This is a genomic window from Nonomuraea maheshkhaliensis, assembly GCF_039529435.1.
Taxonomy (GTDB): Bacteria; Actinomycetota; Actinomycetes; order Streptosporangiales; family Streptosporangiaceae; genus Nonomuraea; species Nonomuraea maheshkhaliensis.
Window position 1 is genome coordinate 1 of sequence record NZ_BAAAMU010000044.1, and the last position, 55,618, is coordinate 55,618.

51 protein-coding genes (1 of these 51 cut by a window edge) are annotated in these 55,618 nt (G+C 71.4%); 30 read left to right on the forward strand and 21 right to left on the reverse strand.

The features are described 5' to 3' along the window. Positions 1-102: 102 nt before the first annotated feature. Positions 103-984, reverse strand: coding sequence for an ion transporter (locus ABFX54_RS27270; protein WP_346109306.1), 882 nt, complete (start codon positions 982-984; stop codon positions 103-105). A gap of 114 nt (positions 985-1,098) precedes the next feature. Here ABFX54_RS27270 and ABFX54_RS27275 point away from each other — a divergent pair, with 114 nt between their 5' ends. Further along, positions 1,099-1,407: a DUF4190 domain-containing protein gene (locus ABFX54_RS27275; RefSeq protein ID WP_346109307.1), complete on the forward strand. Its 309-nt coding sequence runs from the start codon at positions 1,099-1,101 to the stop codon at positions 1,405-1,407. A gap of 2 nt (positions 1,408-1,409) precedes the next feature. Here ABFX54_RS27275 and ABFX54_RS27280 read toward each other — a convergent pair whose 3' ends face one another. Further along, a complete protein-coding gene (locus tag ABFX54_RS27280; protein WP_346109309.1) occupies positions 1,410-2,033 on the reverse strand; it encodes a TetR/AcrR family transcriptional regulator in 624 nt (207 codons plus the stop codon). 66 nt (positions 2,034-2,099) lie between these two features. Between ABFX54_RS27280 and ABFX54_RS27285 the strand changes: the two genes are divergently transcribed. From ABFX54_RS27285 to ABFX54_RS27300, 4 genes are all read left to right on the forward strand, one after another. Further along, complete coding sequence (locus tag ABFX54_RS27285; RefSeq protein WP_346109310.1) at positions 2,100-2,858, forward strand: ABC transporter ATP-binding protein; 759 nt, start codon at positions 2,100-2,102, stop codon at positions 2,856-2,858. Beyond that, on the forward strand, positions 2,858-3,583 hold the full coding sequence (locus ABFX54_RS27290) for an ABC transporter permease (RefSeq protein WP_346109311.1): 726 nt from the start codon (positions 2,858-2,860) through the stop codon (positions 3,581-3,583). The genes ABFX54_RS27285 and ABFX54_RS27290 overlap by 1 nt, the downstream gene beginning before the upstream one ends. Before the next feature lie 98 nt (positions 3,584-3,681). Continuing rightward, entirely contained in the window at positions 3,682-5,721 is a 2,040-nt protein-coding gene (locus ABFX54_RS27295; RefSeq protein WP_346109313.1) for a spermine/spermidine synthase domain-containing protein, read from the forward strand. Positions 5,722-6,112: 391 nt separating this feature from the next. After that, positions 6,113-7,309 (forward strand): cytochrome P450 family protein, encoded by a 1,197-nt coding sequence (locus tag ABFX54_RS27300; RefSeq protein ID WP_346109314.1) that lies wholly within the window; start codon positions 6,113-6,115, stop codon positions 7,307-7,309. Between the two features lie 68 nt (positions 7,310-7,377). Here the strand turns inward: ABFX54_RS27300 and ABFX54_RS27305 are convergent, their stop codons facing one another. After that, complete coding sequence (locus tag ABFX54_RS27305) at positions 7,378-8,958, reverse strand: LCP family protein (protein WP_346109316.1); 1,581 nt, start codon at positions 8,956-8,958, stop codon at positions 7,378-7,380. Positions 8,959-9,091: 133 nt separating this feature from the next. Next, the gene (locus ABFX54_RS27310; RefSeq protein WP_346109318.1) at positions 9,092-10,168 is read right to left on the reverse strand and encodes a neutral zinc metallopeptidase; all 1,077 of its coding nucleotides are present in this window, start codon (positions 10,166-10,168) and stop codon (positions 9,092-9,094) included. Positions 10,169-10,711: 543 nt separating this feature from the next. On the opposite strand from ABFX54_RS27310, the gene ABFX54_RS27315 reads away from it, so the two are divergent. Then, positions 10,712-11,581: a LysR family transcriptional regulator gene (locus ABFX54_RS27315; protein ID WP_106244972.1), complete on the forward strand. Its 870-nt coding sequence runs from the start codon at positions 10,712-10,714 to the stop codon at positions 11,579-11,581. A gap of 362 nt (positions 11,582-11,943) precedes the next feature. On the opposite strand, the gene ABFX54_RS27320 is transcribed toward ABFX54_RS27315, so the two are convergent. Both ABFX54_RS27320 and ABFX54_RS27325 read right to left on the reverse strand, forming a co-directional pair. Beyond that, positions 11,944-13,293, reverse strand: coding sequence for a sensor histidine kinase (locus ABFX54_RS27320; protein ID WP_346109320.1), 1,350 nt, complete (start codon positions 13,291-13,293; stop codon positions 11,944-11,946). Beyond that, the gene (locus ABFX54_RS27325) at positions 13,286-13,960 is read right to left on the reverse strand and encodes a response regulator transcription factor (RefSeq protein WP_346109322.1); all 675 of its coding nucleotides are present in this window, start codon (positions 13,958-13,960) and stop codon (positions 13,286-13,288) included. Before ABFX54_RS27325 ends, ABFX54_RS27320 begins: the two co-directional genes overlap by 8 nt. Positions 13,961-14,087: 127 nt before the next feature. Here ABFX54_RS27325 and ABFX54_RS27330 point away from each other — a divergent pair, with 127 nt between their 5' ends. Genes ABFX54_RS27330 through ABFX54_RS27340 form a run of 3 tightly spaced genes read left to right on the forward strand, consistent with a single transcriptional unit; the run spans position 14,088 to position 17,219 of the window. Beyond that, positions 14,088-15,248 (forward strand): LolA family protein, encoded by a 1,161-nt coding sequence (locus tag ABFX54_RS27330; RefSeq protein WP_346109323.1) that lies wholly within the window; start codon positions 14,088-14,090, stop codon positions 15,246-15,248. Further along, the gene (locus tag ABFX54_RS27335) at positions 15,245-16,216 is read left to right on the forward strand and encodes an ABC transporter ATP-binding protein (protein ID WP_346109324.1); all 972 of its coding nucleotides are present in this window, start codon (positions 15,245-15,247) and stop codon (positions 16,214-16,216) included. The genes ABFX54_RS27330 and ABFX54_RS27335 overlap by 4 nt, the downstream gene beginning before the upstream one ends. Continuing rightward, complete coding sequence (locus ABFX54_RS27340; protein WP_346109326.1) at positions 16,203-17,219, forward strand: ABC transporter permease; 1,017 nt, start codon at positions 16,203-16,205, stop codon at positions 17,217-17,219. Before ABFX54_RS27335 ends, ABFX54_RS27340 begins: the two co-directional genes overlap by 14 nt. A gap of 129 nt (positions 17,220-17,348) precedes the next feature. Here ABFX54_RS27340 and ABFX54_RS27345 read toward each other — a convergent pair whose 3' ends face one another. Both ABFX54_RS27345 and ABFX54_RS27350 read right to left on the reverse strand, forming a co-directional pair. Next, positions 17,349-18,080 (reverse strand): YcnI family copper-binding membrane protein, encoded by a 732-nt coding sequence (locus tag ABFX54_RS27345; protein WP_346109328.1) that lies wholly within the window; start codon positions 18,078-18,080, stop codon positions 17,349-17,351. A 47-nt stretch (positions 18,081-18,127) separates the two neighbouring features. Further along, a complete protein-coding gene (locus ABFX54_RS27350) occupies positions 18,128-18,664 on the reverse strand; it encodes an MFS transporter (protein WP_346109330.1) in 537 nt (178 codons plus the stop codon). Positions 18,665-18,812: 148 nt separating this feature from the next. Here ABFX54_RS27350 and ABFX54_RS27355 point away from each other — a divergent pair, with 148 nt between their 5' ends. Beyond that, the gene (locus tag ABFX54_RS27355; RefSeq protein ID WP_346109332.1) at positions 18,813-19,271 is read left to right on the forward strand and encodes a hypothetical protein; all 459 of its coding nucleotides are present in this window, start codon (positions 18,813-18,815) and stop codon (positions 19,269-19,271) included. 9 nt (positions 19,272-19,280) lie between these two features. Here the strand turns inward: ABFX54_RS27355 and ABFX54_RS27360 are convergent, their stop codons facing one another. The 3 genes from ABFX54_RS27360 to ABFX54_RS27370 are packed head-to-tail and all read right to left on the reverse strand — an operon-like array spanning position 19,281 to position 21,632. Continuing rightward, on the reverse strand, positions 19,281-20,021 hold the full coding sequence (locus tag ABFX54_RS27360) for an ABC transporter ATP-binding protein (protein WP_346109334.1): 741 nt from the start codon (positions 20,019-20,021) through the stop codon (positions 19,281-19,283). 5 nt (positions 20,022-20,026) lie between these two features. Beyond that, a complete protein-coding gene (locus ABFX54_RS27365) occupies positions 20,027-20,815 on the reverse strand; it encodes an ABC transporter permease (RefSeq protein WP_346109336.1) in 789 nt (262 codons plus the stop codon). Further along, entirely contained in the window at positions 20,808-21,632 is an 825-nt protein-coding gene (locus tag ABFX54_RS27370; RefSeq protein ID WP_346109337.1) for an ABC transporter permease, read from the reverse strand. Before ABFX54_RS27370 ends, ABFX54_RS27365 begins: the two co-directional genes overlap by 8 nt. 217 nt (positions 21,633-21,849) lie before the next feature. Between ABFX54_RS27370 and ABFX54_RS27375 the strand changes: the two genes are divergently transcribed. The 3 genes from ABFX54_RS27375 to ABFX54_RS27385 all read left to right on the forward strand — a co-directional run bounded on the left by ABFX54_RS27375 (position 21,850) and on the right by ABFX54_RS27385 (position 25,709). Next, entirely contained in the window at positions 21,850-22,827 is a 978-nt protein-coding gene (locus ABFX54_RS27375; RefSeq protein WP_346109339.1) for an alpha/beta hydrolase, read from the forward strand. 110 nt (positions 22,828-22,937) lie between these two features. Continuing rightward, positions 22,938-23,774, forward strand: coding sequence for a siderophore-interacting protein (locus ABFX54_RS27380; RefSeq protein WP_346109341.1), 837 nt, complete (start codon positions 22,938-22,940; stop codon positions 23,772-23,774). Positions 23,775-23,987: 213 nt separating this feature from the next. After that, on the forward strand, positions 23,988-25,709 hold the full coding sequence (locus ABFX54_RS27385) for a protein kinase domain-containing protein (RefSeq protein WP_346109342.1): 1,722 nt from the start codon (positions 23,988-23,990) through the stop codon (positions 25,707-25,709). 121 nt (positions 25,710-25,830) lie between these two features. Here ABFX54_RS27385 and aceA read toward each other — a convergent pair whose 3' ends face one another. After that, complete coding sequence (gene aceA, locus ABFX54_RS27390) at positions 25,831-27,117, reverse strand: isocitrate lyase (protein ID WP_346109344.1); 1,287 nt, start codon at positions 27,115-27,117, stop codon at positions 25,831-25,833. 257 nt (positions 27,118-27,374) lie between these two features. Between aceA and ABFX54_RS27395 the strand changes: the two genes are divergently transcribed. From ABFX54_RS27395 to ABFX54_RS27405, 3 genes are all read left to right on the forward strand, one after another. Then, positions 27,375-28,847 carry a helix-turn-helix domain-containing protein gene (locus ABFX54_RS27395; RefSeq protein ID WP_428834580.1) on the forward strand — a complete coding sequence of 491 codons (1,473 nt, stop codon included), beginning with the start codon at positions 27,375-27,377 and terminating at the stop codon, positions 28,845-28,847. 241 nt (positions 28,848-29,088) lie between these two features. Further along, positions 29,089-29,853, forward strand: a complete 765-nt coding sequence (locus ABFX54_RS27400) for a SigB/SigF/SigG family RNA polymerase sigma factor (RefSeq protein WP_346109345.1) — start codon at positions 29,089-29,091, stop codon at positions 29,851-29,853. 186 nt (positions 29,854-30,039) lie between these two features. Then, positions 30,040-30,639, forward strand: a complete 600-nt coding sequence (locus ABFX54_RS27405; RefSeq protein WP_346109347.1) for a DinB family protein — start codon at positions 30,040-30,042, stop codon at positions 30,637-30,639. A gap of 261 nt (positions 30,640-30,900) precedes the next feature. Here the strand turns inward: ABFX54_RS27405 and ABFX54_RS27410 are convergent, their stop codons facing one another. Beyond that, entirely contained in the window at positions 30,901-31,395 is a 495-nt protein-coding gene (locus ABFX54_RS27410) for a signal peptidase II (protein WP_346109349.1), read from the reverse strand. Between the two features lie 515 nt (positions 31,396-31,910). Here ABFX54_RS27410 and ABFX54_RS27415 point away from each other — a divergent pair. After that, positions 31,911-32,999 carry a hypothetical protein gene (locus tag ABFX54_RS27415; protein ID WP_346109351.1) on the forward strand — a complete coding sequence of 363 codons (1,089 nt, stop codon included), beginning with the start codon at positions 31,911-31,913 and terminating at the stop codon, positions 32,997-32,999. 16 nt (positions 33,000-33,015) lie between these two features. Here ABFX54_RS27415 and ABFX54_RS27420 read toward each other — a convergent pair whose 3' ends face one another. Genes ABFX54_RS27420 through ABFX54_RS27430 form a run of 3 tightly spaced genes read right to left on the reverse strand, consistent with a single transcriptional unit; the run spans position 33,016 to position 35,773 of the window. Then, a complete protein-coding gene (locus tag ABFX54_RS27420) occupies positions 33,016-34,734 on the reverse strand; it encodes a PH domain-containing protein (RefSeq protein ID WP_346109352.1) in 1,719 nt (572 codons plus the stop codon). Continuing rightward, positions 34,731-35,219 (reverse strand): PH domain-containing protein, encoded by a 489-nt coding sequence (locus ABFX54_RS27425; RefSeq protein WP_346109354.1) that lies wholly within the window; start codon positions 35,217-35,219, stop codon positions 34,731-34,733. The genes ABFX54_RS27420 and ABFX54_RS27425 overlap by 4 nt, the downstream gene beginning before the upstream one ends. Positions 35,220-35,245: 26 nt before the next feature. Continuing rightward, complete coding sequence (locus ABFX54_RS27430; RefSeq protein WP_346109356.1) at positions 35,246-35,773, reverse strand: hypothetical protein; 528 nt, start codon at positions 35,771-35,773, stop codon at positions 35,246-35,248. Between the two features lie 174 nt (positions 35,774-35,947). Between ABFX54_RS27430 and ABFX54_RS27435 the strand changes: the two genes are divergently transcribed. From ABFX54_RS27435 to ABFX54_RS27445, 3 genes are all read left to right on the forward strand, one after another. Then, a complete protein-coding gene (locus tag ABFX54_RS27435; protein ID WP_346109358.1) occupies positions 35,948-37,264 on the forward strand; it encodes a sensor histidine kinase in 1,317 nt (438 codons plus the stop codon). Continuing rightward, complete coding sequence (locus ABFX54_RS27440) at positions 37,257-37,889, forward strand: response regulator transcription factor (protein ID WP_346109360.1); 633 nt, start codon at positions 37,257-37,259, stop codon at positions 37,887-37,889. The genes ABFX54_RS27435 and ABFX54_RS27440 overlap by 8 nt, the downstream gene beginning before the upstream one ends. 67 nt (positions 37,890-37,956) lie before the next feature. Further along, entirely contained in the window at positions 37,957-40,149 is a 2,193-nt protein-coding gene (locus ABFX54_RS27445; RefSeq protein ID WP_346109361.1) for a SpoIIE family protein phosphatase, read from the forward strand. 132 nt (positions 40,150-40,281) lie between these two features. Here ABFX54_RS27445 and ABFX54_RS27450 read toward each other — a convergent pair whose 3' ends face one another. Next, positions 40,282-41,211, reverse strand: coding sequence for an NADP-dependent oxidoreductase (locus tag ABFX54_RS27450; RefSeq protein WP_346109363.1), 930 nt, complete (start codon positions 41,209-41,211; stop codon positions 40,282-40,284). A gap of 165 nt (positions 41,212-41,376) precedes the next feature. On the opposite strand from ABFX54_RS27450, the gene ABFX54_RS27455 reads away from it, so the two are divergent. Together ABFX54_RS27455 and ABFX54_RS27460 are read left to right on the forward strand one after the other, a co-directional pair. Next, positions 41,377-42,240 (forward strand): helix-turn-helix transcriptional regulator, encoded by an 864-nt coding sequence (locus ABFX54_RS27455; RefSeq protein ID WP_346109364.1) that lies wholly within the window; start codon positions 41,377-41,379, stop codon positions 42,238-42,240. A 330-nt stretch (positions 42,241-42,570) separates the two neighbouring features. After that, a complete protein-coding gene (locus tag ABFX54_RS27460; RefSeq protein WP_346109365.1) occupies positions 42,571-44,514 on the forward strand; it encodes a cytochrome c oxidase assembly protein in 1,944 nt (647 codons plus the stop codon). Here the strand turns inward: ABFX54_RS27460 and ABFX54_RS27465 are convergent. Continuing rightward, positions 44,435-45,079, reverse strand: a complete 645-nt coding sequence (locus ABFX54_RS27465) for a TetR/AcrR family transcriptional regulator (protein WP_346109367.1) — start codon at positions 45,077-45,079, stop codon at positions 44,435-44,437. The genes ABFX54_RS27460 and ABFX54_RS27465 overlap by 80 nt on opposite strands. 214 nt (positions 45,080-45,293) lie before the next feature. On the opposite strand from ABFX54_RS27465, the gene ABFX54_RS27470 reads away from it, so the two are divergent. Together ABFX54_RS27470 and ABFX54_RS27475 are read left to right on the forward strand one after the other, a co-directional pair. Next, positions 45,294-46,220, forward strand: coding sequence for a glucosyl-3-phosphoglycerate synthase (locus ABFX54_RS27470; RefSeq protein WP_346109368.1), 927 nt, complete (start codon positions 45,294-45,296; stop codon positions 46,218-46,220). Positions 46,221-46,272: 52 nt separating this feature from the next. Continuing rightward, complete coding sequence (locus ABFX54_RS27475; RefSeq protein WP_346109370.1) at positions 46,273-47,481, forward strand: acyl-CoA dehydrogenase family protein; 1,209 nt, start codon at positions 46,273-46,275, stop codon at positions 47,479-47,481. A gap of 446 nt (positions 47,482-47,927) precedes the next feature. On the opposite strand, the gene ABFX54_RS27480 is transcribed toward ABFX54_RS27475, so the two are convergent. The 3 genes from ABFX54_RS27480 to ABFX54_RS27490 all read right to left on the reverse strand — a co-directional run bounded on the left by ABFX54_RS27480 (position 47,928) and on the right by ABFX54_RS27490 (position 50,357). Further along, positions 47,928-48,158 carry a hypothetical protein gene (locus ABFX54_RS27480; RefSeq protein WP_346109372.1) on the reverse strand — a complete coding sequence of 77 codons (231 nt, stop codon included), beginning with the start codon at positions 48,156-48,158 and terminating at the stop codon, positions 47,928-47,930. 157 nt (positions 48,159-48,315) lie between these two features. Further along, entirely contained in the window at positions 48,316-49,134 is an 819-nt protein-coding gene (locus ABFX54_RS27485; RefSeq protein ID WP_346109374.1) for an oxidoreductase, read from the reverse strand. After that, complete coding sequence (locus ABFX54_RS27490; protein ID WP_346109375.1) at positions 49,131-50,357, reverse strand: cytochrome P450; 1,227 nt, start codon at positions 50,355-50,357, stop codon at positions 49,131-49,133. The genes ABFX54_RS27485 and ABFX54_RS27490 overlap by 4 nt, the downstream gene beginning before the upstream one ends. Positions 50,358-50,494: 137 nt before the next feature. On the opposite strand from ABFX54_RS27490, the gene ABFX54_RS27495 reads away from it, so the two are divergent. From ABFX54_RS27495 to ABFX54_RS27520, 6 genes are all read left to right on the forward strand, one after another. Further along, entirely contained in the window at positions 50,495-51,109 is a 615-nt protein-coding gene (locus ABFX54_RS27495) for a TetR/AcrR family transcriptional regulator (RefSeq protein WP_346109377.1), read from the forward strand. Between the two features lie 111 nt (positions 51,110-51,220). Beyond that, positions 51,221-52,459, forward strand: coding sequence for a cytochrome P450 family protein (locus tag ABFX54_RS27500; RefSeq protein WP_346109379.1), 1,239 nt, complete (start codon positions 51,221-51,223; stop codon positions 52,457-52,459). Positions 52,460-52,518: 59 nt separating this feature from the next. Continuing rightward, positions 52,519-53,316, forward strand: coding sequence for a class I SAM-dependent methyltransferase (locus ABFX54_RS27505; protein WP_346109381.1), 798 nt, complete (start codon positions 52,519-52,521; stop codon positions 53,314-53,316). A 45-nt stretch (positions 53,317-53,361) separates the two neighbouring features. Then, positions 53,362-53,994 (forward strand): GntR family transcriptional regulator, encoded by a 633-nt coding sequence (locus ABFX54_RS27510; RefSeq protein ID WP_346109383.1) that lies wholly within the window; start codon positions 53,362-53,364, stop codon positions 53,992-53,994. A 68-nt stretch (positions 53,995-54,062) separates the two neighbouring features. Then, a complete protein-coding gene (locus ABFX54_RS27515; RefSeq protein ID WP_346109384.1) occupies positions 54,063-54,983 on the forward strand; it encodes a DUF6282 family protein in 921 nt (306 codons plus the stop codon). Further along, positions 54,980-55,618 carry the 5' portion of an ABC transporter ATP-binding protein gene (locus ABFX54_RS27520; protein ID WP_346109386.1) on the forward strand. 144 nt of this gene lie beyond the right edge of the window, so the window shows 639 of its 783 coding nt (coding positions 1-639); the start codon lies at positions 54,980-54,982; its stop codon lies beyond the right edge, outside the window. Before ABFX54_RS27515 ends, ABFX54_RS27520 begins: the two co-directional genes overlap by 4 nt.

A 55,618-nucleotide genomic window follows, 5' to 3' on the forward strand; every position in this document is an offset into this window, starting at 1 on the left:
CACCGCCCCCGCCGCCGCCCCCGCCGCCGACACCGCCCCCGCCGCCGACACCGGCCCCGACGCCGCCCCCGACGCCGCCCCCGCCTAGCGTCCGGGCGGCGGCTAGTTGCGGCCGGCCTTGGCCCGGCGGGAGCGTCTGGGCTGCGGCTCGGACCGCTCCGATGCCCCGTTCGGCCACTGCTTGCGCAGGTGGGCGACCTCGTCGCGCAGGGCGGCCAGCTCGTCCAGGATCCGTTGCGTGTGCGCCGTGGTGTCCTCGATCGCCGCCAGCTCCTCGGCCCGCTCCGCCCGCTCCTCGGCGCGTTCCTCCTCGTTCTCCTCGTCCATGGCGCTCACCACGACCGCCAGGAAGAGGTTCAGCACGACGAACGTGCACACGAGGATGAAGATGGTGAAGAAGATCCACGCCGTCGGGTGCCGGCTCATCACCTCCCTGGCGATGTTGCCCCAGTCGTCGCCCGTCATCGTCTGGTAGAGGGTGAACAGCGAGGTCGGCAGGTCGCCGAAGCGGTCGGGCGCGGTCTGGCCGTACAGCTTCGTGGCCATGACGGCGGCGACGTACAGCACCAGCGACAGCAGCACCACGATCGAGCTCATCCCCGGCATCGCGCGCAGCAGCGCCGAGACGACGCGGCGCAGGCTGGGCACGACCGACAGCAGCCGCAGCACCCGCAGGATGCGCAGCGCGCGCAGCACCGACAGGCTGCCGGTCGTGGAGGCGAAGGCGATGCCGACGATGATCGTGTCGAAGATGTTCCACGGGTCGCGCACGAAGGTGGCGCGCTCGACGTAGATCTTGGCGATCAGCTCGGCGGCGAAGATGTAGAGCGCGAGGTGATCGACCACGGTGAGCAGGGTGCCGTACCGCTCGACCAGGGGAGGGAAGGTCTCCATGCCGAGCGTGGCCGCGTTCAGCACGATGAGGCCGATGATGAACCGCTGGAAATGCCGATGGGCGAGCAGGGCTCGAGTGCGTTCGCGCACGGGTGCAGGCTCCTCAAGATGGATCAGGTCCGCACCATGATGACGCAAGATGATCAACCTAGAGACTGTGGTATAAAGCCCCCCTGACTTGTCGATGTGGGGGATCAAACGATCATGTCCTATCCCGACTACGGCGCCGGCTCCTACGGTCCCGTGCCGCAGAGCCACCCCAACGGCACCACCATCCTCGTCCTGGGGATCTTGAGCCTGGTGGTGTGCTCGTTCATCGGCCCCTTCGCCTGGTCGATGGGCAACAAGGCGCTGCGTGAGATCGACGACAGCGGCTATTTCTACGAAAACCGCGGCCATGTGCAGGCCGGCCGCATCTGCGGCATGATCAGCAGCGCGCTGCTGATCTTCAGCCTGGGCCTGGTGGCCATCGGCCTGATGTTCGGCCTGCTCGGCGCGCTGTCGGACATGTAGCGCTACAGATCGCCCAGCCCCTGCTCCAGCAGGTCGAACGCCTGCTGGGCCTGGGCCGTCAGCAGCGGCCCGATCTTCTCCCACGGCTCGCCGTCGAGCATCATGGCCAGGGCGCGCTCGCTCAGGATCCGCGTGACGGCCAGGATCTGCGCCGCCGCGACCCGGGGCACGACGTCGCCGGAGCCGGCGCCCAGCTCGCCGGCCAGCGCCCGCGCCAGGCCCCGCTCCCGCTGCAGATGCACGTCGCGCAGCCGCGCGGTCAGCGCGGGACTGTCGTTGATCACGCGGGAGAAGGCGTCGTTGCCCGCGTTGAGCCCGTAGCGCCAGTCGCGCGTCTCGATCGCGCCGAGGTAGTCGCGCCTGAACGCGCGCACCACGCCCTCGCCCGGCTCGCGCTCGCGCAGCACCTGCTGCGGCAGGTCCACCACCAGGTCGTAGCGGTCGGCGAACAGGTCCTCCTTCGTGCTGAAGTAGTTGAAGACCGTGTTGACCGACACGTCGGCGGCCTGCGCCACCTCGGCCACCGTCACGTTGTCGAACCCCCGGGCCAGGAACAGGCCCGTCGCGACGTCGGAGATGCGCTCCCGCGTCTCGCGCTTCTTCCGCTCCCGCAGCCCTTCCGCCATGCCCTCATCCTATCCAATTTGCAGTGACTCTAAAATTGTGGTTACTTAAATTTTGGAGGCGATGAAATGATCAAGACCAAGGGTCTGAGCAAGACCTTCAAGGGCGGCAACGAGGCCGTCAGAGGCGTCGACATCTCCGTGGAACCGGGCGAGATCGTCGGCTTCCTCGGCCCGAACGGCGCCGGCAAGACCACGACGATGCGCCTGCTGACCACGCTGCTGCGCCCCACGGCCGGCACCGCGACAGTGGCCGGCCACGACCTGATCGGCGCGCCGAAGCAGGTGCGCCGCCGCATCGGCTACGTCGCGCAGAGCGGCGCCATGCCCCCCGTCTCGCCGGTGAAGGGCGAGCTGGAGCTGCAGGGCATGCTGTACGGCCTGAGCCGGCGCGAGGTCGCCGCCAGGGCGGAGGAGGTGCTGGCCCGGCTGGAGCTCACCGGGCTGGAGACCACGTTCCCCGCCGCCCTGTCGGGCGGGCAGCGCCGCCGCTTCGACCTCGCGTTCGCCCTGCTGCACGACCCGGCGCTGCTCTTCCTCGACGAGCCGACCACCGGCCTGGACCCGCAGAGCCGGGCCAACCTGTGGGACCTCATCCGCTCGCTGCGCGCGGGCCAGGGCATGACGGTGTTCCTGAGCACCCACTACCTGGACGAGGCCGACGCGCTCTGCGACCGGGTGCTGATCATCGACGACGGCCGCATCGTGGCCGAGGGCGCGCCCGCCGAGCTCAAGACCGGCGGGCGAACGCTCGACGACGTGTTCCTCGACATCACCGGCAGGTCGCTGCGCGAGCAGGGCGGCGTGCTGACCGGGAAGGAGAACTGATGCCGCGCGAGACCTGGGTGCTGTTCCGCCACGGCCTGAGCGTCACCCTGCGGCAGAAGGTCGGCATCGCGTTCGGCGCGATCCAGCCGCTGCTGTTCCTGGTGCTGTTCGGGCCCATCTTCGCCACGTTCGGCACGTGGGAGACGCTGGTGCCCGGCCTGATCCTCCAGCTCGGGCTGCTGAGCACGGGCATGGCCGGGTTCGGGGTGGTCTTCGACAAGCGCACGGGCGTGCTGGAGCGGATGCGCGTCACCCCGGCCAGCCGGCTGGCGCTGCTGCTCGGGCGGGTGCTCACCAACGTCGTCACGCTGGTCCTGCAGACGGCGCTGCTGCTCGCGGTGGCCTTCGCCCTCGGCCTGCGGGCGCCCGCGGGCGGGCTCGCGGCCGGGTTCGCGCTGGTCGTCGTGCTGGGGGCGAGCCTGGCCGCGCTGTCGTACGCGATCGCGCTGACGATCGACGAGCACCTCTTCCCGCCGGTGATGAGCACCGCCGTGATGCCGCTGATCCTGCTGTCCGGCGCGCTGCTGCCGATGTCGATGGCGCCGGGCTGGCTCGACGGCCTGTCCTACCTCAGCCCGTTCCGCTACGTGCTGGAGGCGCTGCGCGACCTGTTCGCCGGCCGGTACGCGACCGGCACCGTGGCCGCCGGCGTGGCGGTCACCGTCGTCTTCGCCGCGATCAGCCTGACGATCGGCACCCGGGTGTTCGGCCGCGAACAGGAGTGAGGAAGGGGCGAACACCCCCGTTCACCGTGGCGCGACCGGCATTTCTCCCGGGGCGTCGGACTTCCTTGTTCTCCGTCCGTTCACTACGGTGAGGCATCATGACGCTCCAGGCGCAGAAGCCGGTCGACGACGGAGAAAAAGCACACTGGCTGGCCGTGCGGCCGAGGCTCATCCTCGCCAGTGCCTTCATGCTCTTCCTGGAGCTGGCGCTGATCAGGTGGACCGGGTCCAACATCGTCCACCTCAGCTATTTCACCAATTTCGTGCTGCTCGGGTCGTTTCTCGGCATCGGGCTCGGCTTCCTGCGCGTGGGGCGCTCGCGGCGGCAGCCCTACTACTCGCCCGTCGTGCTCGCCCTGCTCGTCATCGTGGTGCTGACCTTCCCCGTCACCGTCGACCGCAACACCGAGGGCGTCCTGTACTGGACGAGCCTGTCCACCAGCGGGCCGCCCGCCTGGGCGATCCTGCCGGTGATCTTCTGCGCCGCCGCCGTGGTGCTGATGGGGCCCGCCGAGCTGGTCGGGCGCTGCTTCCCCGAGCTGCCCCGCCTTGAGGCCTACCGCTACGACCTCATCGGCAGCCTCACCGGCATCGCGGCGTTCACGGCGCTGTCGTTCCTGAGCGCCCCGCCGGTGTTCTGGGGGCTGATCGCGGCCGCCTGCTACGGCGTGCTCCTGGTGCCCCGGCCGCGCACGCTCTACGTGCTGCTGGTGAGCGTGCCGTCCGTGGCCGTGGTCGGGCTGCTGCTGGCCGAGACGCTCACCGCCGGGGCGATCTGGTCGCCGTACTACAAGGTCACCACCCGGCAGCTGCAGCAGCTCGGCATCCCCGTCACCGACATCGCGGTCAACGGCATCCCGCACCAGCAGGCCGTGCCCGCCGCCGCGCGCCTGCAGTGGGAGGCCCAGTACGGCCTGCCGTACGAGCGCACCACCAAGCCCCCGAAGGACGTGCTCATCGTCGGCGCGGGCAGCGGCACCGACGTGGCCATCGCCCTGTCCAAGGGCGCGAGCAGGGTCGACGCCGTGGAGATCGACCCCAAGCTGCGCGAGCTCGGCGGCTCCGTCCACCCCGACCGGCCCTACGGCGACCCGCGCGTCACCACCCACGTCACCGACGGCCGCGCCTTCCTGGAGCGCACCGGCGACAAGTACGACCTGATCCTCTTCGCCCTGCCCGACTCGCTCACCCTCGTCTCCGGCGCCAGCTCGCTGCGCCTGGAGAGCTACCTGTTCACCGAGGAGGCCATGCGGGCCGCCCGCGCCCACCTGCGGCCCGGTGGCACCTTCTCGATGTACAACTACTACCGGGAGAGCTGGCTGGTCGACCGGCTCGCCTCGACCATGCAGCGCGCGTTCGGCCACAAGCCGTGCGTGGACGTGGTCAGCACCGCCGGGCAGCAGGCCGTGATCACCGCCGGCCTGGCCGCCACCGACCAGCGCTGCGCCACCGAATGGCCGGGCGCCGCCGCGGGCACCCCGGAGCCGGCCGGCGACGACCGGCCCTTCCTCTACCTCAAGGACGCCACGATCCCGCCGATCTACGTCATCACGCTCGGCCTGATCCTCATCGTCAGCCTGCTCGCCGTGCGCGTGGTGGCGGGCCCCTACCAGCGGATGCGCCCGTACGCGGACCTGTTCCTGCTGGGCGTCGGGTTCATGCTGCTGGAGACCAAGAGCGTGACCGGGTTCGCGCTGCTGTTCGGCACGACCTGGGTGGTCAACGCGATCGTCTTCGCCGGCGTGCTCGTCGCGGTGCTCGCCGCCGTCGAGGTGACCCGCCGCTTCCGCGTCCCGCCCCTGCCCGTCATGTACGGCGTGCTCTTCGCCGGGCTGCTGCTGGCCTGGCTCGTGCCGAACGAGTGGCTGCTCGGCCTGCCGCTCCCGGTGCGCGCGGTGGCCGCCGTGACGGTGGCGTTCCTGCCGATCTTCGCCGCCAACGTGATCTTCGCCAAGCGCTTCGCCGAGACGGCCGACGCCACCACCTCCTTCGGCGCGAACCTGCTCGGCGCCATGGTCGGCGGCTGCCTGGAGTACGTGGCGCTGGTGATCGGCTACAAGGGCCTGCTCATCGTGGCGGCCCTGCTCTACGTCGGCGCGCTCGTCCTGCTGCCGAAGAAGGATGCCGCCCTGGTGTGACCGGCCGTCCGAGAATAATGGAATTGACTTCGACAATTGATTGACCGCCGGTCAGGATATTCGTTCTTCCGGAGGTTGATTTGTCGCCGGTCGCGAGGTGAGGTGGAGATATCGGGTTCGCTCCGATAAGGGTGATCGTCCGTTGAAGAGGGGAAATTCCTCTTCCCCGTCGCCGGGGCTCGGCCGGCCCGGCGACACCCGTGCGATTCCCGGAACTCCTGGCCCGGCCGGGTGAGCGCCGCACTCGCCGCGGGAATTTCGGGACGGCTCGGCGAACAGCCGGGGAATCGGCCCGCGGGTTGCCGCGCCGCCCCGCGGGCCGCTTTCATGACATGACCGGATTCCGCGCGACCCCGTTCCGACGTCGGATCGACCCACCCGGAGAGGACGCATGCTGGAGGAGATGCTGCCCGGTCACGAAGGGCTGCTCGCCGACCCCTATCCCGCCTACGCCCGGCTGCGCGAGTCGGGCGCCCCGCATCTCGTGAAACTCCGCGGCGGCCTGTACGGCTGGCTGGTGACCCGCTACGACGACGCCAGGGCCGCGCTCGCCGACCCGAGGCTGAGCAAGGACCCGCGGCACGCGCCCGCCGACTGGCAGGAGGCGGGGCGCGGCCGGCCGCTGGAGGACCGGGCCGGGCTCGGCACCCATCTGCTCACCACCGACCCGCCCGAGCACACCCGGCTGCGCCGCCTGGTCTCCGGCTTCTTCACCCCGCGCCGGCTGGCGGAGCTGCGGCCGGGGATCGAGGAGGCGGCCCGCGCGCTCGCCGCCGGCCTGGTCTCAGGCGACGACCTGGTGGCCGGCTTCGCCGCGCCGCTGCAGTCGGGGGTGCTCTGCGACGTGCTGGGCGTGCCGATGGCCGACCGTACGGACTTCCAGCGGTGGACCACGGCGGTGGTGTCGTCGGAGGCGGTGGCGGGGGAGAGCCGGCCCGAGGCGCTGCGGGCGCTGGCCGGTTACGTGCGCGGGCTGGTCGAAGGCAGGCGGCACGCGCCGGGCGACGACCTCATCAGCACGATCGCCGCCGCCGCGCTCGACGGCGACCGGCTCGGTGAGGACGAGCTGCTGTCGATGATCTTCCTGCTGCTCGTCGCCGGGCACGAGACGACCGTCGGGCTGATCGGGCTGGGCACGTACACGCTGCTGCGCCACCCCGGGCAGCTGGAGCTGCTGCGGGCCAGGCCCGAGCTGATCGAGCAGGCCGTGGAGGAGCTGCTGCGCCACGACGGCCCGGTCGAGCTGGCCACCTGGCGCTTCCCGCTGGAGCCGGTGGAGCTGGGCGGGGTGCTCCTTCCCGCCGGCCGGCCGATCCTGGTGGCGCTGGCCGCCGCCAATCGCGACCCGCGCCGCTTCGCCGACCCCGACCTGCCCGACCTCACCCGGACGGACAACGCCCACCTCGGCTTCGGCCACGGGCCGCACTACTGCCTGGGCGCGCTGCTGGCCCGCCTCACCGGCCGCGCCGCGCTGAGTGAGGTCGTCCGGCTGCCGGGGCTGGCCCTCGCGGTGCCGCCGGAGCGCCTGCGCTGGCGTGCCAGCCTGACCGTGCGCGGGCCCGTGAGCCTCCCTGTGACGTTCGGCTGACTCTCCGGGCCCTTCCTTGGCCGGTGCTACCCCCTGACCACGCTCCTGGCCCCTTCCAGAAGCTGGGGTCAGAGGCCGCAGAGCTCGTCGAGTCCCTTGGCGCCGGCTCGCTGCGAGTTGCGGGTGGGCGTCTGCGTGGGCCGCTGCGGCGTCGCCGTACGGGCCCTCGACGCCGCCACGCTCGGGGAGGCGCTGACATTGGCCGTCTGCGCCTGCCGGGCCGGGCGCAGCGAGTCGTTGATCGCCTTCTTGGTGGCCGTACGGATCTTGGCCCAGTCCGGCCGGCCCGAGTAGAACTCCGGCGGCACGAACTGCAGACTGGTGATCTTGGCTCCCTTGACCTTGACGGCCAGTTCGAGGAGCGGCTGCACCAGGTGCCGGGGGATGTTCGTCTGGGCCAGCTTCTTGGCCGCGCCGGCGATCTTGTTGAACCGGGTGAGGATCACCGTGGGCGTGGCCTGCTGCGCGAAGGCGCCGATGACGCAGCGCTGGCGGCCCATCCGGGAGAAGTCGTCGCTGCCGACGCGGGAGCGGCCGTACCAGAGGGCCTGCTCGCCGGTCAGCTTGCGCTCGCCGGCCTTGATGACGCCGGCGGTGCCGTACAGGCCGCCCCACTTGACGTCCTGCTCCACCTTGATCCGCAGGCCGCCGATGGCGTCCACCAGATCGGCGAAGCCGTACATGTTCATCAGCATGTAGTAGTCGATCTTGAGGTTCAGCGTGTAGCCGATGGCGTCCATCAGCGCCCGCGGGCCCTTGTTCCGGCCGCCCATGAGCTGGGGGTTGTCGTTGGCGTACTGCCAGACCTCGTTGAGCAGGCCGCCGTTGGGCAGTTCCGCCATGAAGCCGTTCGGGAACTGCTTGTGCAGCGGCGAGGACGGGGGGAAGCGGACGTGCTGGAGGTTGCGCGGGAGACTGAACAGCACGGTGGTGCCGGTCTTGAGGTCCACGCTGGCCACGTTCATGCTGTCGGTGCGCACGCCGGTCCTGTTGCCGGCCGCGTCGCCGCCGATGAGCAGGAAGTTGACCCGCTCCTTGCCGTCCCAGGGGTCCTCCGGGTTCTGGGCGACGGTGGGCGTGTCGGCGTCGGGCTCCGAGGGGAAGATCGCGCCGACCGCGTCGCGCACGGTCAGCACGCTGTTGGCGGCGAGCGCGAACGGCGACATGACGGTCACGCAGAGCAGGCCCACCGCGATGCCGGTGAAGATCTGGCCCTGCTGGGGCAGCTTGTTCGGCCCCAGCGCCACGTAGGAGGTCACCAGCAGGGCGAACCAGGCCAGGGCCAGCACCGAGGCGCCGATGACCACCCCGAGCATCGCCCCGTCGCCGGCCAGCCCGGCCGCGTTCGACAGGTCGCCCGCTACGCTCAGGCCGTAGGCCAGGACCGCCAGCAGCAGCACCGCGTACACGCTGACGAGGATCAGCCCGGTACGGCGGTGCCCGGCCCGCAGGTGAGCGGCGCCGGGCACGATGGCCGACAGGGCGGTCCAGCCGAGGACCGCGCCGGGCGTCAGTGGCTTGGCGAAGCGCGGGGAGGCTGGCGCGCCCGAGGGGCGGCCGGCGCCCCGCTGGGCGTTCGGCCGCGTTCGTCGGATGGGGCGCCGTTTCTTGCCTTCTGGCACGGTGTCTACCCCATCGCGCTTGCTCACACCCGGCTCCTTACACGCCTACCAGGCAAAACTGACGTTTGCCCCCCGATGGGCACAAGATTGCCAGGATTCTAGTCCCCATATCTGGACAACAGAGACATGTGCTCAACATGAGATGAACGCCACGCGGCTGTCAGGAGACCGTCGACGAGGGCGCCAGCCATGTATTGCACTGGTATGTCTTGCTTCTCTCCCACCCCTGACGGAACCAGCGATTGTTGTTCACCGGCTTGCCGTGATCGCGCGGCCGGCCCGGCCAGTCGCCGACCTGACCGTAGAACCAGAACAACCGGCTGCGCTGGGAGGTGCTCACCGGGTACGACGACGCCACCGACCGCATCCACATGCCGGCGAAGCAGGTGGCCTGCAGCTCCAGCCGGCGGCTCAGCGCCAGCTTGCCGCTCTGGCTGCCGGAGTCGAGGGTCGAGGACCACCAGGAGTTCATCAGGCCGGTGATGTTCTGGACGTGGTGGCCGTACTCGTGGGCCATCATGCTGATGGTGCCGCCGTGCCAGCTGATGATCTCGCCGTACCCGGGGGAGTTGCCGACGCCCGAGGCCAGGGCCGAGGTGGAGGCGTAGATGGTGCTGTTGCGCGGGCAGTAGTACGGCACCATGCTCCCCGGCGACGGATAGTCGCCGCAGGCGCCCCTGCCCTTCCTGGACGCGATGGCGTAGCTGGGCGGGCGGAACTGGATGCCCTGCTTCTCCAGGATCGGCTGCCACGCCTTGTCCATGCACCTGCCGGTCTTCAGGATCAGCGCCTTGAGCTGGCTGTGGTTGAACTGGTTGATGTTGCCGCCGCGGCAGTTGAGCCGGGGCAGCGAGCCGGCCCGGTACATCGTGTTGTTCTTCAGGCTCGTGTTGACCGACACCCTGGCGGGCGGCGTGACCCGCGTCGTCGGCCGCTGGGTCGGCCGCTGGGTCGGGCGCTCGGTAGGCCGCTCGGTAGGGCGCTCCGTGGGACGCTCGCTGGGGCGCGTGGGCCCGTCGCTGGAGTACGGATCGGGCTCGTAGTCGTCGTCGGGGTCGTACGTCGGGATCGCGACCGGGTTCGAGGTGTCCGAGCTCGACGAGCTGCCGATCGCCGCGACCGCGATGACGAGCAGCACGAAGACCGCCGCCAGCGAGCCGAAGATCGCGCCGAGCACCCCCGCGACGCCCATCCCCGACTTCTTCTGCGGCGGCCGCTGCCACTGCTGCGGCGGCATGGGCGGCGGCATCGGGGGCGGCGTCGGCGGAGGGGGCGGCGGGTATCCCGGCCCAGGACCGTACTGCGGAGGTCCGTACTGCCGGCCCTGCGGGGGTCCCTGCGGCGGCCCGTAGGGCGGCTGGCCGTGTTGCGGGTACGGCTGCTCCAGCGGCCGCGTCGGCGCGGGATGGTACGGATTCCCCCGCGGCGGCGGCGGTGGGGGAGGCGGCGGTGGCGGGGGAGCGCCCTGCCCCCCCCCGCCCGGCTGCCGGTAACCGGGCGGCGGCCAGGGCAACGAGGGTGGCCGCTGTGGCTGTCCTGGCCCATGTGGCGGGGGTGGATACTGCCCGTTCCCTGTCACCTTGTCTCCCCGTTTACCCCGTTGACTGCAATGCCTGGTTTGCGACGCGACTTGTCGGACCCTTGGCAAATTTGGGGCAAAAGCATACTGATTTAACACCCGTCACGGATGTAGCTGTGCTCGGTTACAGTCCGAAATCATTCGAGGTGATCTCCGCTATCTCCCGGTCCCGGCGGCGGGCGGTGTCCTAGCTTCTTTGGCATGAATCTCCAGCAGCTCCGCTATGTGGTCGCGACAGCGGAGCACCGCACCATGACCGACGCGGCCAGATCGCTCTACATCGCGCAGCCTGCGCTGTCTCGCGCGATCCGCGATCTCGAGCGTGAGCTCGGCATGACGCTCTTCGCCCGTTCCGGACGCGGGGTGGTCGTCACCGCGCAGGGACGCCGGGTGGTCAAGCTGGCGAGGGAGGCGCTCGACGCGGTCCACGAGATCGAGGGCCTGGCCAACCAGAGCACGGCCACCGAGGCGGAGCTCCGCATCGCCGCCACCCCGAGCCTCGAACCCGGCCTCGCCGGACGGCTGCTCCCCGCCTACGCGGCCGAGCATCCGGGGGTGCGCGTGCACATCGTCCGCTGCGACGGCCGTGACGGCGTCGTCAGCGCCATCCGGGATCAGCGGGCCGATCTGGGTCTCACCGACCTTCCCGTGCCCACCGACCTCATCACCCATCCGCTCGAACGCCAGGAGATCGTGCTGATCTCGCCGCCGGGGCTGGAACTGCCCAACCCGGTGCCGATGGGCAAGCTGCACGGCATGCGCCTGGCGCTGCCCGCCCGCGGCAGCATGCGGCGCAGGGACCTCGACGCCATGTTCGGCAAGTACGCGGTCACCCCGGTCGTCGTTCTCGAGACCGACGAACGCAACGGCTGGCTCAACGCCGTACGCGCCGGGCAGGCCTCGCTGCTGTGGTACCGCGGGATGGCCGAGCAGGCCGGACGCGCGGGCCTGGTGGTGCGCTCGCTCGAACCCGCTGTGCGCCGCGTCATCGCGGTCGTGCACGCCCGCCGCCGCCTGCCGCTCATCGCCCAGGACTTCCTGGCCACCGCAGAAAAGGGGACAGCCGCCTGACCACTTTCGGAACGCTCCATGCCCGTCCCCGGAATCCATCCCCGAAGATCCGCACCATGATCAACTGACAGGGCTTGGCACACACCGAGCCCAGGGGGCCCGGCGACGACGCCGTGCCCCTGAGGGTCACCGGAATCCGCTGTCAGCTCCTGATCCGCAGCACCTCCCCGCGAACCAGCACCCGTGATACGCGCATGCCTCGTGCCTAGCACGCGGCCCGCCGGCTGACCAGGGTCCCGCCTCCGACAGGACACAACCGGTCTCGCTCTCGCGACGCCCGCCAGGCGAACGCACGCGACGCCGTCAGGTCCCGGCCCGCGCCACGGCGTACAGGTTCCGGCCCGCGCGGTCCCCTGCCGGGATCAGTCGCGGGCGACGGGCAGGGTGACCACCACCCGCAGTCCCGGCTCGGCGTCTTCGAGCGACACCGTCCCGCCGTGCGCCCGCACGGTCTCCCTGACGATGGCCAGGCCCAGCCCGGCCCCGCCCTCGTCGCGGCTGCGCCCGGTGTCGAGCCGGGTGAAGCGGTTGAAGACCCGTTCGCGGTCCTGCGCGGGAATGCCGGGACCGTCGTCGGTGACCGTCAGGACACCGTCGGCGGTCAGCGCCACCTCGACCTTGGAGGCGGTGTGGCGTACGGCGTTGTCCATGAGGTTCGTCAGCACCCGGCTGAGGTCGAGCGCGTCGCCGCGGACCACGACCGGGTCGCAGACCGTCAGCCGGGCCTCGGCGTAGCGGTCGGCGGTCTGCCGCACCACCTCGTCGAGGTCGACCGGCTCGCGCCGCGCGGGCACGCCGCCGCGCTCGTCCAGCCTGGCCAGCGCGAGCAGGTCCTCGGCCAGCCGGGACAGCCGCATGGTGTCCTCCAGCACGCCCTCCGCCGTCTCGCGCCAGTCCTGGCCGTCCGGATGGCCGAGAGCCACCTCAAGCTGCAGCCGGATGCTGGCCAGCGGGCTGCGCAGCTCGTGGGCGGCGTCGGAGACCAGCGCCCGCTGGCGCTGCTCGGCCTCCTCCAGCCGCGACAGCATGCCGTTCAGCGTGGTCGCCAGCGAGTGCACCTCGTCCCGCGACTCGGGCACCGGCAGCCGGCGCGACCTGGCCGTGTGCGTGATGTCGGCCGCGCCCTTGCGCAGCGCCGCGATCGGGCGCAGCGTCCGGCCGATCATCAGCCAGCTCGCCACCGCCAGCAGCACCACCAGCGCAGGCGTGCCGACCAGCAGCACCCGCCCGGCCGTGACGAGGCTGGTCTGGATCTCGGAGATGGGCCTGGCCGCCACCACCGTCTGCCCCCGGTCCGCGCGCAGCACGATGACCCGCAGGAACCCGGGGATGGCGTAGGGCCGCCCGTCCAGCAGCGTCGCCTCCCTCTTCGCCAGCACCTTCGCCCTGGCCGACGCGTCCAGCAGCGGCACCAGCCGGTCGGTGCCGTACGTGACGTGCGTGATCCGGCCCCGGGCGTCGATGACCTGCACGAGCGTGCCGTCGTGGGTGGTGATCGGGCTGGTCAGCGTGCCCGCGTCGGCCGCCACGCGGACGGCCTGAGCCTGCTGCCTGGTGGTCTCGTCCACGGTGCTCATCAGGGCCCGCTCCAGCGCGCTCACCAGCACCGAGGCCGACAGGGCGAGCGCCAGCGCGAGCACGGCCGCGGCGGCCACCGTGAGCCTGAACCGCAGCCCCTGCCGCCGCCACCAGGCCAGCGGCGAGTCAGCCACCGTCGCCCGCCAGCCGGTAGCCCGCGCCGCGCACGGTCTGCAGCGAATTCTTGCCGAACGGGGCGTCGATCTTGCGGCGCAGGTAGCCGACGTAGACCTCGACCACGTTGGGGTCGGTGTCGAAGGTGTCCCACACGTGCTCCAGGATCTCCGACTTCGACACCACCTCGTCGCGCCGCCGCATCAGGTATTCCAGCAGCGCGAACTCCCTGGGCGTCAGCTCGATCGGCCTCTCCCCGCGCTCCACCTTGCGCCTGGCCGGATCCAGCGACAGGTCCCCGGCGGTCAGCACCGACGGCCGCCGACCGGCGTCGCGCCGCATCAGCGCCCGCAGCCGGGCCACCAGCACCACGTACGAGAACGGCTTGGTCAGGTAGTCGTCGGCGCCCAGGTCGAGGCCGTCGGCCATGTCGTACTCGCCGTCCTTGGCCGACAACATCAGGATCGGCACCCAGTTCTCCTCGGCGCGTAGCTGCTTGCACACGTTGTAGCCCGACAGCCGGGGCAGCATGATGTCCAGCACCACGACGTCGTAGTCACCCTGCCTGGCCGCGTACAGGCCCTCCTCGCCGTCGTGCGCGAGGTCCACGGCGAAACCCTCGGCTTGGAGCCCCCGCTGGAGCGCGGCGGCCATCCGCCGCTCGTCCTCGACGACAAGTACCCTCATGTGGCGATTCTCCTGTTCCGGCCCTGAGACAACGCTGAGAAGGCTGAGAGCCATCTCAGACTGTCTCAGGTCTGCCACAGGATCCATGACGCAGGCTCTGAGCATCGACATACCGTTAAGGAGTGAAATGCGCAGAGGCACGTTCGTGAGGTGGGGAGTCCCGATCGCGGCAGCGGCCGTGATCGGAGCCGCGATCGGCGCCGGCCCCGTCATCGCCGCCGTGAGCGGCGAGCCCACGCTGCCGGCACGTTCGGCGGCGCAACTGCTGGCCGACGCCGTGGCGGCCACCCACAAGGAGGGCGGCATCGCACCGATGTCCGGCACGGTGCAGCAGACGGCCTCGCTCGGCCTGCCGGCGCTGCCGTCGTCCGGACCGGCCTCGCCGCTGAGCCTGCTGTCGGGCTCGCACGAGGTGAAGGTCTGGTACGGCGCCGCCGACAAGCTGAGGGTGGCCATGCCGACCCAGCTGAACGAGACCAACCTGATCGTGAACGGCGGCGAGGGCTGGTACTGGGACAGCGCCACCAACACCGCTACCAAGCTGACCATCAAGAAGGGCGACACGCACACGCCGGCCACGCCGGTGCCGCAGGCCAGTGACCTGACCCCGCAGCAGGTGGCCGCGCGGGTGCTGGCCAACGCCGACGAGCACACCGCGGTCCGGGTGATCAACAACGCCGAGGTGGCGGGCCGCCCGGTCTACCAGCTCGTGCTGTCGCCCAAGGAGGAGGGCTCCCTGGTGCAGGAGGTGCGGATCGCGCTCGACGGCGAGACGTACGTCCCGCTCCAGGTCCAGGTGTACGCCAAGGGCTCGGCCGAGCCGGCCTTCCAGCTCGGCTTCACCCAGATCACGTTCACGCCGCCGGCCGCCGAGAACTTCACCTTCACCCCGCCCGCGGGCGCCAAGGTGGAGGAGAAGACGATCGGCCTGGACGAGATGCACGAGAAGCGGGCCGAAGAGCACGCCGAGCGGGCCGAGCGGGTCGCGGGCGAGGCCAAGGTCGTCGGCGACGGCTGGGCGAGCGTGGCCGTGATCCCGTTCTCGCTGTCGGACCTGACCGCCGCGAAGCCCGACGCGTCCGAGCGGCCCGACGGCCTCGGCGACGGGGCCGACCCGCAGGCGCTGCTGGACGGCGTGCTCAAGTCCGCCACCCCGGTGAGCGGCACGTGGGGCTCGGGCAAGCTGATCAAGACCAAGCTTGTCACCGCCCTGCTGACCGACGACGGCCGCCTCCTGGTCGGCGCGGTCACTCCGGAGGAGATCACCAAGGCGGCGGGCACCAAGTGACCGCCGTCATGCAGGAAGCGGGGGCGCCCTTCGGGGCGGCCCCGCCCTCCGGGGACGCGATCGTCACCGAGGGACTGACCAAGCGCTTCCGCGGCGGCCAGGTCGCGGTGGACGCCCTCGACCTGGCGGTGCCGCGCGGCTCCGTCTTCGGCTTCCTGGGGCCCAACGGCTCGGGCAAGACCACGACGATCCGCATGCTGCTCGGCCTGGTGGCGCCCACGGCCGGCGAGTACTCCGTGCTCGGGCTGCCGCAGGCGGAGGCCCTGCCCAAGGTGGGCGCGCTGGTCGAGGGCCCGGCCTTCTACCCGTACCTGTCGGGCACGGCCAACCTCATGCGCTTCGACGCCGCCGACCCGCACGCGGTCCGCGGCACCGTCAAGCGGCGCGTCGAGGAGGCGCTGGAGCGGGTCGGCCTGTCGGCCGCGGCCGGCAAGCGCTACCGCAACTACTCGCTCGGCATGCGCCAGCGCCTGGCCATCGCCGCCGCCCTGCTCGGCCCGCGCGAACTGCTCATCCTGGACGAGCCGACCAACGGGCTCGACCCGCAGGGCACGCGCGAGGTGCGCGCGCTGGTCAAGGAGATCGCCGCGGACGGCACCACGGTCTTCGTCTCCTCGCACCTGCTGGCCGAGGTCGAGCAGATGTGCACGCACGCCGCGATCATGCGCGCCGGCAAGCTCGTCGCGCAGGGCACGATCGCCTCGCTGAACGGCGGGCTGGTCACCCGCATCCGGGTGGAGACGCCCGACGGGGCCGGCGCGGCCCGCGTGCTGGAGTCGCTCGGCCTGGCCGAGGTGCGGATCGAGGGCGGGCAGGTCCTGGCGGAGCTGGGCGGGCACGCGCCGGAGAAGATCAACGCCGCTCTGGTGGGGGAGGGCGTGGCCGTACGAGGGCTGGCCGTGGTGCGGCCGAGCCTGGAGGACGTGTTCGTGGGACTGACAGGGGAGGGCTTCGATGTCGACGGCTGAAAGCGCGACCTCGACCGCCACGCGGCGGACGCCCGGCCTGGTGCCGGTGACGGAGACCATGCGGACGACCGAGCGCACCGAGGACTACGCGGCCGATCACCCCGCGACGACCGGACCTTCCGGGCCTTCCGGGCCTTATGGACAGGCGTCGGAGCCGGTCTCCGGGCGGGCCTCCGCGGCCCGTGCGACGTGGGCCTTCCTGCGGCTGCTCCGCTCCGAGCTGGGCCTGACCTTCCGCCGCCCGCGCAACCTGGCGATCCTCGCCGTGCTCGCCGTGGTGCCGGTCGTCGTCGGCCTGGCCCTGCGCCTGGTCGGCGGCTCCGACGACGGGGTCGGCGGGATCGTCCAGGCCGTCGCGGGCAACAGCCTGATGCTGACGTTCGCGTCGTTCTCGTTCCTGGTGCTGCTGCTGATGCCGGTGGCCGTCAGCGTGGTCGCGGGCGACTCGATCGCGGGGGAGGCGGGCGGCGGGACGCTGCGCTACCTGCTCGCCGCGCCGGCCGGGCGCACCCGGCTGCTGGCCGTCAAATACCTCAACGCGGTCGTCTACGCCTACGCGGTGACGGCGGTCGTGGCGCTGTCGGCGCTGTTGACGGGGCTGGCGCTGTTCCCCGCCGGGCCCGTGACGCTGCTGTCGGGGACGACGATCCCGATGCTGGACGGCCTGGTGCGCATCGCCATCACCGTCGGGTACGTCGGCGCGGGCATGGCGGCGCTGGCCGCGATCGCGCTGACGCTGTCGGTGTTCACCGAGGTCTCCATCGGGGCCATCGCGGGCACCGTGATCCTGGTCATCGTCTGCCAGGTGCTGCGGGCCTTCCCCGAGCTCAGCTCGATCACGCCGTACCTGCTGCCGACCAAGTTCACGAGCTTCGACGCGGTGCTGCGCAGCCCGATCGACACGGGGGCGCTGATGGACGGGCTGCTCACGTTCGGGGCCTACATCCTGCTGTCCGGCACGATCGCGTGGGCGCGCTTCTCCGGCAAGGACATCACGTCCTGACGGCGGCCGTCCCCGCGCACGCGGCGCGGGGACAGCGACGGGCCGGGCCCGGAAAGGGTGGGCCCGGCGGAGTGACTTCGCGAGCCGGGCCCTGGCGAGCGCGCCCGGAGCGGCCTTGGGACGGGCGGGTCAGGCGGACGGGCGGCGGCGCAGGCCGAGGAAGCCGACCACCACGCCGATGACGCCCACGACCAGCCCGGCCCCGCCGAGCAGACGGGCCGTGCCGTCCGAGGACTCCGCGGACGCCGACGCCGCGCCGGCCACCGGGCTCAACGTAGGCGCCGCGGCGGCGGGAGCGGTGGTCGCGGGAGCGGAGGAGGCGGCGCCGTCGACGCCCAGGCCCAGCTTGAGCAGCGGCGCCGGGTGCTCGGCCTCCGTGCCGTCCGTCTTGGGGGCATCCGCCCAGTCCACGACCTCACCGCCGGAGTACGTCTGCTTCGTCGGGAACATCAGCGAGTCGACGCCCTTGGGCAACTGCCCCATGGACACCTCGAACTCCTGGAACTCCCCAGGGGCGATCTTGCCGCCCGACCAGACGACCTTGGTGACGGCCTCCTTCAGCTCGCCGTACTCGGTCTTGACCGGCGCGGGCAGCTCGCCCTCGGTGACCTTGACCTTCCACCCCGGCACGGGCTTGACGGAGACGAAGGCCAGCGGGTGGTCGGCGGGGAAGCTGACCGCGACCTCGGTGGTCGAGGCGTCGTCACGCTCGTTGGGCACCCGGAAGGCGACCTTGGTGAACCCGCCCGCCTCGGCGGTGCCGGGCTGGACGGTGACGTGGGCCAGCGCGGGCAGGGCCAGGCCGGCGGTGAGGGCGGTGGTGGCGGCGAGCACGGTCGCCGCACGGCGTACGAAGGACATGGGAAGGCTCCACTTGGTGTTCAGGGGGCGGGACAGGTGTCAGAAGGTCAGGCGGGAAGTGGAGGACCACGCCTGGCCACGCTGTGCCGGAACCCCGGCTGGAGCGGGACGACCCTGGTGTGCACGATCGCCGCGTACGGCCGCGGGACGGGAACGCTCACGGGCGCGAGCGGCGTGAGCCGCCGGCCGAGGCGGCGCAGCAGCGACCACAGCGCGGCCTCGCCGCGCGACAGCCACAGGCCCGTGATCACTGTCGCCGTCAGGTGCGTGAGCAGCATGCCGGCGTTGACGGCCAGGCCGCCCTGGGCGTGCCCGTGCACCGACACGTAGGCGGCGCCCTCGCCCGCGAACAGCTCGTGCAGCCCCAGCTGCGCCCCGACCAGCATCAGGTTGATCGTGCCCGCCGAGCGCTCCCTGCCGCCCAGCGCCAGCCCGAGTGCGGCCACGCCGCAGAACCCGAGCGCGGCGGTCGCCGGCGCGGGCGCCGATCCGCCGCCGAGGACGTGGGCGAGCGCGGCCAGAGCCCCGCAGACGGCGGCGAAGGCGGCCGTCCGCGCGAGCCTCAGGGGGAGTTGCGCACGCATGAGTGTGCCCCATGCTCTCACGGGGCAGGGTTGCTGGAGACCTCAAGTCCCAAGCTGTCCAATGCCATGTCCGAAATCGGCATTTGTCGCTAGGGTCGTGCCGATCCACGTTGACATAGAGGTGAGAACGTTGCGGCACTTAGGTGGTTTGCTCATCGGGCTTGTGGTGACGGTCGCCGTGCTGGGGGGCGGGGGCTGGGCGGTGCAGCAGGCCGTCGGGAACGCCGCGGCGAACCCTCCCGACATGCAGAAGATCTGGATCGCGCTGGGCGCGATGGCCGCCGTCGGGCTGGTCTTCGGGCTCGTGACGGCGGGCCGGATCTCGCCGCTGGCGACGTTCGTCCCGTCCATGGTCCTGCTGGCCTGGACGGTCGTCTACGCACTCGACATGAACCGGGCGCTCTCCCTGATCCCGTCCGAGCCCTCGGTCAACCAGATCATCCGCGACGCCGGCTTCGGCGCCAGGACGATGCTCACGACCGGCGTCCTCGCCCTGATCGGCGTGGCCCTGTTCATCCCCGTCCTGATGCCGTCGCGCTGGTCGCGCCGGCAGGACGACGATCTTGACGAGGACTACGAGACCACGCCGGAGGGCAGCTACTACTGACCGGCGGCGCTACCCGCCGGTGTAGAGGCGGGTCACCACGTCCTCGATCGACGACTCCTCGGGGGCCGTGGCCATCAGGTCGTCGAGCGTGCCGTCGAACGCCAGCCGCCCGTGGTCGATCAGCATGACCCGGCGGCACAGGCGCTCGATGTCGCCGAGGTCGTGCGTGGTCAGCAGCACGGTCGTGCCCCGTTCGGCGTTGAGCCGCTTGAGGAACGCCCTGATGCCGTTCTTGCTGACCACGTCGAGCCCGATCGTCGGCTCGTCCAGCACCAGCACGTCCGGCGCGTGCAGCAGCGCCGCCGCCAGATCGCCGCGCATGCGCTGGCCGAGGCTCAGCTGACGCACCGGCGTGCGCAGGAAGGCGCCCAGGTCGAGCGTCTCGGTCAGCTCGGCCAAGCGCGCGGTGAAGGCGCGGCGCTCCACCCGGTAGAGGTGGCGGATCAGCTCGAAGCTGTCCTTCAGCGGCAGGTCCCACCACAGCGTCGTACGCTGGCCGAACACGACGCCGATGCGCCGGGCCAGCGTGGTGCGACGGCGCGACGGCTCCAGCCCGGCCACCCGGACCCGGCCCGTGGTGGGGGTGAGGATGCCGCACAACATCTTGATCGTGGTGGACTTGCCCGCGCCGTTGGGCCCGAGGTAGCCGACGAACTCGCCCGCCGACACGGTGAAGGACAGGTCGCGCACGGCGTGCACGACGTCCCGCTTCACCTTGAACGACCGTCCTACCTGGTCAAGCTCGATCATGTACGTCAACTCCCCGTCGATCGGTAGTGCCGGACGCCCTGCCGCCAGGCCAGCGCGGCCACCAGGGCGAGGACCAGCGCGGCGGCCGGTCCGGCGAAACGCGTGTACTCGGGCGTCCCGAAGGGATCGTCGCGGCCCAGCACGTACAGGCCCGGCTGCCAGTTGACGAAGGCCAGAGGGAGCACGTACGTCACGCCCCTGACCACGTCGCGGGCGTAGATGCCGAGCGGATACTGGGTGAGCTGGTAGCTGCCGTAGGTGAAGGCGTTGACCACCTCCGGCGCGTCGGTCAGCACGAACTGCGCCGCGCCGGCGAGCGTCCACAGCGCCCCGAAGATGACGATCCCGGTGAGCACCATGACCGGGATCATCCAGACGCGCTCCCGGTCGAGGCCGAGCGCCGTGACCGCGTACCCGAGCACCAGGGCGGACTGGAGGATGCGGCCGATCCGGGTGATCTGGAACCGGTCGGTGGCGAGCTGGATCCAGGCGCCGACCGGCCTGATCAGGAACGTGTCGAGGGTGCCGGCCTTGATGTGCGCGCTGACCCGGTCGAGGTTGCTGACGAACGTGTCGCAGCTGGTGAACGCCAGGGAGGCGGCCCCGTACAGGAAGAGGACCTCGTCGCGGGAGAAGCCCGCGAGCGTGGTGGTGTTGGCGAAGACGACCAGGATCACGGCGACGTCGATCGCGGCGATGACGAAGCCGAGCACGCTCATCAGCGCGAACGAGGCGGGGTACGCGGCGGCGGCCCTGGTCCACGTCCAGACCAGCAGGAAGTACGTCCTAACCACCCTGGATCACCACCTTGTGGCGGATCGCCCTGGTGCCGGCCGTGCCCAGCCCGAGCAGGACCACGGCCCAGAGCGCCTGGAGGGCGAGCGCCGGCGCCACCGGCGCGTGGCCCAGGTAGAGGTCCGTGGGCAGCTGCACCATGGCGGCCCAGGGCAGGACCGCGGCCAGGTCGCCGAGCCAGCCGGGGAACAGGTGCAGCGGGATCATCATGCCGCTGAAGAACGTGCTGAGGACCAGCGACACGACGGCCACGCCGCGGTCGTCGAGGAGCCAGCAGACCGACAGCGCGATCAGGTAGCGCCAGCCGAAACTGACGACGACGCCGAGCGTGAAACCGGTCAGGAAGGCCAGCCATCGGCCGGGGCCGTCAGGGAAGTGGATGCCGAACACCAGTGCGCCGACCAGCATCGGCGGGATGCCGCGGACGAGGAACAGGTAGGCGGCCCTGCCCGCGTCCTCGGCGAGCGTCCAGGCCTGCAGCGGCGCGGGGCGGACCAGGTCGAGCGCGATGTCGCCGCTGCGGATGCGTTCAGGCAGGCCGAGGCCGCCGCCGAACAGCTGCATCGGGCCGATGAACGCCTGCGTGACGAAGCAGTAGGTGACGGCGTCGGTCATGTCGTAGCCGGCCAGGCCGGGGCGGGCCTGCCACAGCGCGATGAGGATGTAGGCGCGCAGGATGCCGAAGACGCTGTTGGTGAACGCGCCGGCGAGCGCCGCCCAGACGTAGGTGGCGTGCTTGCGGAAGCCGTACCGGACGAGCCGGGCATAGAGCGGGATGGTTTGGCACCTCCAGGGAGTGATGGCACGGTTGCGCACCGTGCTTGGACCCGCGCACGGGTCGGTCGATCGGGAAGCACGGAATTATCGGGGGGCCGCGTGGCGGCTCGCAACGCGATTAATCCTGGACAAACCCGGCGCGAGCCCGGTTCCTCCGCGTGCGGCGAGGACCGAAATGCGGGCGTAAGAGATTAGTTACCTACTGATGGGTAGGACGATCTTGAACAGGGGAAGAATCATCCTCGGAGGGTCGAGAATGCTCATCGACAAGGACGTGATACCCGGCTACCCCTTGAGCTGGCAGGCCCGCGCGCTCACCGGCCTCATGCGCGGCACGCTCAAGCCGGCCTCCAGTTTGCTGATGCGCCATCCCCTCGCCCTGTCGGGGGCGGCCCGCCTGAACGACCTCACCCGGATGGTCAAGGTGCCCCATCCTGGGCACGTGACGATCGAGCCGGCGGCCTTCTCCGCGTGCGGAGGGGAGTGGGTGCGTGGCGGGCAGGATCTCGACGAGGGCAAAGTGGTGCTCTACTTCCACGGCGGCGGCTACTTCTCGTGCTCGCCGCGTACGCACCGGTCCATCACCTGGCGGCTGTCGGTGGCGGCCGGGCAGCCGGTGCTGGCGCTCGACTACCGGCAGGGCCCGGTGCACCGGCTGGCGGACTCGCTGGCCGACGCGCTGGACGCCTACGACTGCCTGCTGAGCCAGGGATTCGAACCCGAGGACGTCGTGCTGGCCGGCGACTCCGCGGGCGGCCACCTGACCCTGGCGACCCTGCTGGCCCTGCGTGACCAGGGCGCGCCGCTGCCGGGCGCGGCCATCTGCCTGTCGCCGTGGGCCGACCTGACCGACGTGCCGCGCCGGGCCAACCGCTGGCAGGACCCCATGCTGCCGGCCGGCCGGGTGCGCTGGCTGGCGCGCCGGTGGACGTCGGGGCTGGACCCGTGGGACCCGCTGGTCTCGCCGGTGCACGGGGACTTCACCGGCCTGCCGCCGCTCATGATCGTGACCGGCTCGACCGAGGTGCTGCGGGACGAGGGCAGGCAGGTGGCCAGGCGCGCGCGGCTGGCCGGGGTGCCGGTGCGTTACGAGGAGTGGCCGCGGATGCCCCACGTCTTCCCGATCCTGGCCGACGTGCTGCCCGAGGCGCGGCTGGCCTTCGAGCACGTGTCCCGGTTCCTGGCGGCGGTGGGTTCGGCGTCGATGCCCGCGGACGGCTCGGCGGCGGCCTGAGATTTCACCGGCCCGGCATTTCGTCTGTCCGGAATGAGGGGATTGGCATACACCAGGAGGCCAAGGCAGTATAAGGTTAGGTATACCTAACCGCACCAGGGGGCTGTTCGATGGCGAACAAGCGCACGGATCATCACCGGGGCGTGGTCCAGCGGACCGAACGCATCTCCCGCCACATGGTACGCGTCGTCGTGGGCGGCGACGGGCTGGCGGACTTCGCGACGACGGGGCTCACCGACCACTACGTCAAGCTGGTGTTCCCGTACGAGGGGGTCGACTACCCCCAGCCGTTCAGCGTGCAGACCTGCCGCGAGCAGATGCCGCGCGAGCTGTGGCCGCGCCTGCGCACCTACACCGTGCGCGCCTGGGACCCCGACACCCGCGAGCTCACCCTCGACTTCGTCGTCCACGGCGACGAGGGCCTGGCCGGGCCGTGGGCCGAGCGGGCGGCGCCCGGGGACGAACTGCTCATGCTGGGTCCCGGCGGCGGCTACGCGCCCGATCCTGAGGCGGGCTGGCATCTGTTCGTGGGCGACGAGAGCGCGCTGCCGGCCATCGCGGCCTCGCTGGAGGCGCTGCCGGCGGACGCCACCGCGTACGTGCTGGTGGAGGTGGACGCGCCCGAGGACGAGCAGAAGCTGGGCACGGCCGCCGAGGCGCACGTGACCTGGGTCTACCGGGGCGACGGGCCCGTGGGGCTGCGGCTGGTGGAGGCGGTGCGGGCGCTGGAGTTCCCCGAGGGTGAGGTGCACGCGTTCGTGCACGGGGAGGCCGGGTTCGTGAAGGAACTGCGCCGGCATCTGCGGATCGAGCGCGGGATCGGGCTCGACCGGCTGTCGATCTCCGGCTATTGGCGGACCGGGGTCGACGACGAGGCGTGGCGCGAGGTCAAGCGCGAGTGGAACCGCCAGGTCGAGGCCGAGGAATCGGCCGCCATCGCCTCCTGATCCCGCCCGGCACGGCAGGCGCGAAGTGCCACTTCAGACCGCCATGTCACAGCATTTACTTACCTAGAGGGAATGACAGCCTTACCTCCAATACCCCTTATGTAAGACATGCGGAAAGCCTCCACGGGAGCCGCCACAGTGTGCTTTGCCGTGACCCTGATCAGGAGAGGCGAAACCCGGATGGCGCGTGGGGCGAGGGACATGCCTGCCGGAGTGCGACCGCTGACGGTGGGCGACCCGGTCATCATCGGCCGATATCTACTCCTCGGCCGCCTGGGAACCGGCGGGATGGGAGTGGTGTATCTGGCCGAACACCCTCAAGGGGGCCTGGTCGCCCTCAAGACACCGCATGCGGTGCATCTCAACGATGCCACGTTACGGGCCCGCTTCGCCGAGGAAGTGGCTTTCTCGCGGAGATTGGTACCGTTCTGCACCGCCGCCGTCGTGGAGGACGGCACCGACGAGGACCGCCCGTACCTGGTCACCGAGTACATCCCGGGCCCCGCGCTCTCCCAGGTCGTCAAGGCCGAGGGGCCCCTCCCGCCCGACCTCGCCTACGGGGTGGCGCTCGGCGTCGCCGCCGCGCTGGTGGCCGTGCACGAGGCCGGGCTCGTGCACCGGGACCTCAAGCCGGGCAACGTGCTGCTGTCCCCGCGGGGCCCGCGGGTCATCGACTTCGGCATCGCCCGGGACGTGGACACGCTGTCCGCGCACACGCAGGCCGGGCAGGTCATGGGCAGCCCCGGATGGGTCGCGCCCGAGCGGCTGACGGGCGGGTCCGCCGTGCCCGCCTCCGACGTGTTCGCCTGGGGCTGCCTGGTGGCCTTCGCCGCCGGCGGGCACCATCCGTTCGGCGGCGGGGAGACCGACGTGCTGACCCGGCGCATCCTCTTCGACCCGCCGCGCGTGGAGAACGTGCCGGCCCTGCTGCGGCCCGCCGTCGAGGCCGCCCTGGCCAAGGAGCCCGGCGACCGTCCGAGGGCCGCCGACCTGCTGCGGGCGCTGCTGGCCGCCGGGGGGGTCGGGGATCCGTGGGACCTGCGGCACTCGGTGGCGGAGGTGCTGGCGGAGATCTGGACGCCGGTGCCGTATCCGGCCGGGGGAGGGCTGGTGCGGTTGGCGCGCTCGCCCGGCGACCCGGAGGCATCCGGAGACGAGGACGGCCCGTTCATGGACCGTTCCGAAGCCGGATCCGTCTGGGGCCAGGGTTCCGGCGGCGGTCCCGATGACGCGGCCCCTGGTTCCGGGGGGCGTTCCGGCGGCGCTGCCACGGGCCGGGGCGGCGGCCGGGACGAGGACCGCGCCGAGGACCGCGCCGAGAGCCGCGCCGGGGGCAAAGGGCGGTCCGGGGCGCGAGGGCGGGGGAGCAGGGCGAAGTCGAGGGCGCAGCTCTCGCACGCGACCTTCGCCGCCCTGGCCACGGTCTCGATCGCGGCCCTCACCGTCATCGCGGCCTCGGCCGGGGACGGGATGGCCATGGGAGGAGACGCCCTCCTGCCCGCCGACCCGCCCGCCGTGCAGCCGCAGAGCAGCGCCGGCTCCACCGTGCGGCCCGCGATCACGACCAGGAACCCGCCTCCGGTACGCCTGGCGACGACCGCGCTGCCGTCGCCCGCCACGCCCACGGTGTTCGTCACGCGGACCCGTACGACCAGCCCGGTCTCCGTGCTCACGCCCGGACGCGAGCGCGACCGCAGGCGGAGCGTCGTCCCGACGTCGCACACGTTCGGGCCCGGCGACCCGGGCGGGAACGACCCGGGGGAGTGCGCGAACCCGGCGGCCCGCAGACGCGGCAACGCCGCGGCCGGACGGGACTGCCCGCGACCTTCCGGCTCGATCACCACGATCCCGCAGGACGGACCGGGCGAGTCACCCGGCCCGACCCCCACCGTCACGACCACCCCGACCCCGACGGGCGGCACCACCGCCCCCTGAGCAGGTCGGGCGCGCGGCCGGTGCACGTGAAAGCGGGCCGCGCCGGCGCTGGGAGCCGGCGCGGCCCGGTCGCCGGGGAACCGTCCCATGCCCTGGAGGTGGCCGGCGAGATCGGAGGAACCTAGTGCCCGAACTGCTCTTCCTCGGTGGAGCCGCGCAGCGCGGTGGTCGAGGAGTCGGGCGCCACGGCCGTGGAGACCAGGTCGAAGTAGCCGGTGCCGACCTCACGCTGATGCCGCGTCGCGGTGTAGCCGCGCGCCTCGGCGGCGAACTCCGCCTCCTGCAGCTCGACGTACGCGGTCATGCCGTCGGCCGCGTACCCCTGGGCCAGGTCGAACATGCCGAAGTTCAGCGAGTGGAACCCGGCCAGCGTGATGAACTGGAACTTGTACCCCATGTGCCCCAGCTCGCGCTGGAACTTCGCGATCGTCGAGTCGTCGAGGTGCTTCTTCCAGTTGAACGACGGTGAGCAGTTGTAGGCGAGCATCTGGTCCGGGTACTCGGCCTTGATCGCCTCGGCGAACTCCCGGGCCACGTCGAGGTCGGGCGTGCCGGTCTCCATCCAGAGCAGGTCGGAGTACGGCGCATAGGCCAGGCCGCGCGCCACGCACGCCTCCAGGCCGTTCCTGACCCGGTAGAAGCCCTCCGCGGTGCGCTCGCCGGTGGTGAACGCCTGGTCGCGCGGGTCCACGTCGCTGGTCAGGAGCGTCGCGGCCTGGGCGTCGGTCCGCGCGACCACCAGCGTGGGGACTCCGGCGACGTCCGCGGCGAGGCGGGCGGCGTTCAGGGTCTTGACGTGCTGGCCGGTCGGGATCAGCACCTTGCCGCCGAGGTGGCCGCACTTCTTCTCCGAGGCCAGCTGATCCTCCCAGTGCACGCCCGCGGCGCCGGCCGCGATCATGCCCTTCATCAGCTCGAACGCGTTGAGCACGCCGCCGAACCCGGCCTCCGCGTCCGCCACGATCGGGGCCAGCCAGTTTGGGGCGTCACCGTCGCCCTCCGACCAGGTGATCTGGTCGGCGCGCAGCAGCGCGTTGTTGATCCGGCGCACGACGGCGGGCACGGAGTTGGCCGGGTAGAGGCTCTGGTCGGGGTAGGTGTGCCCGCCCAGGTTGGCGTCCGCGGCGACCTGCCAGCCCGACAGGTAGATCGCCTTCAGCCCGGCTCGCACCTGCTGCACCGCCTGGTTGCCGGTGAGCGCGCCGAGGGTGTTGACGTAGTCCTCGGTGTGCAGCAGGCTCCACAGCCGCTCGGCGCCCAGCCGGGCGAGCGTGTGCTCCTCCTGGACACTGCCGCGCAACCTGATCACGTCTTCGGCGCTGTAGGTGCGCTCGATGCCCTTCCAGCGAGGGTCGTTGTCCCATTCGTCCTGCAGCTGCTCAGCAGCTCCCTTGAGGCGATCGATCATGGCTCACTCCTTTGTCGTCCCCTGGGTGCTCACGCCGAGTCTCTGCCCCGGCAGCCTGCGACACATAGGGTGAACCCGTGAGAAGAATTGCCGATATTCTCCTTCTGGAGATTACCTGCCGGTATTCAGTGGTGAAGAATTCGCAGGTTTTACCGTTGGCCTAGACCAATCGCCTCTGCGGCGGAGCCGTCCAAGATCCTGCGCCGAGGAGTCCCGAAGCGCTGGAAGATGAGCGGAATTTCTGTCTAAGATTCGGTATGGCCTCCTTGCTGGGCGAAGAACCGCTGTCTTTGACACAGGAGCTCGATCTGATCGCGTTTGGCCAGCGCCTGCGTCACCTGCGCAAACAGCGCGGGCTCACCCTGTCCGACCTGGGCTCGCGCGTCAGCAGGGCGCCGAGCCAGCTCTCCCTGCTGGAGAACGGCAAGCGCGAGCCCAAGCTCTCCCTGCTCAAGTCGCTGGCGACCGCGCTCGGCGTCCCCGTCGAGGAACTGCTGCGCCGCCAGCCGCCCAACCGCCGCGCCCAGCTGGAGATCGCGCTGGAGGAGGCCCAGCGCGACCCCGTCTACGCCGGGCTCGGCCTGCCCCGGCTGAAGGTGTCCGCGCGCGTGCCCAACGACGTGCTCGAACACCTCCTCGGCCTGTACGGCGAGCTGCGCGCCCGCCAGGCCCGCGGCACCGCAACGCCGGAGGAGGCCAGGGTCGCCAACGCCGAGCTGCGGCGCCGGCAGCGGGAGGTGGGCAACTACTTCCCCGAGATCGAGAAGGCCGCCGCCGAGGCGCTCGAAGCGGTCGGATACCGTACGGGCGCGCTGTCGCAGAGCATGATCCAGAGCCTCGTCACGCACTTCGGCTACACCGTGCACACCGCCCAGGACCTGCCCCGTTCGGTGCGTTCCATCACTGACATGCGCAACCGCCGCATCTATGTCAAACACGAGCAGCTCGGCATGCACACCCCGCGCACGATCCTGCTCCAGACGCTCGGGCACCTCGCGCTCGGCCACGACAAGCCCCGCGACTTCGCCGACTTCCTGCGCCAGCGCACCGAGGCCAACTACTTCGCCGCCGCCGTCCTCGTCCCCGAGAAGGCCGCCGCGCTCTACCTCCAGGAGGCCAAGTCCGACCGGGCGCTGTCGGTTGAGGACCTGCGGGACGTGTTCGCGGTGTCGTACGAGATGGCCGCCCACCGCTTCACCAACCTCGCCACTCACCATCTCGGGCTGGTCTGCCACTTCGTCCGCAACGACGCGGGGGGCACGATCTACAAGGCGTACGAGAACGACGGCATCGTCTTCCCGGCCGACGAGCAGGGGGCCATCGAGGGGCAGCGGATGTGCCTGCAGTGGTCGGGGCGGCAGGTGTTCGCCTCGCCGGACCGCTTCTCGGTGTTCTACCAGTACTCCGACTCGCCCACCGGGACCTACTTCTGCGTGGCCCACGTCGATCCTTCGCGCGAGCGGGACTTCGCGATCACGCTGGGGGTGCCGTACAAGGAGTCGCGCTGGTTCCGGGGCCGCGAGACCACCAACCGCACGAAGTCCGGCTGCCCGAGCGGCGACTGCTGCCGCCGCCCGCCGGCCGAGCTGGCCGAACGCTGGGAGGGGTACGCCTGGCCGTCGGCCAGGGCCAATTCCCACGTGCTCGCCGCACTGCCGCCGGGGTCGTTCCCCGGCGTGGACGAGGCCGACGTCTACACCTTCCTGGAACGCCACGCCGCCGCCGGCTGAACGCCCGGCCCCGCCGTCACCGGCGCTCGAACCGGCTCTGTGGCTTTACCGGCCGTCGAACACGGCCACCGTCGTAACGCATTTGTTATCCAATTCAGGTGTTTAGGCCGCCATTTGCGGGCATTCTTGATCACGAAGTCCAGCAGAGGGCTTCCCTCACGCGTTACCGAAGCGTGCCTCTGCCTGGGCTTTTTGTCATGGGCGGAGCCGCTTGCACCTGTTGGAGCAGCACATGTCCCTCATGACCGTCGCATTCGAGCAGCTCACCGCCGAAGACCTGCTGGCCGAACTCGCCGACCCGCACATCTCCGACCTGCGCGCCGCCCGCATCCGTGAGCGCATCGTCCAGCTGCACGAAGGACTCGTCTCCGAGGTCACCCGCCGCTACCGCTACCGCGGCGAACCCATGGAAGACCTGCGCCAAGCCGCCTACGTCGGGCTCATGAAGGCCGTCAACGGCTACGACCCCGACCTCGGCCACGAGTTCCGCGGCTACGCCATGATCACCATGATGGGCGAAGTCAAGCGCCACTTCCGCGACCGCACCTGGGCCATCCGCGTCCCCCGCGTCTACCAGGAACGTCGCATCGAGCTCAACAAGGCCACCGCCGAACTCACCCAGACCCTCGGCCACGCCCCCACCGTCGCCGAGCTCGCCGCCAAGCTCCGCATCTCCGAAGAGGACGTCCTGCTCGCCCTCGAAGCCTCCACCGCGTACAGCACCCTGTCCCTCGACGCCCCCGTCAACAACGGCGAGGACGACGCCGCTGAACTGAGCGATTTCCTGCCCGCCCAGGACGACTCCCTCAGCCACCTCCTCGACAGGCACGCCGTCAAGCCCCTCATCGACGCCCTGCCGCCCCGCGAGAAGAACATCCTGCTCATGCGCTTCTACGGGAACATGACCCAATCGGAGATCGCCCAGGAGTTCGGCATCTCCCAGATGCACGTCTCCCGCATCCTGCGCGCCGTCCTCACCCAGCTCCGCACCGCCCTCACCGACTGACCAAGCCCGTCAACCGCATCAGGAGGACGTCTTGGCGTTCAAGACCCTCGAGGACTTACTACGGCGATGACGTGGACGAGTGCCTGCCCTCCCAGGGTTCGGCTCACCGACCGACTGACACCCGGCCTCGGCGGACGGCACGAACAACGGCGTGATTCTGTCGGGGCCGGGTGCGAGGATGCCCGCATGACTGACTGGGACCCGAAGGCGGATCTGCGGCACTACCTGCAGACCGTGCGCGAGGCACTGCTGTGGAAGCTGGACGGCCTGTCGGAATACGACGTCCGCCGGCCGCTGACGCCCACCGGCACCAACTTGCTGGGGCTGGTCAAACACCTGGCCGGAGTGGAGGCGGGCTACTTCGGCGACATCTTCGGCAGACCGTTCGCCGAGCCGATGCCGTGGATGGAGGACGGCGCCGAGCCCAACGAAGACCTGTGGGCGACCCCTGAGGAGTCGCGCGAGGACATCATCGGGCTCTACCGCCGGGTGTGGGCGCACGCCGACGCGACGCTCGACGCGCTGCCGCTCGACCACTTCGGCGAGGTGCCGTGGTGGCCGGAGGATCGGCGGCGGGTGACCCTGCACCGGATCCTGGTGCACGTGATCGCCGAGACCAACCGGCACGCGGGCCACGCCGACATCGTCAGGGAGTTCATCGACGGCTCGGCGGGCTTGCGCCAGGGCGTCGACAACCTGCCGCGGGTCGGCGAGGAGTGGTGGGCGGAGCACCACGCCCGCGTCGAACAGGCGGCCCGGGAGGCCGGCCGGAAGCCGGTGCGGTAGGTACGCGGGCGGGCAGGGGATGACCACGTGGCTGGTCAAGGTGGGCTCGCGTTACGGCGCTCAGCCGGTGAAGGGTCAGAGGCCGTTTCCCTGGAGGGCCGCCGGCCGGAGTGCGGCGGGTGGGGGGCCACGGCGCCGCCGTAAAGGATGGGGCCTGGAACAACAGCCCCGCAAGGGGCGGGGCTGGAACGACGGCACCGCGAAGAACGGGGCCGAAATCACAGCGCTGCGAGCAACGATGCCGCAACGGATGGGCACGGATCAGGATGAGGCGGGATTCTTGGCTGGCGTGCCGTCGAGGGGGACGCCGCGCACGCTGAGGAGCATGAGCAGGGCGCAGCCGCCGGTGAGGGCGATGTCGGCGACGTTGCCGACGAACAGGCCGCCGTAGTCGATGAAGTCGACGACGTGGCCGTGGGCGAAGGCGGGCGGGCGGAAGAGCCGGTCGAGCAGGTGGGAGGCGGCGCCGCCCAGGAGCGCGCCCAGCACGACGGTCCACGCCGACGAGCGCAGCCGCCTGCCGACGTACAGGATGCCGATCACCGCGGCGGCGGCCGCGAGGGCGAACACCCACGTCATGCCCTCGCCGATGGAGAACGCCGCGCCCGGGTTGAGCAGCAGGCGAAGCTGGATCACCTGGGGGATGACCGTGACGCGTTCGCCGTCCGCGAGCGCCGAGACCGCCCAGAACTTGGAGGATTGGTCGACGGCGAGCACCACGGCGGCGAGTGCGAGCATCCACCCGTATCGCCGCATTTCGCGTCCTGTCGCCTGCGCAATGTGTTCGTCCGGCACCCGTTACCTCGCCATCACCGTCGTCTGCGAACGAATCTACCGAAAGCGGGCCCCTGCGACGCCGGACGCCGTCGCGGACTTCCTCGCCCGGTTCCCGCCCGCAAGGCGATGGCCCGCCTCCTGACGTCACCTCTCCGGGTGTCGGATGCTCCCTCCTGAGGGCGCCTCTCCTGGCAGCGGCTCAGGCACGGGGGATGTCCCCAAAATGGCAATGTCCAGCTCATGAGCAGGACATGCCCCGCGCGTCGCTGCTGACGGCTTTGCCCGGGTATGCCATCGTGGCTGCTTCCAGCAGCGCCCCCGAGGGTCCGCCGTCCGGCCGTCACCGGCCTCCGGCGCTTCGCACATCACGCTCACGACCAGGTCGCGGTCCCGGCACCGCACCCTGGCCGCAGGCACGCACGGGCGCAGGCACCCGCACACCCACCACGGGGCACGCCCGCCCCCGACCATGAGGAAGGCTGGCCAGCGCAGGCATGACCGGCAGGCGACCAACCCCGACCAGCACCACCAGACGCGACCGCGGCAAGCGGCGCGTGGCGCGCCTGAGCGGTGCGCAGATCACCGGCGGCGGCCTGGCCGCGCTCACCGCCGCCGTCACGGCCTCCTACCTGGGGGTGACGGGCACGGTGATCGGCGCGGCCGTGATGAGCGTGGCCACCACGGTGGGGACCGAGTTCTACGCCCATCTCCTGCGGCGCACCGGCCACAGGGTCAAACAACACGCCACGCCCAGCAGGCGAACCCGCCCAAGCCGGGATGACGCTCCGGCAGGTCGCGAGGTTCGGGCCGGTGGTGATCCGGCAGGGTACGAGGCGTCGGGAGACGATGCTTCGGCCTGCGGTGCTCCGGCGGGCGGAGATCACATAGGCGGCGCGGCCGTGGGTGAGGCGTCGGCGGATGAAGGGTCTGCGGGTGGGCCGGCGTTCGGTGGTGGTGCTTGGCCGCACGTGATGCGCGGGCGACTGGGCTGGCTGCGGGTGGGGGCCGTGCTCGCGCTCGTGGTCACGGTCAGCTTCGGCGGCGTCCTCATCTACCAGGCGTTCAGCGGGCAGATGGCGGCCGATCAGGGGAACGGCACGAGCGCGAGGAAGGCGAAGTCAGACAAGCGGCACGCTCCCGACCGGGACCGGCGCGCCGCCCGCGGGTCTCAGCAGTACGTTCCGGTGCAGTCGGGGCCGCCCGCCACGCCGTCCTCCACAGGCCCGTCCGCGTCACCCACGGCGGTCATCGGCCCACTCACCAATCCATCCATCGGTCCAGGCAGCGGTACGACCGGACCGGATGCGGGCGCGCTCGACGGCACAGGCAGCGTTCCGGGGGATGTCGAGGGCATCGGTGCAGGCGGTGCGGTGAACGGGACTGCCCCACCAGGCGGCTCAGCCCCCGCCACGTCCGCGCCGCCGCCCGGCTCATCCACGACCGCCCCGCTCGAAGCACCGGAGGCCGCGCTGCCGGACACCGCGCCCTCCACCTCGACGGCCCCCGGACGACCGCACGCGGAGAACCCACCGGCTCCCACCCGGCCGGCGACGGGCGAGGACGGGGGAAACCGACATCGGTGACCTAGCGGCCGGGTGGTCATGGCCGGCGTTCGATGAAGGGGGCGAGCAGGCCGGGCAGCGCTGTCTCGGCCAGGGTCAGTCCCTGGCCCACCGACACGTCGCGGATCCGGTAGATGCCGTCTCCCGCCGCCGTGGTGGCCCCCAGGGTGAGCAGGCCGGTGCGGCGCTGGAACGGTGAGCGTGTGATGCTCCAGCCGATGACCCCGTCACGCCGCAGGACGACGGTGCGGCGGGCGAACGCCCCGTACGCGGTGACCAGGTAGCGGCCGCGGATGGCGTGACCGAGCGAGCGGTAGGCCGAGCGGGCCAGGGCCGTCAGCACGGGCACCAGGACCAGGCAGGTGATCGCGCCGGTGATGACGAACGCGGGTCCGAGCCACAGCCCGAGGCCGGCGGGGATCGCGGCGATCAGCACCGACGCCGTCAGAGCCTGGTCGACCCGCCTGCGCAGAGCGAGACGAGGATGAGCGACCAGCCCACGCCGCTCCAGCAGCTCCCGCCCGTCCAGCAGTTCCCGCTCGATCGGGTGGTGCCGGCTTTGGGGCTCGGGTTCGGCTGGGGCATGCCGGTCTAGCAGCGCTTGCTCGTGGGGGCCGCGCCGGCCCTGCCGTTCCCGCTCGGCCGGGGCCGGGTCGAACTGGGTCGGCAGGCTTCGCATGGCCGGGTCACGTGGCTCCCGCACAGCCGATCCGGTGGGTGGCAGGATTCGTGCGGCGATGGTGAGGGCTTCGGGGCGGGGGACCGCCGGGGTCAGGGCGCGGCGTCTGCGGTTCTCGTCGCGGTCGCCGAGGCCGGTGGTGACGGCGTTGAGCCTGGCGCCGCCGGCCCAGCGCAGCGGAAGGGGCTCCACCAGTTCCAGGCCGCGCAGCCGGTGCTCCTCCATGCTCACCGACCGGGTGGCCAGCAGGCCGCGGCGCACGCGCAGGACGCCGCCTTCGCCGCGCCGCAGCTCGTACCAGCTCCAGTTCTCGATGAACGTGAGCGTCGAGCAGGCCGCCCCGAGGGCGACGACGGCGAGCACGGTCACCAGTAGGCCGAACCAGAGCGGGACCGAGCCGAAACGGCGCACGAGGTCCTGGACGATCCCGAGTTCGAGCGGGTCGATCTTCATCTCGTGCAGTGTGCGGTAGCCGGTGCCGGCGGCGGCCAGGACGCTGCCGACGCCCCAGACGGTGAGCGGGGCGTAACGCAGCCACGAGCGGTCCAGCTCGCTGATCAAGCCGTCGCTGTCGGTGGCGTGTGCGGTGTCGCATCCTTCGAGGATCAGGCGGCGCAGCTCGGTGGCCTGATCCTCGGTGACGCCGTCCAGCCGGACCCCGCGGCGGGCCGCGCCGCCCTGGCCGCCGCCGGTGTCGAGACTGAGTGTGGTCAGGCCGAACAGGCGGTGCACCGGATGGGCGGTCACGTCGATGCCGCGGACGCGGGCCAGCGGGATGGAGTGCCGGCTGCGGAAGAGCAGGCCGGCGCTGACCTCGAACCGGTCGCCGGTGACCCGGTAGTGGGTGGTCGCCAGGCGCGACAGCCCGATGCCGCCGACGATCAGGCCGGTGAGGAGGAGCGAGGCGAGGGTGATGAGGATCTGCAGGTTCGGCTCGCCGCCGGTGACGAGCAGGCTGACCGCGAACAGGGCCGCCGGGGCGAGCAGGGCGCTGAGGCTGACCAGGACGAGCCGGCCGCTCAGCCGCCCCTCGTGGTCGCGCGGCGCCGTCCGCGTGCGGGTGCCGGTGGTGGTCATGAAACATCTCCGGGTACGGCCTGAGTGCGGTCTGCCAGGTAGGCCACCAGTTCGTCCCCCACCTTCGCGTCGAGCCCCTTGATGCTGACGGCGGAGGACGAGGCGGTGGTCACGGTGATGCCCGACAGCCCGAACAGCTGCTGCAGCGGCCCGCGCAGCGTGTCGACGGTCTGGACGCGCGAGAGCGGGACGACCCGCCACTGCTGCCACAGCCAGCCGGAGGCGGTGTAGACGGCGTCGCCGGTGACCTCCCAGCGGTGCACCCGGTAGCGCCAGACCGGCATCACGGTCAGGTAGAGCAGCCCGGGCACCAGGGAGCCCAGGGTGAACCACATGAACAGCTCGCGCGTGGGCGGGATGGTGGCCCACAGGATTCCGAAGGTGAGCGGCAGCGGCAGGGCGAACACCGCCGCCTGCGCGCTCCACCAGCCGATCGCACGGCCCTCCACGCGGTTGCGCGGTGGCCTGAGCCTGAGCTCGTTCATGACGTCACCTCTCACCGACTCGCCTGTCATCGGGTCACGGGCACCGGCACGGCGGCGGCCTTGAGCCTGCGCATCTTGCTCATGAGCACGGTGGTGCGGGTGAGCACCATGGCCAGGGACATGAAGACGAAGGCGTTGGCGTAGGTGTCGGGGCCGCTGATCCGGTAGTCGATGGAGAAGCGGACCAGGTCCGCGGCGAACCAGTGCTCGGCTCCGTACGCGAACACCACCCGCCCCAGCGACAGCACGATCCACACCAGCGCGTAGCCGAGCCCGCCGGTCGTGTAGAGCTCGCCCGACGGGCGCCGGTGGGCGGGCAGCAGCGAGCCGGCGATCAGCCCGCAGATGATGCCCGTTCCGATGCCCACGAGCTGCAGCGACAGGTCGTTCCCCTGCGTCGGGAACGAGTGGACGAAGATGGGGATGATGACGGCGACGACGATCACCGAGCGCAGCACCCGCGTCGTGGTGATGCGGCGCTGTCCGAGGTCGGTGGCCAGGATGACGAGCAGGATGGTTCCGCTGGCTATGAGGGCAGTGAGGAACTGACTCATCAGGGGGTTGCTCCGGATCTTGAGTGGGGAGATCCCGTGCGGCTTGGCGCTTCGCACGTTCTCTACGGCGCTTTCCACGCTAGAGACGGGGCCCCCGCCCGGAGACGACCGAACGGTGGGTCCGGTTGTCAACCGATCAGTGGACACGGACGTTTCCGTGGTACGACTGTTGCCGTGCGTGTACGACCTGATATCGGAGAGACAGGCGGCCTTCCCCCCGCCACCGAGCCGCGTACCGGCTGGTTCGGCCTGTGGGACGGCTTCTTCGCCGTCTCCTACCTCCTCACCGCGGTGCTGGTGTTCCTCTCCGGCGGCCCCACGGCCGCCCAGGCCGTCGCGATCGGCGCGCTGACCCTGATCGTGCCCTGGTACGCGGGGCTCGGCCGCCGCCTGATGACCGTCCAGACGTACGGGCGGACAAACCTGATCTTCGCGGCCGGGCTGGTGGCGCTGTTCTGCGTCACCACGTGGTTCGGCCTCATCAGCTCCTTCGCGTTGTACGCCGTCGCGCCCATGCTGATCATGACGCTGCCGATGAGGCGGGCCGTCGGCTGGCTCGCGGTGGCCAACCTCTTCCCCGTGCTGGTGACCTGGATCAGGAGCGAGGAGCTGGGGATCCCGCCCTGGAGCGCGCTGCCCCTCTCGCTGCTGAGCTACGCGCTGTCGATCCTGCTGGGCGTCTGGATCAAGCGGGTGACCCGGCAGAGCCGGGAGCGCGCCCAGCTCATCGAGGAGTTGCGCCGTACCCAGGAGCGCGTGGCCAGGCTCTCCCACGAGGCCGGCATCTCGGCCGAGCGCGAACGGCTGGCCAGGGAGATCCACGACACCCTCGCCCAGGGCCTGACCAGCATCATCAGCCTGACCCAGGCGGCGGAGTCGAGCGTGCGCGACGCGCCCGACCAGGCGAGCGGGCACCTGTCGCGGGCCGGGCAGGTGGCCAGGGAGTCCCTCGCCGAGGCGCGCGAGTTCGTCGCCGCCCTGACCCCGCCGACCCTGCGCGGCGGCTCGCTCGTGCAGGCCGTGCGCAGACAGGCCGACGGCCTGGTCGCCGACACCGGGCTCGACGTGCGCACGTCGGTGCGCGGCGCGGAGGAGCCGCTGCCGATGCCGGTCAACGTCGTCCTGCTGCGCTCGATGCAGGAGGCGATCGCCAACGTGCGCAAACACGCCGCGGGGGCGCGCTCGGTGGACGTGGTGATGACGTACGAGCCGGACGCCGTACGCCTGCTCGTCCGCGACGACGGCGAGGGCTTCACCCCGGAGGGCGACCACGACGGATACGGGCTGCGCGGCATGCGGGCCAGGGTCGCGGAGATCAACGGGACGGTGAGCATCGGCAGCCGTCCCGGCGGGGGCACCGCCGTCGAGGTGCGCGTTCCCGTGCCGGCGCAAGCAGGCGTTCCCGTGCCGGCGGAAGCGGTCGGGGCGGCCGGAGCGGCTGGAACGGCGGGAGCGGCGGGAACGGCGGCCGAGGAGCGGGCGCGTGGCTGAGGCGGAACCGATCACCACCCTGGTGGCCGACGATCATCCGGTGGTCCGCGAGGGGCTCATCGCCATGCTGGAGTCCGCCGACGGCATCACCGTCGTGGGCGAGGCGGGCTCGGGGGAGGAGGCGGTCGCCAGGGCGCCGGTGCTGCGGCCCGACGTCGTCCTGCTGGACCTGCGCATGGGCGGCATGGACGGCGTCGCCGCCACCGGGCACATCCTGCGCGAGCTGCCTTCCGCCAAGATCGTCATCGTGACCACGTACGAGGACGACACCGACATCCTGCGCGCGGTGGAGGCGGGCGCGGCCGGCTACCTGCTCAAGGGCAGCTCACGGCAGGAGCTGATCGACGCGGTCCGCGCCGCCGCGCGCGGGGAGACCGTGCTCACCCCCTCCCTGGCGGGCAAGCTCTTCCGTGCGCGGACACCCGACCCCGCCGCGCTGTCCGAGCGTGAGTGCGCGGTGCTGCGCCTGGTCGGCCAGGGGCTGACGAACGCCGAGATCGGCGGCGAGCTGTTCATCAGTGAGGCGACCGTCAAGACGTATCTGCTGCGTTCGTTCAAGAAACTCGGCGTCTCCGACCGCACCGCCGCCGTCATGACCGCCATCGAACGCGGCCTGCTGTCCTGATCCGGGTGTTTCCGCCGCGTCGCGGGGGATGAGGATCAACGGGGGCTGTGGCCAGGGGGAGGTCACGATGGGTGGTGGTATCGGTGCCGGCGCCGGCTGCGGTGACGGGCCGGCCTTCGAGATGCTGGATCCGGCGCCGGTGGGCGTGGCGGTGACGCGCGGCCCCGAGCACCGGCTGATCTACATGAACCGCATGTGCCGGGCGCAACTGGGCGATCCCGAGCTGGGCAGCCCCTTTCCCAGCGCCTTCACCTCCCCGACGCGCGAGCGCTACCGCCGGCTGTGCGACCAGGTGTTCAGGACCGGCGAGGCCGTCGTGCTCACCGCCATTCCTTTGGGTACGGAGGCGTCGCCCGAGCAGGACCGGGGCCGGCGCGCGTGCCCGGCCCAGGATCGGGACCAGGACGCGAGCCTGGCCCAGGAGCGGGATCGGGACCAGGGCGCGAGCCCGAGCCAGGGCCGGGCCCCGAGTCCGTGCCAGGATCAGGACGCGGACGAGGACCAGGAGCGGTTCTTCACCTCCAGCCTGTCGCGCATCACGCTCGGAGCCGATGACCATGGCGTGCTGGTGATGGCCATGGAGGTCACCGAACAGATCGCCGCCGCCCGGCAGGTGCAGGCCATCGCCGACGAGCGCCGCCACATCCTGCGGCGATACCGGAGCCTGATCCAGGTCAGCGCCCAGATCATCTGGGTGACGGGGCCCGAGGGCGACGCGATCGAGCCGAGCCCCAGCTGGGAGCGGGTGACCGGGCAGGCCTGGGAGGATTTCCGCGGCAACGGCTGGCTGCGGATGGCGCACCCCGACGACCAGCCCGAGGTCCAGCGGACGTGGCAGGCCACCCTCGACAGCGAGGCGAAGTCGTACGACCACGTCTGCCGGCTGCGCGTCGCCGATGGCGGCTACCGGCACTTCCGCGTGCGGGCCGTGCCCGTCTACGAGCACGGCCGGCTGGTGGAATGGGTCGGGAGCTGCAGCGACGTCGAGCGGCAGTGGCAGGAACGTCGCTCCCAGGACCTGCTCGACCGGGCCGCCGCGGCCATGGGGGAGCTGTCGAGCCTGCCGGACATGCTCCACGCCCTGGCCGGGGTGATCGTGCCGGAGCTGGCCGACGGCTGCGGGATTCACCTGATCGCCGACATGTCCGGCGCCGATCGCGGGGGGCCGCTGCTGGTCGAGCGGGTCGCGGCCGCCGTACGTCCCGGATTGCCGATGATGACCCCGTACGGACAGGAGCTGGTGCGGCCCGAGAACATGCTCGTCCAGGCCGTCCGGCAGCGGCGCCCGATGCTGGCGACGTTCGCGCCGGGCAACCCGCCGCCGGACCTCGCCCCGTCGGGAGCCCAGCGGTGGGTGGCGGAGAACGGCGTCAACAGCCTGCTGCTCCTGCCCGTCGTGGTGGACGGCGCGGTCCCGGCCGTGGTGACAGCGCTGACCTGCAAGCATCGCGCGCCGCTCAGCGAGGCGGACATCGCGCTGCTCAGCCAGATGTTCGACCACGCGCACGACGCGCTGAGCAATGCCATTCGCTTCCAGCGGGCGCAGCAGATCGCGCTGGCGCTGCAGCACAGCCTGCTGGCCGAGCCGCCGCTCCTGCCCGACCTGCGCATCGCCGCCCGCTACCGGGCCAGCCCCGCCGCCGCCGAGGTGGGCGGCGACTGGTACGACTCCTTCGTCCTGCCCGACGGCGCCACCGTCATCGCCATCGGCGACGTCGCCGGCCACGACCTCGCCGCCGCCGTCGAGATGAGCCAGCTCCGCAACATGCTGCGCGCCCTGGCCATGGACCGCTGGGGGCCGCCGGGCGAGGTCCTCACCCGGCTCAACAAGGTGATGGCGGCCCTGTCGGGCGAGGTCACGGCCACCTGCGTGCTCGCCCGCGTTGAAGAGGTCACCGGCGGTCACCGGCTGCACTACGCCGTCGCCGGCCATCCGCCGCCCCTGCTCGTCACGCACGAGGGAACGGCGCGTTTCCTGGACGAGCCGACCGGCTCGCTGCTCGGCATCGGCGACGTGTTCGACTGCCCCTCGGCGACGGTGCCACTGCCGCCGCGCAGCACGCTGCTCCTCTACACCGACGGCCTGGTCGAACGGATGGGCGAGCATCTGGACCTGGGTCTGGAACGGCTGCGCGAACTGGCGGGGACGCTTGCCCGCGAGCCCGTGGACGCCTTCTGCGACCAGTTGCTCAGCGGACTGCCGACGACCGGGCTCGACGACATCGCCGTCCTGGCCCTGCGACGACCGGGAGACGACTGACACCGGATCACCAGCGCGCTCGACGCTGGCCCTTCCCTCTGGCTGAGGGCGGGCCGGTCGGGGGGACTTGGGCGGGGTCTCGTGGTAGGCCGGTGCCGGGCCGTTCGGGAGATCGACGCCGGGCCGCACGTGCTACGGCGTAAGGACGATCTTGCCGCGGGTGTGTCGTTGCTCCAGCTCGCGGTAGGCGTCCTGGACCCGGTCCAGCGGGTAGGTGGCGGCGATCGGGATCTCCAGCCGGCCCGTCCGGATGAGCTCGGTCAGCTCGGCCAGCACGTCGGCCGTGGCCGCCATGGCGCTGCCCTCGTTCTTGACCCCGTAGCGCTCGGCCGCGGCGACGTCGATGATGGTGTCGATCCGGTCGGGGCTCACCCCCAGCTCGATCGCCATCTCCACGTAACCGCCGCCGAAGTTGTCGATGAAGGCGTCGACGTGCCCGGCCGCGGCCTTGATCCGGGCGGCGGCCCCCTCGCCGTACGCGATCGGGACGGCCCCGTGATCGCGCAGCCACTGGTGGTTGGGCTCGCTCGCCAGCCCGATCACGGTGGCCCCCGCTTCGGCCGCGAGCTGCGTCGCGATCGTTCCGACCCCGCCGGCGGCCCCCGCGATGACCACCGTGTCACCGGCGCGCAGGCCGACCGCCCGCACCTCCGCCACCGCCGTCGTGCCCGTGACATACAGCGAGCCAGCCTGCTCCCACGACACCTCCGGCGGCCGCCGGACCAGGTTGGACGCCTCCACCACGACGTAATCGGCATGGCTGGCCCGGTTGTCGGTGAAGCCGAGCACCTCGTCGCCCGCCGCGAAATCCGCCACCCCGTCGCCGGTGGCGACCACCACCCCGGCCAGGTCGCTGCCCTGGCCGGAGGGGAACGTGGCCGGCCAGAGGTCGTGGAGCGCCCCGGAGCGGATCGCCGCCTCACCCGGGTTGATCCCGGCGGCCACCACCTTCACCAGGACCTGCCCCGGGCCGGGCGCCGGGCGCTCCACCTCGGCGATCCGCAGCACCTCGATCCCGCCGTAGCCGTCGAACCGGACCGCTCGCATCGTCTCGACCGTCATCTTGACCTCCCTGACCTGTTCTTGCTCCGGGTGATGTGGTGAAACCCGGTTCGGGAGTCACGTTGCCAAGCGTTGACGACCGGCGGAATCGGACAGGTCTCCCTAGGATCCACGGTCCTAGGCTGTGCGGCCGGGCAGGCCCCGCGGCCGCGTCATCATGGATTCATGGACATGGACCGGGAGCAGCTAGCCGACTTCCTGCGCCGGGCGCGTGAGCGGCTGCGTCCCCAGGAGGTGGGGCTGCCGGCCGGGCCGCGCCGCCGCACGCCCGGCCTGCGCCGCGAGGAGGTCTCGCAGCTCGCGGGCATGTCGGCCGACTACTACATGCGCCTCGAACAGGCCCGCAGCCCGCAACCCTCGCTGCAGATCCTGGCCGCGCTGGCCCGCGGGCTCCGGCTGACCGACGACGAGCGCGACCACCTCTACCTGCTGTCCGGCCACCGGCCCCCGAGCGGTCCGCTGGCCCACGACCACGTCAGCCCCGGTCTGCTCTACCTCCTCGACCGGCTCACCGAGACCCCGGCCCACATCACCAACGACCTCGGTGACCTGCTCGCCCGCAACCAGATGGCCGAGGCGCTGCTGGGCTGCATCTGCTCGATCCGCGAGCAGGACCGCAACTTCGTCTGGCGGTGGTTCACCGACCCGGCGATGAGCCGGGCCTACGATCCGGACGAACGCGCCGCGCTCAGCCGGGATCACGTCGCCGACCTGCGCGCCTCCTACGCCCGCCGGGGCGGCGACGAGCCCTCCGCCCGCCTGGTCGCCCGGCTGCGCGCCACGAGCGAGGAGTTCGCCCGGCTGTGGGATCTGCACGAGGTCGCGGTACGCCGTTCCAGCCGGATGCGAGTCTCCCACTCCGCCGTCGGCGCTATCGAGCTGAACTGCGAGACGTTACTCAGCCCGGCCGAGGACCAGCGGCTCGTCATCTACACCCCGGTGCCGGGGACATCCGCCATCGAGCACCTGAGCCTGCTCCGCGTCCTCAGCCACAACGATTTCGTCCCCGCCAGCCCCGCCCGCCGCTGACCGAGGCGGATCGCGGTAGACCGCCGCCGGTCGCTGCTCTGTTATAGCGCGGAACGCCGCCGACCGGTGGTGAGTGGCACGGCGTTACTGGTACTGGCCCGGTGGTGGCTCGGCTTCGGCCGGTGGTGAACGGCACGGTGCCGCCGGTACCGAGCGGCCCTGGCCGGGCTTCGATCGGTGGTGAACGGCACGGTGCCACCCGAAATCACCAGCGCTGACCGGTTTCGGCTGAACTTCGGTTGCCGGCCGCGCGTACCTCAGGTACGCGGCGACTTCACGGCGGGCCGTCGCGTGTGATGGTGTGCCTCCTGACGACGTGGCGGTTTCCTGATGACAGTTTCCGCACGGCTGTACGCCGTACTGGCGGTCGGCTCAGGCGTTCTGGTGCTGGTGGCGGCGCTGCGGTTCGGGGGCGGGGCCGGGGCGCCGCCGATCGCCGGGCTGCCGGCCGCGGGGCCGGTGACCGACTGGGGCCTGCCGCTGGCGCGGTTCGCGCACGAGTTGTGCGCGGTGGCATGCGTAGGCACCGCGCTGGCGGCCGTACTGGCTCCGGCGGCCTCGCCCGAGTCGGCGCGCTGCCTGCGCGCGGCCGGATGGTGGGCACTCGGCTGGGCGTTCTCCAGCCTGCTGGGCTACGTGCTCACCCTGTCCAGCTTCATCCCGATGCCGGTGGCGCACCTGCTCGCGGCTCCCGGTCTGCTCAGCTTCGGCACGGACCTGCCACAGACGCGGGCGCTGCTGGTGGTGACGGCGGTGACGTTCGTGGTGGCGGTGGCGACGATGGTGCCGCGGCTGCCGAGGTGGGTGCCGGTGACGGTCGCGGTCTTCGGGCTGCTGCCGCCCGCGTACGTCGGCCACGCCGCCTCGGCGGGCGATCACGACCTGGCCGTGTCCGCGCTGATGGCGCACCTGGTGCCGATGGCGCTGTGGGTCGGCGGGCTGGGCGCGGTGCTGGTCTACTTCCGCCGCTCCGGCGACCTGCCGGTGGTGCTGCCGCGCTTCAGCACGATCGCCCTGTGCTGCTTCGCGGCGGTGGCCTTCTCCGGCGCGGTCAGCGGCTGGGTGCGGCTGAACGCCGTCTCCGACCTGTGGCAGAGCCCGTACGGGCTGCTCCTGCTGGCCAAGCTCGCCGCCCTGGTGGTGCTCGGCTGGTTCGGGTGGGTCCACCGGCGCAGGACCGTCGCGGGCGTCGCCGATCGCGGGGCGCGCCGTACCTTCGTCCGGCTGGCGGCCGGTGAGCTGGGCGTGATGGCGGTGGCGATGGGGCTGGGCGTCGGCCTGGCCAGGACCCCGCCGCCGCCCGGCGGTGAGGGCGGCGGGCACGCGCATCCCCTGCTGGAGTACACGCCGGCCCCGTTCTCCCCGGGCGCGCTGATCGTCGAGGGGCGGCTGGACGTCCTGGTCGTGCTGCTGCTGGCGCTGCCCGCCGTCGCCTACGCGCTCGCCGTGCGCAGGGTGGGCGCGTGGCCGTACGCACGCACGATCGCCTGGTACGCCGGGCTCGGCCTGGCCGCGCTGGTGCTGCTCGGCGGGGTGGCCGGCTACGCCAGGGCGATGCTTCCCGCGCAGGCGCTCCAGCACGTCGCGCTGGCCGTCGTGGTGCCGGTGCTGCTCTGCCTCGGCGCTCCGCTGACGCTGGCGGGCCGGGCCACCTCGCCCGCGTCCCCGTACGGCGCTCTCGGTTCGCCCCCCTTCGGGCGGCGCCTCACCGGGCCCGCCTTGACGGCCGCCTATCCGCTGCTCTTCCTGCTGCTGTACGGGACGGACTGGCTGGCGTGGTCGCTGTCCGGATACGCGCCGCACCTGGTCACCGAGCTGCTCTTCCTCGGCGTCGGCCTGGCGATGTCATGGGTGCCGGCCGGTGCCGATCCGCTGCCGCGGCCGTTCGCGCGGGGCGAGCTGGTGCGGCTGCTGACGGTGGCGGCCGGGACGCACCTGGTGGTAGGGGCGTACCTGCTGGTGGGGCCGCCGGTCGCGGCGGACTGGCTGGTGCGGACGGCGCCGCCCGGCGCACCGGACCTGCTCACCGGCCAGCGGATGGCGGCGGCCGTCTTCCTGGTCGTGCCGCTGCTGACCCTCGCGCCCCTGGCTGTGCGCCTGATCCGGAGGCGACCGGCCGCGCGGTGGCACTGGTCCCACGTCCGCGTCGCCGACGTTAGCGCCGGTCGCGCCGTGCAGGGCGACGCCGTGCCGGTCACGGACGGGGCGCTGCTCCTTGGTAGAGGCCGGCGACGGCCGCCAGCACCCGCTCACGGGCGACGGCCCCCGGGGTGACGCCGGTGAGCACGTAGGCGGCCAGCCCTTCGGCCAGCGCCACCAGGGACAGCGCGGCCCTGTGCGGGTCGATGGCCGCGGGGATGCGCCCCGCCCGCTGGTCCCGTTCGACGAGGCCGGCCATGTCGCGGTGGAAGGCGGCGTACAGGACGCGCAGCCGGGCGGCGATGGCCTCGTCGGAGAAGGCGTAGGCATGGAAGGACTGGCGGACCCGCATGTGGGCCTCGGTCGTGGCGTCGTACGGGATGAGCTCGGTGAGCACGGCGGTCAGGACCAGCCGCGGCTCGGCGGCGCCGAGCTCTGAGCCGACCCGCTGCCGGATGCGGGCGCTGGACAGGTGGTTGCCGCGCTCGAAGGCCGCTTCGATCAGCCGCCGCTTGGCCGGGAAGTAGTGCTGCACCCGGCCGGGCGAGATGCCGGCCTGGGCGGCCACCTCGGTGAGGGAGACGGCGGCCAGGCCGCGTTCGGCGACGATGGCGAGCACGGCGTCGGCGATCTCGGCGCGCCGCTGCGCGTGGTGCGCGCCGGGCCCTCTGGTACGCCGTTCAGCCGGCTGTTCTGCCACGCAGCTACCTTATCGATAAGACCACACCGGATTGACCGTTCAGCGTTGGGGTTGTCACCCGGAATCCCCGCGCGCATCGGCGTTCCGGGTGTCAGACGAGCCTGGAGACGGTTGTGGCCTGAGGGGCTACGGGCAACCAGCGACACGGATGCGACCGGTCGACCGGGAAGACTTCGCATAAGCTGACAAATGGGATAGCGGGGGGAGGGTTGGCATGCTGCCTGAGGTGCGCGGATGGTTGGGGCGCCGTACTTCGACCGCCGGGGACTGGCCGCTGCGGGACCTGGTGGGCGCCAAGGGAGACAGCACGGTCAGCGTGGTGCTTCCCGCCCGGGACGAGCGGGAGACCGTGGGGGAGATCGTCGGGATCATCCTGCGGGACCTCGGCACGCTGGTCGACGAGGTCGTCGTCATCGACTCACGTTCCACCGACGACACCGCGCGCGTGGCCGCGCGAGCAGGGGCCACGGTGCACGCGCAGGACGAGATCCTGCCGCGGCTCAAGCCGCTCGACGGCAAGGGGGAGGCGCTGTGGAAGTCGCTGGCCGTCACGTCGGGGGACGTGCTGGTGTTCGCCGACGCCGACATCAGGAACTTCCATGCCTCCCTGATCACGGGAGTGCTCGGGCCGCTGCTGGCCGATCCCACGATCGTCTACGCCAAGGGGTGCTACGACCGTCCGCTCCACGGCGTCCCCGACGGAGGAGGGCGGGTCACCGAGCTCGTCGCCCGGCCGCTGATCAACCTGCACTGGCCCCAGCTGGCCGGTTTCGTGCAGCCGCTCGCGGGCGAGTACGCGGGCCGGCGCTCCGCCCTGGAACGCGTACCGTTCCTGACCGGCTACGGCGTCGAGCTCGGGCTGCTCATCGACCTGCTGGAGCTGGCGGGGCTGGACGCGTTCGCCCAGGTGGACCTGGGCTCGCGCGAGCACACGCCGCAGTCCACCGAGGCGCTCGGAGGCATGGCCGCGCAGATCATGCTCGCCGCGTGGTCGCGGCTCGACCGGCAGGGCAAGATCGCGGCGCTGGCCGAGCCCTCGGTCCGGCTGGCGCAGTTCAAGAGGAGGAGGGCCGGGTACGGCGTGCGGACGCGGGACGTCGGCATCGGCGAACGCCCCCCCATGCTCACCCTGGACGAGTGACCGGCCGGTAAGGTGTTACCACCGGTAACGTCTCGGTTCGAGGAGCGGCGCGATGACGGGATTCTGCCCGGAGCTCAGTGACGACGTGGTCGAGGTGCGCGACTGGGTGCACGCGTTCGCCCGCGACGTGATCCGTCCCGCGGGCGCCGAGTGGGACGAACGTGAGGAGACGCCATGGCCGATCATCCAGGAGGCGGCCAAGATCGGGCTCTACTCCCTCGACTTCTTCGCCACCCAGTGGTTCGAGCAGAGCGGGCTGGCGCTGCCCGTGGCGTTCGAGGAGCTCTTCTGGGGCGACGCCGGCATCGGCCTGTCGATCACCGGCACCGGCCTGGCCGCCGCGGCCCTCGCCTCCAACGGCACCCCCGAGCAGATGGGGGAGTGGCTGCCGCGGATGTTCGGCACGGCGGACGACGTCAAGCTCGGCGCGTTCTGCGCCTCCGAGCCGGACGCCGGCTCCGACGTCGGCGCCATCCGCACCCGTGCCGTCCCCGACGGGTCCGACTGGGTGCTCAACGGGGTCAAGACCTGGGCCACGAACGGCGGCATCGCCGACGTCCACGTGGTCGTCGCCTCCGTGGACCCGTCGCTCGGCACCAGAGGCCAGGCATCCTTCGTCGTCCCGCCGGGCACGCCGGGGCTGTCGATGGGGCAGAAGTTCCGCAAACACGGCATCCGCGCCTCCCACACGGCCGAGGTGGTGCTGAACGACGTGCGCGTGCCCGGGGAGTGCCTGCTGGGCGGCAGGGAGAAGCTGGAGGCCAGGCTGGCCCGCGTACGCAAGGGGGAGCGGGCGGGCGAGCAGGCCGCGATGCGCACGTTCGAGACCACCCGCCCGTCGGTGGCCGCGATGGCGGTCGGGATCGCGCGGGCGGGCTTCGAGTACGCCAGGGACTACGCCCGCGAACGCGAGCAGTTCGGCCGCAAGATCGGCGCCAACCAGGCCATCGCCTTCCTCCTCGCCGAGATGGCGACCCGGGTGGACGTGGCCAGGCTGCTGACCTGGCGAGCCGCCTGGATGGCCCGCAACGGTCGGCAGTTCGAGCAGGCGGAGGGCTCGATGTCGAAGCTGGTGGCGGGGGAGACGGCGGTGTGGGTGACCGAGCAGGCCATCCAGATCCTGGGCGGCGCCGGCTACACCAGGGAACACCCGGTGGAACGCTTCCACCGCGACGCCAAGATCTTCACCATCTTCGAAGGGACGTCGGAGATCCAGCGGCTCATCATCGGCCGCGCGGTCACCGGCCTGCCGGTCCGCTGAAGGAGCTCGGCCCCCGCTCCAAGCACCAGCGGACGCGGGCATTTTCAGGAGAACTGCACGCTGACGTTCGTGCCATACGGCTTCAGCTGCGGGCATGTCGCGGATGACGCTGTGGTGCCCGGCCTCCGCCATTGCCATAGTAGGTGGTTACCGGGACTCCGAGACCGGCTGCGCAGCCCAGCCGGAGGCGGCAGGTCCCGCTTCCGGACGCGTATCCGGCGCTTCCCTTGCCGGGAGCTCTGGGCATGTGGCGATTGATGCCTGCCTTGCAAACGGTGGGTGTCGCCTGCGCCGGCCTGGGCTGACGAGCACGCCTATGCCTGTGGCAGTGCCAAGGCGGCCGCGAACCTTTTCATGAGTGCTCCTGGTGACGATCGCGTTTGTGGTGCGAGCCAACCAGACGCCGGCATGTCGCAGGTGTGTCCGCGCAATGCTCCCTGATTTCCCTAGTCGCCCCCGTCTCCGCCGCCGCCGAATCCCCCGTCTCCGCCTCTCCCGCCTCCGTCATACCCCGCACCTCCGTCGCGGCCGGAACTCCCGCCGGGTGAGTCGTCCGTGAATATGTGGAGCAGGAAAGCGAGGAAGATGAAGAGCACGAGGGACCAGAGGCCGTCCGCTTCCCGGAAGACCAGCACGAAAAGGAAGAGCGCCCCCATCAGCGTCAGCACGGCCTTCACGCGCGTTTGCACGACGGCTTCCTCCTTTTACCGGGAACAACACTCTTCCTTCCTGAAGCAGTGAAGTCAACGCGTTTCATTACCCGGAGGCGGCGGAGAAAGCGGTATCACTGGTGGTATAGCGAATGGGTCTGCCATTCCCTCCGCAAGTAGGTCGCTACCTCAGGGATTTGGTGGCGAGGGCGTCGAAGTCGCGGTCGGGCAATGTGCGGTCGAGTTCCAGGAGTTTGTCCGCCAGCCAGCCGACGGCATAGCGCGTGCGGGGTTTGTCCGCCTCGACGGCTTGGCGGATGGTCGTCGCGACGAGGCCGGGGTCGGAGGCGGGGGTGTCGGCGCTCTGGGCGGTCTCGGCCTGGCGGGCCATCGCCTCGGCCATCGATCCGTAGGCGGTCGAGCCGGAGATCTCCCGGAGTTCCTGGGCGGTGCGGTCCTCGAAGCCGGTCCTGATGATGCCGGGCTGGATGATCACGACGTCGATGCCGAACGGTTCCACCTCCATGCGAAGGGTGTCCGAGTACGCCTCCAGCGCGTGCTTCGAGGCGTAGTACCAGCAGCCGAGCGGCAGGGAGATCTCGCCGCCGACGGACGACACGTTGACGATCGTGCCCGACCCCCGGGCGCGCATGTGGGGCAGGGCGAGCTGGGTCAGCCGGGCCGGGGCGAACACGTTCACCTCGAACAGGTCGCGCGCCCGCTCCAGCGGGATGTCCTCCGCGGCCCCGTGCAGGACGGTGCCCGCGTTGTTGATCAGCACGTCGAGCCTGCCCTGCTCCTCGACGACCGTGCGGACGACCCGCTCCAGGTCCTCGGGCTCGCGGGCGTCCATGGGAAGGGCGTGGCCGCCGGCCTCGCGGAGGGCGTCCATCGCGGTGAGGCGCCTGGCCGCGCCGTAGACGGTGTGACCGGCGCGCAGGAGTTCGAGCGCCGTGGCCTTGCCGATGCCGGACGAGGCTCCGGTGACGAGGACGACTCTCATGAGCGGGCCTCCTCCCGCGGGAGGTCCCACGTGACAGGGAGGCTGTGCACGCCGTAGATCATCATGTCCTCGCGCGTGGGGACCTCCTCCGGCGGCACGGCCAGGCGCAGGGAGGGGAAGCGGTCGAACAGGGCGGGGATGGCGACCTGCATCTCCACCCGGGCGAGCTGCTGGCCGAGGCACTGGTGGACGCCGTGGCCGAAGGCGACGTGCGCGGACGTGGGGCGGCGCAGGTCGAGCGTGCCGGGGTCGGGGAAGTGCTTCGGGTCGCGGTTGGCGGCCGGGACGGAGACCGTGACCGACTGGCCGGCCTTGATGAGCTCGCCGCCGAGTTCGACGTCCTCCAGGGCGGCCCGCACCGTGGCGGGGATGATGCTCAGATAGCGCAGCAGCTCCTCGACGGCGTTGCCGATGAGGGCGGGGTCGGAGCGCAGGGCGGCGAGCTGCGCGGGGTGGTCGAGCAGGGCGAAGACACCCAGGGCGATCATGTTCGCGGTGGTGTCGAAGCCCGCGCCGGTCAGGATGCCGCCGATGACGGCCAGCTCGCCGTCGGTCAGATCACTGCTGTCGATGAGCCCGCCGAGCAGGTCGTCCGTGGGCCGCTCGCGCTTGGCGCGCACCAGGTCGAGCATGAAGGACTGCATCTTGCCGAAGGCGGCCATCTTCTCGCCGGCGGGCACGTCCAGGCGTCCGAGGACGCTCATCCCCCGGACGAACTCCTCCCGGTCGCCGGTGGGAACTCCGAGCAGCTCGCAGATCACCAGCCCGGGAAGGGGCCCGGCGAACATCTCCACCAGGTCGGCCGGCGGGCCGTGCCGCTCCATGGCGGTCAGCAGCTCGGCGGCGATCTCCTCGATCCTGGTGGTCCACCGGCGCATCCGGCGGACGGTGAACTGGCCGGTGAGGAGCCGGCGGTAGCGGGTGTGCTCGGGCGGGTCCATCGCGGTGAAGGCGCCCGGCGGCGCCGGTCGCGGCTCGGCGCTGAGCGAGGCACCCGGCAGCGGGTTGCGCAGGAGCTCGGCCCGATGGCTGAAGCGCGGGTCGGCCAGCACCTCGCGGACCAGGGCGTGCTCGGTCACCAGCCAGCCCTCGTGGCCGCCCGGGTAGATCATCGGCGTCACGGGCCGCTCGGCGCGCAGCCGCGCGAGCTCGTCCGGCGGATCGAAGGGGCAGGCCGCGGCGTGCTGGACCAGCAGTCTCGGCAGATCTGATGGATCGGACATGTCACTCCTCGGGTGGGTACGCCGTGCGAGTGACGTCCTGCCCGGTGTCACTCACACGGCCGATGCCATCCATTTAGACTCACGGCGTGTAAAAGTACAAGGAGTGTAAAAATTTTCGGCGTGTAAGATGTGTCACCGTGGAGGAGACGCGCCGGGCGCGCAAGAAACGCCAGACCAGGGAGCTGCTGGTCCGTACGGCCTTCAGGCTGTTCAAGGAGCAGGGCTACGAGCGGACCACCATCGCGCAGATCAGTGCAGAGGCGGACATAGCAACCAAGACCTTCTTCAACTACTTCTCCAGCAAGGAGGACCTGGTCTTCACCGACGCCGAGCGCTACTACGAGCTGACCCTCGACGTGATCAAGGGGCGCCGGCCCGGCGAGCGCATGGCCGATCTGCTGCTGCGGACCTGCGAGCTGTCCCTGTCGGCCGGATACCTGGCTGAGGGGCCCTTCTCGGCCGATCCTGAGCTGACGGACGTCTACCGCAACCTGGTCGCCACCGTCCCCAGTGTCCAGGCCAAGGGCCTGCATGTGATGTTCGATTCGCAGCGGAAGATCGCCGACGCGTTCGTCGCGGCGTTCCCCGGCGAGATCGACCGGTTGACGGCGCTGGCGGCGGTGGGCGCGCTGATGGGCGCGGTGGGGGCGATCGGGCTGGTCAGCCTGGAGATGGGGCACTCGGAGGAGGAGTTCCTGGCCACGATGCGGCGCGCCGTCGACCTCGTCATGCACGGCCTCGACACGTTGTGACACAGGGGGTGTGACACAGGGGACGGATCGGGCAGAGCGCGCCGTCGTAGAATAGGCGCGCGGGCTCCGCGAGGCGCGCCGGTGCAGGCTGAGCACGAAGGCGGCAACCACATGGCTGATCCGTACCCGAAATACGCCCGGCTCCGCGAGCGCGGCGCCGTGCACCGCGTCCGCACCCCGTTCGGCGGCGACGCGTACCTGATCACCAGATACGCCGAGGCCCGCGCCGCGCTCAACGACCCGCGCCTGTCCAAACATCCGAAGAACGCGCCGGCCTTCCTGCGCGAAGCGGGGCTCGTCACCGGCGACGCCGGGCCGCTCGGCGTCAACATGCTCTCGTGCGACCCGCCCGACCACACCCGCCTGCGCCGGGTGATCGGCAAAGCCTTCACCGCCAGGCGGGTGCTGGCCCTGCGCCCGCGCATCCAGGAGATCACGGACGACCTCCTGGCCGCCCTGCCGGCCGGCGAGGAGGTCGATCTCATCGAGGGGTTCGCCTTCCCGCTGCCGATCACGGTGATCAGCGAGATGCTCGGCGTGCCCGTCTCCGACCGTGATCGATTCCGTACGTGGAGCCGCGACCTGATCAGCACGGCGTCGGCCCCCGAGGTCAGGCAGCGGCGGGAGGCCGCCGCCACGGCGCTCACCGGCTACCTGTCCGGCCTGGTCGCCGAGCGCAGGGAGCGGATGGACAGGGAGCTCGCGAGCGAGGCGCAGCCCGACCTGATCAGCGCCCTGATCGTGGCCGCCGACCGGCACGGCGAGCTGGACGAGACCGAACTGCTCGGCGAGCTCATGCTGCTGCTGGTCGCCGGACACGAGACCACGGTCAACCTCATCGGCAACGGCACCCTGGCCCTGCTGCGCGCCCCGGACGTGCTCGGCGCCCTGGTCGCCGATCCCGGGCTGGTGCCGGCGGCGGTGGAGGAGCTGCTGCGCTACGACGGGCCGGTCGAGCGGGCCACGTTGCGCACCGCCGTCGAGGACGTCGACGTGGACGGCGTCACCGTCCCCTCGGGCAGCCTGGTCGTGGTCGCCCTCAACTGCGCCGACCGTGACCCCGCCCGGTTCGACCGGCCCGATGAGCTCGACCTGGCCAGGCCGGACAACCAGCACCTCGCCTTCGGCCACGGCCCGCACTTCTGCCTCGGCGCGCCGCTGGCCAGGCTGGAGGGCACGATCGCGTTCACCTCGCTGCTCGGCCGCTTTCCCGGGATCCGGCTCGCCTGCCCTCCTGAACGGCTCCAGTGGCGCTCGCAGAGCGCGATGATGATCCTGCGCGGCCTGGAAACCCTTCCCGTCATACTTGGAACTGTCAACATTGATTTTCGTCCACGTAGAGCGTGTTGACAGCCGGGCTTACTGCCGAAAGGCTTTGCCATTCGGAACGGCTCAGTGGGGAGCGCTGCTTGATGAGGCACACCGAACTGAAGGACTTCTGGGAGCGCCGCCTGGAGGCCGACTGGACCGAGAGCGGAGTCGGCTACAAGCAGCTCGGCCGGGCGTTCAACTCGTACATGTATCTGATTCGAGGAGAGGTCTTCCGGCGTGAGGTGGGCCGGCTCGGGCTCGGCCTGGCCTCGGCGAAGGTCCTCGACGTCGGCTCGGGCACCGGCTTCTACCTGCGCCAGTGGCGGGCGCTCGGCGCCCGGTCGATCACTGGAGCCGACCTCACCAAGGCCGCGGTCGAGCGCCTGATCGCCCGCTTCCCCGATTCCGAGATCCTCCAGCTCGACCTCGCCGATCCGGGCGAGCTGATCGAGCCGGCCTCGTTCGACGCGGTCTCGGCCATGGACATGCTGTTCCACATCACCGACGACGAACGTTACCGCTCGGCCCTGCGCACGCTCGGGCGGGCGACGAAGCCGGGCGGCGTCCTCGTCCTGTCGGAGAACTTCCTGCACCGGCCCGAGCAGCGCGGCGACCACCAGGTCAACCACACGCTGCCGTGGATCACCACGGCGCTCGGCGAGGCCGGCTTCGACGTCGTCCGGCGCGCGCCCATGCTCGTGCTGATGAACGCCCAGGTCGACGCCAACCCGGTGTGGCGCAAGCTGTGGGGCGGCTTCCTGCGCGGCGTCACGCTCACCGAGGCCACCGGCCGGGTGGCCGGGGCGCTGCTGTCGCCGGTGGAGCGGCGGCTCGTCCGCGTCGTCCGTGAGAGCCCCACGACGGAGCTGATGATCTGCCGCCGCCGAGCTGAGTGATTACGATATCTCTCACATGATTGTTGACAATCTGAGTGAGGGAACGTGTCCACAGACGCGGGAACGGTCCTCGGCGCGATCCGTGAAGGGATCATGCGGGGCGATTTCGTGCCTGACCAGCGGCTCGTGGAAGCCGACCTGTCCGAGCGCTTCTCCGCGAGCAGGAGCTCCGTGCGCTCGGCGCTCCTGCAACTGGCCAACGAGGGCCTGGTCGAGCGGGTGCAGAACCGCGGCGCGCGGGTGCGGGCGGTCTCGCTGGAGGAGGCGATCGAGATCACCGAGGTGCGCATGGTGGTCGAGGGCCTGTGCGCGGCCAAGGCGGCCGGCCGGGTCACCCCGGGCGAGGTCGCGGAGCTGCGCGAGATCGGCGCGCTCATGTCCGAGGCGGTGCGGTCGGGCGACGTCCTCGGTTATTCGGAGCTGAACCAGCTCCTGCACCGCCGCGTCCGCGAGCTGAGCGGCCAGTCCATCGCGGGACGGGTGCTGGAACGGCTGCGCGGCCAGGTCGTCCGGCACCAGTTCCGGCTGTCCATACAGCGCGGCCGCCCGGCCAGGTCGCTGGGCGAGCACCTGGCCATCATCGACGCCATCTGCGCGGGGGACCCCGGCGCGGCCGAACAGGCGGCCCGCCGTCATCTGCGCAGCGTGATCGCGGCCTTGAGGGATTCTCGGGACTGATCGCCCTTGACGGTTGTCGCCCATATTGTTAACAATCTGTTTCAGCAAACGGATCGTGGGAGACATGCATGCCGGATCACCCCCAGCCCTCCGCGCGAGCGCGTGACCTCGTCGCGGACGCCTATGACGTCCACGTCCACGTGGCACCGGATGTGATGCGCAGGCGGATCGACGACCTGACGCTCGCGGCGCGCTTCGCCGAGGTCGGGCTCGCCGGCTTCGTGCTCAAGTCTCATTACGTGCCCACCGCCGAACGCGCCGAGGTCGTGCGGGCCGCGGTGCCCGGCGTGGACGCCGTCGGGGCGATCACGCTGAACGCCTCCGTGGGCGGCATGAACCCGATCGCCGTCGAGATCGCCGCACGCGGCGGCGCCCGGTTCGTCTGGCTGCCCACCGTGGACAGCGCCAACCAGCGGGCCTGCACCGCGAGCGACCCCGAGGGCGCCACACCGCCCATGTGGGCCAGGCTCCAGAACGACCTGCGCGAGGCAGGGATGGCGGCCGATCCCGTGGACGTGGCGGGGCCGGACGGCACGGTGCCGGCTCGGACCAGGCAGGTGCTGCGGCTGATCGCCCAGCACGACCTGACCCTGGCCACCGGGCACCTCAGCGCCGACGAGATCGACGCGGTGGTCGGCGCCGCCGTCGCGGAGGGCGTACGCCGCATCGTGGTCACCCATCCCGAGTTCACCTCGCAGCGGATCGCGATCGACCGCCAGCGCGCCCTGGCCGCCAAGGGCGCCCTGCTCGAACGCTGCTTCACCACCCCGCACTCCGGCAAGGTCTCCTGGCAGACCTGGTTCGAGCACATCGACGCCGTGGGCCCCGAGCACTCCGTGCTCTCCAGCGACCTCGGCCAGCCCTTCAACCCGCCCGTGGAGGACGGCCTGGCCCTGCTGGCCGACCGGCTGCTCGCCGAGGGCTTCACCGACAAGGACGTACGCATCATGGCCGTGGACAACTCCCGCCGGCTGGCGGGCCCCCGATGAGCGACACCGTGATCAGCGACACCGTGATCGAGGTGAGCGGGCTCGGCAAGCAGTTCGTCAAGGACGCCGTAGGCGTCGTGGCACTGCGCGACTTCGACCTCACGATCGCCCAGGGCAGCTTCGTCACCGTGCTCGGCCGCAGCGGCTGCGGCAAGTCCACCATGCTCAACCTGCTCGCCGGCCTCGCCACGCCGACCTCGGGCACGGTCTCCTACCGCGGCCGGCCGGTCGCGGGCCCGCGTACGGAGGTGGGCTACCTGACCCAGTCCGACACGCTCATGCCGTGGCGCAGCGTGCACAGGAACGTCGAGCTGCCCCTGGAGATCGGCGGCGTGCCCGCGCAGAGACGCAGGGAACGCGCGGCCGAGCTGATCGGGAAGGTCGGCCTCGAAGGCTTCGAGCGGCACTACCCGCGCGAGCTGTCCGGCGGGATGCGCCGCCGGGTCAGCCTGGCCAGGATGCTGGCGGGCGATCCGGAGACGCTGCTCATGGACGAGCCGTTCGGCGCCCTCGACGCCCAGCTCCGCGGCGAGCTGCAGGCCGAGCTGCTGCGCCTGTGGGCGGACGGCGGCCAGACGGTGGCGTTCGTGACCCACGACATCGAAGAGGCCCTGCTGCTCGGCGACCGGGTCGTG

Bases quoted from the DNA above. Each gene is read 5' to 3' on its own strand.
- ABFX54_RS27485 (WP_346109374.1), bottom strand. From the start codon at position 49,134: ATGAGAGTCGTCCTCGTCACCGGAGCCTCGTCCGGCATCGGCAAGGCC.
- ABFX54_RS27490 (WP_346109375.1), bottom strand. From the start codon at position 50,357: ATGTCCGATCCATCAGATCTGCCGAGACTGCTGGTCCAGCACGCCGCG.
- aceA (WP_346109344.1), bottom strand. From the start codon at position 27,117: ATGATCGATCGCCTCAAGGGAGCTGCTGAGCAGCTGCAGGACGAATGG.
- ABFX54_RS27395 (WP_428834580.1), top strand. From the start codon at position 27,375: ATGGCCTCCTTGCTGGGCGAAGAACCGCTGTCTTTGACACAGGAGCTC.
- ABFX54_RS27425 (WP_346109354.1), bottom strand. From the start codon at position 35,219: ATGAACGAGCTCAGGCTCAGGCCACCGCGCAACCGCGTGGAGGGCCGT.
- ABFX54_RS27500 (WP_346109379.1), top strand. From the start codon at position 51,221: ATGGCTGATCCGTACCCGAAATACGCCCGGCTCCGCGAGCGCGGCGCC.
- ABFX54_RS27410 (WP_346109349.1), bottom strand. From the start codon at position 31,395: ATGCGGCGATACGGGTGGATGCTCGCACTCGCCGCCGTGGTGCTCGCC.
- ABFX54_RS27360 (WP_346109334.1), bottom strand. From the start codon at position 20,021: ATGATCGAGCTTGACCAGGTAGGACGGTCGTTCAAGGTGAAGCGGGAC.
- ABFX54_RS27515 (WP_346109384.1), top strand. From the start codon at position 54,063: ATGCCGGATCACCCCCAGCCCTCCGCGCGAGCGCGTGACCTCGTCGCG.
- ABFX54_RS27405 (WP_346109347.1), top strand. From the start codon at position 30,040: ATGACTGACTGGGACCCGAAGGCGGATCTGCGGCACTACCTGCAGACC.
- ABFX54_RS27275 (WP_346109307.1), top strand. From the start codon at position 1,099: ATGTCCTATCCCGACTACGGCGCCGGCTCCTACGGTCCCGTGCCGCAG.
- ABFX54_RS27285 (WP_346109310.1), top strand. From the start codon at position 2,100: ATGATCAAGACCAAGGGTCTGAGCAAGACCTTCAAGGGCGGCAACGAG.
- ABFX54_RS27430 (WP_346109356.1), bottom strand. From the start codon at position 35,773: ATGAGTCAGTTCCTCACTGCCCTCATAGCCAGCGGAACCATCCTGCTC.
- ABFX54_RS27330 (WP_346109323.1), top strand. From the start codon at position 14,088: ATGCGCAGAGGCACGTTCGTGAGGTGGGGAGTCCCGATCGCGGCAGCG.
- ABFX54_RS27400 (WP_346109345.1), top strand. From the start codon at position 29,089: ATGACCGTCGCATTCGAGCAGCTCACCGCCGAAGACCTGCTGGCCGAA.
- ABFX54_RS27375 (WP_346109339.1), top strand. From the start codon at position 21,850: ATGCTCATCGACAAGGACGTGATACCCGGCTACCCCTTGAGCTGGCAG.
- ABFX54_RS27315 (WP_106244972.1), top strand. From the start codon at position 10,712: ATGAATCTCCAGCAGCTCCGCTATGTGGTCGCGACAGCGGAGCACCGC.
- ABFX54_RS27455 (WP_346109364.1), top strand. From the start codon at position 41,377: ATGGACATGGACCGGGAGCAGCTAGCCGACTTCCTGCGCCGGGCGCGT.
- ABFX54_RS27475 (WP_346109370.1), top strand. From the start codon at position 46,273: ATGACGGGATTCTGCCCGGAGCTCAGTGACGACGTGGTCGAGGTGCGC.
- ABFX54_RS27295 (WP_346109313.1), top strand. From the start codon at position 3,682: ATGACGCTCCAGGCGCAGAAGCCGGTCGACGACGGAGAAAAAGCACAC.
- ABFX54_RS27300 (WP_346109314.1), top strand. From the start codon at position 6,113: ATGCTGGAGGAGATGCTGCCCGGTCACGAAGGGCTGCTCGCCGACCCC.
- ABFX54_RS27450 (WP_346109363.1), bottom strand. From the start codon at position 41,211: ATGACGGTCGAGACGATGCGAGCGGTCCGGTTCGACGGCTACGGCGGG.
- ABFX54_RS27460 (WP_346109365.1), top strand. From the start codon at position 42,571: ATGACAGTTTCCGCACGGCTGTACGCCGTACTGGCGGTCGGCTCAGGC.
- ABFX54_RS27445 (WP_346109361.1), top strand. From the start codon at position 37,957: ATGGGTGGTGGTATCGGTGCCGGCGCCGGCTGCGGTGACGGGCCGGCC.
- ABFX54_RS27325 (WP_346109322.1), bottom strand. From the start codon at position 13,960: ATGAGGGTACTTGTCGTCGAGGACGAGCGGCGGATGGCCGCCGCGCTC.
- ABFX54_RS27350 (WP_346109330.1), bottom strand. From the start codon at position 18,664: ATGCGTGCGCAACTCCCCCTGAGGCTCGCGCGGACGGCCGCCTTCGCC.
- ABFX54_RS27290 (WP_346109311.1), top strand. From the start codon at position 2,858: ATGCCGCGCGAGACCTGGGTGCTGTTCCGCCACGGCCTGAGCGTCACC.
- ABFX54_RS27380 (WP_346109341.1), top strand. From the start codon at position 22,938: ATGGCGAACAAGCGCACGGATCATCACCGGGGCGTGGTCCAGCGGACC.
- ABFX54_RS27415 (WP_346109351.1), top strand. From the start codon at position 31,911: ATGACCGGCAGGCGACCAACCCCGACCAGCACCACCAGACGCGACCGC.
- ABFX54_RS27470 (WP_346109368.1), top strand. From the start codon at position 45,294: ATGCTGCCTGAGGTGCGCGGATGGTTGGGGCGCCGTACTTCGACCGCC.
- ABFX54_RS27340 (WP_346109326.1), top strand. From the start codon at position 16,203: ATGTCGACGGCTGAAAGCGCGACCTCGACCGCCACGCGGCGGACGCCC.
- ABFX54_RS27310 (WP_346109318.1), bottom strand. From the start codon at position 10,168: ATGCCGCCGCAGCAGTGGCAGCGGCCGCCGCAGAAGAAGTCGGGGATG.
- ABFX54_RS27420 (WP_346109352.1), bottom strand. From the start codon at position 34,734: ATGACCACCACCGGCACCCGCACGCGGACGGCGCCGCGCGACCACGAG.
- ABFX54_RS27345 (WP_346109328.1), bottom strand. From the start codon at position 18,080: ATGTCCTTCGTACGCCGTGCGGCGACCGTGCTCGCCGCCACCACCGCC.
- ABFX54_RS27280 (WP_346109309.1), bottom strand. From the start codon at position 2,033: ATGGCGGAAGGGCTGCGGGAGCGGAAGAAGCGCGAGACGCGGGAGCGC.